We start from the raw sequence: 55,690 nt of genomic DNA, 5'->3' as shown, positions 1-55,690 counted from the left end.
GCAAAGACCACCGTGCCCACCGGCTTTTCCGCGCTGCCGCCATCGGGGCCAGCAATCCCGCTGATCGCCACCGCCACATCGGCATCGCACCTGTCGAGCACCCCTTGCGCCATGGCATAGACGCAGGCGACCGAGACCGCGCCGAAGGCTTCGATAATGTCCTCCGACACGCCAAGGCATTGCTGCTTGGCTTCGTTCGAATAGGTTACATAGGACCGGTCGAGGACGGCAGAACTGCCCGGAATCTCGGTAATCGCTGCCGCCACCAGCCCGCCGGTGCAGCTTTCGGCGAGCGCAATGCGCCGACCTGCCGCGCGGTTTTCCTCCACCACGCGCGTGGCAAGAGCAGTGATTTCAGGTGGAAGAACGGATTGCATCAGCGGCCTCTTGCGGTTCCGGCGGCAGGGTTTGCCTGCGCCTCGGTCATGGCGATTGCGGCGAGGCGGGCGAGGTTTTCCGGCGGCAGCGGATCAAGCAGCGCCAGCACGCGATCGATTGAATCGCAACGCGAGGGATCAACCCGCTGCGTCACCATGCCAGCGACAAATTCGTCGAGCAGCGGGCGAAGCGTTTCGGGGGGCATTCCGGCCATGATCTCGCCCATGGCAGGGTTCCCCCGCGCGGCAATGCGGGCAATGCTGCGCGCTGCGCCGGGGAAGGCGCGGTCCGACGTAGCTGTCAGCCGGCGGGTCAGCGTGTCACTTTGCGCAAACATATAGGCATCGGCATCGAGCACCGGACGGCACCGCGCCTGCACGCTGCGCAAGGCTGCTGGCATTGCGGCGAGCGCAAAGGTTGCCATTTCCTCCTCGTTCAGATCGAGATTGATCTGCGCGGAGGCGGGCGTGCCGGCAAGAGCGAGGCTGCACAGGCTGGCGGTGAGGGCGAGAAGGAGAAAACGGGCCATGCGCGGATCCTTTATCCTGCCATCAGCGTTGCCACAGCCTGCGCGGCAATGCCTTCGCCGCGCCCGGCAAAGCCAAGGCGTTCGGTGGTCGTGGCCTTCACATTGACGCAGTCGACCTGAACCCCCAGCAACCGCGCCAGATTGGCGCGCATGGCATCGCGGTGCGGGCCGATCTTGGGCGCTTCGCAGATGATCGTGACATCCACATTGCCGACAGCCAGCCCCTTGGCCGCCGCCAGCGAAACCGCATGGGCAAGAAACCGGTCGGAGGAGGCACCGCGCCATTGCGGATCGGATGGCGGGAAATGCAGGCCGATATCCCCTTCTCCCGCCGCACCCAATATCGCATCGACCAGCGCGTGCAGGGCCACATCGGCGTCCGAATGGCCGGCAAGGCCCTTGTCGTGTTCAATCCTGACCCCGCACAGCCACAATTCCTCCCCCGCAGCAAGGCGGTGGACATCGTATCCGGTGCCGGTTCGGATCATGGGCGTGTCCTTGTGGTTGAAATCGTCAGCAAAGGTGAGCTTGTGCAACCGCTCGTCGCCGTCAACCAGCGCCACGGCAAGGCCCGCGGCCTGCGCCACCTGCGCATCGTCGCCAGCATCTTGTGCGCCCGTCCACTGGCGGTGTGCGCCAAGGATAGCGGCAAAGCGGAAGGCCTGCGGGGTCTGCACGCGGCGCAATATGGCCCGGTCGGCTTTGGCGCCCATGGTTCCGCCATCGGCCACAATCATGCTGTCCACGACAGGCAATACGGGAATGGCGGCAGGCGCATCGCGCAACGCCACTGTCAGCCGCTCAACAATGTGCGGCGGGCAATCCGGGCGCGCGGCATCGTGGATCAGCACGACGGCAGGCGAGTGCTCCACGAGCGCCTCCAGCCCCTTGCGCACCGATTCCTGCCGCGTTGCGCCGCCTGTCACCAGCACAAAGGGCTCCAGCCCGGCCAGCATGTCGCGCACCAGCTCGTCCGCGCCTTGCGGGATCACCACGCAGAGCGCTTCCACGCCCGCCTCTTTCAGTCGCTCCGCCGCGCGGGCCAGCACCGGCTTGCCGCGCCACAGCGCGAACTGCTTGGGCAACGGTTGGCCCGCACGCAGTCCCTGTCCTGCCGCCACGATAACAGCGGCAAGGCGCAGCGGTGAGGGGATCGGGATCGGGATCGGGGCACTCGGCATTGCCGCTTCGCGCTAGTCGCTTGCCGTGCCCCTCGCAATCCCCTATGCGCTGCCCAATATTTAGGCAACTGATGACGAACGCTTCGCTCCCCACTCCTCCGGCGGTCACGCCCATCGCTATCGGCCCGGTCAAGGTCGATTGCCCGGTCGTGCTTGCGCCGATGACAGGGGTCACCGACCTGCCGTTCCGTCGCCTGGTGCGCAGCTTCGGTTCCGGCCTCAACGTAACCGAGATGATCGCGAGCGAAGCGGCCATCCGCGAAACGCGGCAATCGGTGCAGAAGGCCGAGTGGGACCGGATCGAGGAGCCGGTGTCGATGCAGCTTGTCGGCTGCGATCCGCACAGCATGGCCGAGGCCGCCAAATTGCAGGAAGGAAATGGCGCGGCGATAATCGACATCAATTTTGGCTGTCCGGTGCGCAAGGTGGTCGGCCAGTTCGCGGGCAGCGCGCTGATGCGCGAAGTGCCTTTGGCCATCAAGCTCATGGAAGCGACGGTCAAGGCGGTTTCGGTGCCCGTCACGGTCAAGATGCGCATGGGTTGGGATCATGCCAGCCTGAACGCGCCCGAACTTGCCCGCATCGCGGAGGATTTGGGGGTGAAAATGGTCACCGTCCACGGCCGCACGCGCAATCAGATGTACAAGGGCAATGCCGACTGGGCCTTTGTCCGCCGCGTCAAGGACGCGGTTTCTATCCCCGTTATCGTCAACGGCGACATTTGCTCCATTCACGATGCCGCGCGCGCGCTGGAACAATCGGGCGCGGACGGGCTGATGATCGGCCGCGGCGCCTATGGCCGCCCTTGGTTGCTCGCGCAGGTGATGCATTGGTGGCGCACCGGCGAGGCGTTGACCGATCCCCCGATTGCCCAGCAATACGAGGTGTTGGTAGGCCATTACCGCGCCATGCTGGACCATTATGGGAAGGATGCGGGCACCAAGATCGCGCGCAAGCATCTGGGCTGGTACACCAAGGGCCTGCATGGTTCGGCCGAGTTTCGCAACAAGGTCAATTTCCTCGATGATCCGGCGGTGGTGCTGGACGAGATCGAGCGGTTCTACGCCCCTTTCCTGCATCGCGAGGCGGCGTGACGGGCTCGGCGCCCCATGTGCCCGGCCCGGCCGACCAGATCGCCGGCCTGACCTTTGCCATGCTTGTGGTTTCGCCTGATCTGGTGATCCATTCGGTCAATCCCGCCGCCGAAAGCCTGCTGGGGCGCAGCGCCAAGCGGCTTGCGGGGCAGGATGTGATTTCGATCCTCGACTTTGGCGAGCCGCAAATTGGCGAGCGCCTGCGCCGGGGCGAAGAACGCCTGATCGCGCGCGGGCTGCCGCTGAAAGTGGGCGACAAATCGGTTTCGGTGAACCTCACCATCTCGCCGCTGCCCACGCATCCGGGATGGCGCGTGGTCACGCTGTCCGACACCGGGCAGGGCGAGCGGTTTGGCGACGAGGAACGGCGCGCTTCGCTGAAAGGGCCGGCGGTTCTGGCGCATGAAATCAAGAACCCGCTGGCAGCAATCAGGGGCGCTGCACAGTTGCTGGCGCGCCAGCTCGACGAAAGGCACCGACACCTGACCGCGCTCATCACCGATGAGGTCGATCGCATCGCGCAACTGATCGACCGGATGCAGCGCCTTGGCCGCGAACGCAGCGAGCCGGTGGGACCGATGAACCTGCACGAGGCGATCCACCGCGCGCTGGACACGCTGCGCGCCGCCTCGGACAAACCGATACGGATCAAGGAAGAGTTCGATCCTTCGCTGCCCCCCGTTCTGGGCAATGACGGTGCGCTGGTGCAGGTGCTGATCAACCTGCTCGCCAATGCACGCGATGCCTGCGCGGGCCAACCCGATCCCAAGGTTGTCATCCGCACCCGCTTTGTCAGCGGGCTGGTAATGAACGTGATCCGCCTGGGTCGCCCGGTGAAGCTGCCTATTGAAATCCAGGTGAGCGACAACGGCCCCGGCATCGACCCGGCGGTGGAGCAGCATATCTTCGAACCCTTCGTTTCCAGCAAGCCGCACGGGCAGGGGCTGGGCCTGGCGCTGGTGCAGAAACTGGTGCGCGACATGGATGGGCGCATCAGCCACGAGCGCGAAGAGGGTTACGAGGGGGCCGAAGGCTGGACGCATTTCCGCGTGCATCTGCCGATGGCGAAATGATCCGGATACGGACGGAAAGGGATTAGAGGATGGCCCGCCGTGCTTTGCTGGTTGAAGACGATGCCGCCATCGCGATGGTGATCACGGCGGCGCTGGAGGACGAGGCCTTTCACGTCGACCGGTGCGACCGCATTTCCGAACGCGACCGGCTGCTTGCCGCGAACGAATATGACGTGATGCTCACCGATGTGATGCTGCTCGACGGCGACGGGATCGAAACGCTGGGCGAAGTGCGCGAAGCCCACCCCGCCATGCCGATCATCATCCTGTCGGCGCAGAACACGCTCGATACCGCCGTGCGCGCCAGCGATACGGGCGCGTTCGAATATTTTCCCAAGCCCTTTGATCTTGACGAATTGGTGCGGGCCGCGTGTCAGGCGGCCGATTCCCGTTCCTCCAGCGGGCAGGAAGAGGACGACCCCGGCGAGGGCTTGCCGCTGATCGGGCGAAGCCAGCCCATGCAGGATGTCTACCGCATGATCACGCGCGTGCTGCGCAACGATCTGACGGTGCTGATCCTGGGGGAATCGGGCACGGGCAAGGAATTGGTGGCCGAAGCGATCCATCAGCTGGGCGCGCGCAAGAGTGGTCCGTTTGTGGCGGTCAACACTGCCGCCATCCCGCGCGAACTGATCGAAAGCGAGTTGTTCGGCCATGAAAAGGGCGCATTTACCGGCGCCACCGCGCGCAATATCGGCAAGTTTGAACAGGCCAATGGCGGGACGCTGTTCCTCGACGAGATTGGCGATATGCCGGCCGAAGCGCAGACCCGGCTGCTCCGCGCGCTGCAATCGGGCCGGATAAGGCGTGTGGGCGGCGACCAGGAAATCGCCATCGATGTGCGCATCATTGCCGCCACCAACCGCGATCTGGAACCGATGATTGCGGCAGGCACTTTCCGTGAAGACCTGTTTTATCGCCTCAACGTGGTTCCGATCCAGCTTCCCCCCTTGCGTGAGCGAATGGGCGATATCGAGCCCTTGGCCCGCCATTTCCTGCGCCGGGCCGCGCGCGAGGGATTGCCGCTGCGTCGCCTTTCTCCTGCTGCTGCGGATTTGCTGGCCCGCCAACCATGGCGCGGCAATGTGCGCGAATTGCGCAATTTCATGTTTCGCGCCGCGCTCCTCTCGCGTGAGGAGGAGATTGACGCTGCCACGGTGGAAGCGCTGCTGAGCAGTGCCGCGGTGGAAAATGCCATGCCGGTGGACGGCAATATCGAGGCAATGATTGCCGCCTGGCTTGGCATGGCGGGCCTGCCAGATGGCGATCTCTATCATCAGGCGCTCGCCGTGCTGGAGCGACCCGTCTTTGAATTCGCGTTGGCGCGTACGGCGGGCAACCAGCTTCGCGCGGCGCAATTGCTGGGGATCAACCGCAACACCTTGCGCAAGCGCCTGGGCGAGCTGGAAATCGATCCGGAGCGCTTTGGCGAATAGAAGTTTCACGATCAACGATTATTGGCTTGCAAAATGGCAACAGCAGCGTTGTAAGCTTGCAACGTGACAGTGCGCGCAAATCCCCCTCTTGCCGAGATGTCCGGACCGCGTCGGCCAGGCCGCTGGTGGCGCTGGTGGCGGCGGCTGCGCGCGCGCCGCGTCAACCTGTATCCGTGGCTGGAAGTGATCTGCGGCGTGTCACTCGTCACCATGCTGATGACCAGCTATGTCTCGTTGTCGCGGATGTCCGATCCGCGCGAACTGGTGCCCGCAGGCCAGGCGGCGGCCATGCTGGTGGGCACGTTGATCCCCGCGCTGGGTCTTATCGTGCTGTGGGGCCGGCGCATGGCGATCCGCCGCGCGGGCGGAACTACCGCGCGGCTGCATGTCAATTTGGTGTTCTTTTTCTCGGTGATCGCGGCCATTCCGACGCTGTTCGTCGCGGTGTTTGCCTCGCTGCTTTTTCAATCGGGCGTGGAGTTCTGGTTTTCGGACAGACAGCGCTCGATTCTGGAAAACGCAATATCGGTCTCGCGCAGCTTTTACGACGAGAACCAGCGGCAGGTTGGCAACAATACGCTGGCGATGGCGGCGGACCTGCGCTTCGTCCTGCAACAGGTGCCCATGTCGAGCCCGGTGTTCGAGGAGCAGTATTTCCTGCAGGTCTACACCCGCGAAATGGGCGAAAGCGCGATCCTGCGCCGGGCGCCGGATGGGGCGCTGCGGGTGGTCGCTGCGGTCGATCCGGATGAGGATACCGAACGCGAGCGGATTTCCCAGCAGACGCTGGCGCGGTTGGAAGCCGGCGAACAGGTGGTGGTGACAGCCACTGCACAGCGCACCGAAGCGGCGATGATTCTGGACGAGGCGGCCGGCCTTTATCTCTACACCGCGCGCAATTCGGATGCCGAGGCGCTCAGCCAATGGCAGCAGGCACAAGGCGTCGTCGCCTCTTACGAGGAGATGACGCAACGCGCGCGCGTTCTGCAATTGCGCTTCAACCTCGCGCTGTTCGGCGTGTCGCTGTTTCTGGTGGGTCTGTCCGTCTTTGCCGCGTTGCGCTTTGCCGACCGGCAGGTGAAGCCGTTGGCTGAACTGGTCAATGCCGCGCGCGAGATCGGCAGCGGCAATTACGCCATGCGCGTGGCGGGGCGCACCGGTCCGGATGAAATCGGCCTGCTCAACCGGGCCTTCAACCGGATGAGCGCGCAGATCGAGAGCCAGACTGCCGCGCTGATAGGTGCCAACAGGCAATTGGGGGAACGCCGCGCGTTTATCGAGGCGGTGCTGGAATCGATCACCGCCGGGATTATTTCGATCGACCGGACCGGGCGCGTTCTGCTCATGAACAATTCGGCACAGGCCTTGCTGCTGGGGGAAGGGAAGACCTTGCCGCAGGATAGCCGCATCGCCACGATCGCGCCGGAGCTTTCGTCGTTTCTGGCGAAAGGTACGGACAGCGGGATCGTGCAATTCAGCCGCGAAGGGGGCGAACTGCTGACACTCGCGGTCCGGGTTTCCCCGTCGGCCGAAGGCGCGGTGATTACATTTGAGGACATCACCCGGCAGCTACTCGACCAGCGACAGGCGGCTTGGTCGGACGTGGCGCGCCGCATCGCGCACGAGATCAAGAACCCGCTGACGCCAATCCAGCTTGCCACCGAGAGGCTGAAGCGCCGTTACGGCAAGCAGATCGAAACCGATGTCGAACTGTTCGAAGAATTGACCGGAACGATCATCCGGCAGGTAGGTGATTTGCGGAAGATGGTGGACGAATTCTCCTCCTTCGCGCGCCTGCCCAAGCCCGTATTCCGGACCGAGGATGCGGTGGATCTCGTGCGGCAGGCTCTGTTTCTGCAAGAAGTGGCGAACCCGCAGATCACCTATGCCTTCGCTGCGGAGCCCGACATTCCGCCCGTGCAGTGCGACCGGCACCAGTTCGGGCAGGCGATGACCAATGTGCTGAAAAACGCAGCCGAGGCGATTGAGGCGCGCACCCGCGACGCGCCTGCCGATTACCGCGGGCGCGTGCAGGTGCGGGTCAGTGCGGACAGTCAGTTTGTGCAGGTCAAGGTCACGGACAACGGGGTGGGCCTGCCCGGCAGCCATGACAACATCATGGAACCCTATGTCACCACGCGCGAAAAGGGCACTGGCCTTGGCCTCGCCATCGTGAAGAAGATCGTGGAGGAACACGGCGGAGACCTTGCCTTCCAGCCCGCCGAAAGCGGCGGCGCGGTCGCCACCTTGCGCTTTGCCCTCAATCCCGGCCTTTCCGAACAGGACAAGGCCGCCGAATGAAACCAATGGAGTAACTGTAATGGCACTCGATATCCTCGTTGTCGACGACGAACCGGATATCCGGGATCTGGTGGCCGGCGTCCTCAGCGACGAAGGCTATTCCTGCCGCACCGCCGGTGACAGCACCACCGCGCTTGCGCTGGTGGATCAGAAGCGGCCCAGCGTGGTGCTGCTGGATGTGTGGTTGCACGGCAGCCCGATGGACGGGCTGGAAGTGCTCGACGCGATCAAGGCGCGCGAGCCGGAGCTGCCGGTCATTATCTTCTCCGGCCACGGCAATATCGATACCGCCGTGTCTGCCGTCAGCCGCGGGGCGATGGATTTCATCGAAAAGCCGTTCGAGGCTGAGCGCCTGCTGCATCTGGTCGAGCGCGCGACCGAGACCGAACGGTTGCGGCGCGAGAATGCGCGCCTGCGCCAGGGCTTTGCCGCATCGGATGAATTCACCGGCAATTCCAACGCCATCAACCAGGTGCGCGCAACGTTGAAACGGGTGGCCAACACGGGCAGCCGCGTGCTCATCACCGGCCCTGGTGGATCCGGCAAGGAAGTGGCCGCGCGTCTGCTCCATGCGTGGAGCCCACGCGCGAGCAATGCCTTTGTCACGGTCAATTCGGCACGCATCACGCCCGAACGGTTCGAACAGGAACTGTTTGGCGAAGAAGCCGACGGGATGCTGGTGCGGCCCGGCCTGCTCGAAATGGCCGATGGCGGGACGCTCTATCTCGATGAAGTCGCCGATATGCCGATCAGCACGCAGGCGCGCATCCTGCGCGTGTTGACCGACCAGAGTTTCGTGCGTGTGGGCGGAACGCGGCAGGTGGGCGTGGATGTGCGCGTCGTCTCCTCCACCGCGCGCGATCTGGAAACGGAAATTGCCGAAAAACGCTTTCGCGAGGATCTGTTCTACCGGCTCAATGTGGTGCCTATCGCCATCCCTTCGCTGGCGGAACGCCGCGACGACATCCCCGCGCTGGCAGACCATTTCTTCACCCGCTATGCGCGCGAGCAGGGCCTTCTGCCGCCGCGCATTGCACCCGAAGCGATTGCCGCGCTTCAGGCCTATGACTGGCCGGGCAATGTCCGCCAATTGCGCAATGTGGTGGAACGCACGGTGATCCTTGCCCCGCGGGAGAAGTTCGATCGCATCGATGCCGAAATGCTCCCCCCCGAAATTGTCGGTGGGCCGGCAGAGGGCGGTAGCAATATCTCGGCGCTGATGGGCGTTCCGCTGCGCGAGGCGCGGGAAAATTTCGAAAGGGAATATCTGCGTATTCAAATCCGCCGCTTTTCCGGCAATATCTCCAAGACCGCCAGTTTCATCGGTATGGAACGGTCCGCCTTGCACCGGAAACTCAAGATTCTGGGCATGGGCGATCGCAAGGATGACGCTGAGAGCGAGGAATAGCCGCGCTGCCAGGGTCGGATCGGAAGCAAAGGGCAGGCCGCCTTCCGGTATCTGTTTGAAATCAAGGCCAGCCGTGAATGCCGGTTGTCAGATGTGTGTCACATCGGGCGACCAGAACGCTGCCGCCTATGGCGCCAGCCAATAACAGGAGTCAGATTGTGACCAGAACCACGCTTTCCGCCCGCGCCCGGCCTGCATCCGAAGCGCCGCCGCCATCGCCGCCTCCCGCAACCGGCAGCCGCACAGGCAGTCTGCAGGACCAGTTCCTCAATTTCCTGCGCAAGGAAAAGGTGCCGGTCACCATGTTCTTGGTGAAGGGCGTCAAGCTGCAGGGAATTGTCACCTGGTTCGACAATTTCTCGATCCTGCTTCGGCGCGACGGGCAATCGCAGCTGGTGTATAAGCACGCGATTTCAACTATCATGCCGGGGCAGCCGGTCGATGTGCGTCAGTTTGGCACCCCCGCCGAATCGGGCCGCAAGCAACGGCTTTTGCAGGATATCTTCCTCAGCCGCGTGGCAGAGGTGGAGGTGCAGGTGACGATGTTCCTGGTCAACGGCGTGATGCTGCAAGGACGCATCGCCTCGTTCGACCAGTTCTGCATGCTGTTGGAGCGCGACGGCTTCGTGCAATTGGCGTACAAGCACGCAGCTTCCACGATTCAGCCGGCCACGCATGTCGATCTGTCGGCTGACTTTGATGATGATGAAGGTGACGACAACTGATCTTCGGAAATGACGATATTGACGGCGAGGTGACGCGCGGCGCGCGTGCCCTCGTCGTGTGTCCTGATATTCGCAGCCAGCGCTCGGCGCATGATCCCGAAGCCCGGCTTGAGGAGGCGAGGGGGCTGGCGCTCGCCATCGGTCTGGTCGTGGCGGAAAGCTATATTGTTCCCGTGCGCGAACGGCGGCCGGGCACGCTGTTCGGTGATGGGCAGGTTGAACGCATCCGCACCGATTGCGAGTTGCACCAGGCCGATCTGGTCATCGTGGACGGCGCGCTTTCACCCATCCAGCAGCGCAATCTGGAGGAAAAGTTCAAGCGCAAGGTGATCGACCGCACCGGCCTGATCCTCGAAATCTTCGGGGAACGGGCGCAGACGGCGGAAGGCCGCTTGCAGGTGGAGCTGGCGCATCTGGATTACCAGCAGAGCCGCCTTGTCCGCAGCTGGACTCACCTCGAACGCCAGCGCGGCGGCTTCGGTTTTCTGGGCGGTCCGGGCGAAACGCAGATCGAGGCGGACCGCCGCCTGATCCGCGGGCGCATGGCGAAGCTGCGGCGCGAGCTGGAACAGGTGCGCAAGACGCGCGAACTGCACCGCAAGCGGCGGGGAAGGGCGCCCTGGCCGGTGATTGCGCTGGTCGGTTACACCAATGCGGGCAAATCAACCCTGTTCAACCGCATCACCGGTGCGGACGTGATGGCCGAGGATTTGCTCTTCGCCACGCTCGACCCCACTATGCGCGCCATCAGCCTGCCGGGGGTGGAAAAGGCGATCCTCTCGGACACGGTGGGCTTCATTTCCGATTTGCCCACGCAGCTCGTCGCCGCCTTTCGCGCCACGCTGGAAGAAGTGACCGCCGCCGACATCATCCTGCACATCCGCGACATCGCCAACCCGGACAGCGCAATCCAGAAGGCCGAGGTTCTCTCGATCCTTGCCGATCTGGGCGTGATCCCGGAAAAAGGCGGCGAAAGCGCAATTCCCATTATCGAAGTGTGGAACAAGTGGGATTTGCTGGATGACGAAAGGCGCGCCGAACTGCGCCCTCTGGCCGATGCCGATCCCGATATCGTGGCCATATCAGCCGTCACGGGCGAAGGGATGGATGCGCTGCTTGGTCGACTTGGTGAAATCTTGACCAAGGGCGCGCGGCTGCACAATCTGGATATTCCCGCCAGTGACGGCGCACGCATTGCCTGGCTTTATGCCCATGGAGACATTGTGGAGGACCGCGACATCGGGGAAGGGGCGACCGGCCCGATGCGCCATATCGCGGTGCGGCTGAGCGAGAAGGATTTCGGGCGCTTTGCCGCAATGGAAAGCTGACGCCCCGTGATCGAGGGTATCGTCACCGGTTATGAGGAGGCGTTCGACTTCCCGGAACGGCACACGGCACCGCAGATGCCGTATATGCTTGCATCGGTTCCGCGTTCGGGCAGCACCTGGTTCAGCCATGTCCTGTGGGGAACCGGGTGCCTGGGTGCGCCGCTGGAATATTGCAATTTCGAACCGTCCGGGCCTTATGGATTTGCTGCGGAACGGCCCGATCTGCAAAACGCGCTGTGGCAACGTGCTTTGGCGCGGCGCACCTCACCCAATGGTGTTTTCGGCCTGAAAACCTTTCCGGGGCAATTGCACCATATCCAGCAATTCAATGCTCCGCTGGTGGACAATGTGGTCCGCTTTTTGCTGGGGCCGCATTCGCCGCGCAAGGTTGTGCAGCTTTACCGGCGGGATCGGGATGCCCACGCCATCTCCTACGCGCGCGCTTTGCTGACCGGTATCTGGCGTGCGGAACAGGAAGGCGCTGGGCGACCGGAGGCAGACTATTCGCCGCAAGCGGTCGAGCGGGCCGGCCAAATGATCGTACAGCAGGAAGATGCGTGGCGGGCCATGTGCCGCGATTTGCGCATTGCCCCGCTTCACCTGTGTTTCGAGGATGCCCTGGCCGATCCGGCGGGGGCGGTGGAAGAAGTCGGTCGCTATCTTGGCGTGGCGATTGATCCGGCTGCCGCGATCGATGTGCCGCAGATCCGTCAGCAGTCGCGCAAAGGGGCGGCAGAATGGGCGCAGCAGCACAAGGCGCGGCGCCCCTAGTCCTCAGCTGCTTTGACCGCCTGCCACAATTCCTCCTGCGCTTCGAGAGCAAGCCCTGCGATCGAACCGCCCGCCTGCTTTTCCATCGCCCGGTAACGGCGTTCAAACTTGGCATTGGCCGCGCGCAGGGCATCTTCCGGCGAAATGCCGTAGGCGCGCACCAGGTTGACCGCCGCGAACAGCAGATCGCCGGCTTCCTCTTCGCGCTTGGCAGGCGCGGCTTCGGCCAGTTCGGCCATTTCCTCGCGCAGCTTGGAGGCAGGGCCAGCGACATCGGGCCAGTCGAACCCATCGCGGGCAGCGCGTTTTTGCAGCTTTTCCGCCCGGAGCAAGGCCGGCAGCGCCAGCGCAACACCGTCCATCGCGCTTTGCGATCCGCTTTGCCGGCGTTCGGAAGCCTTGATATCCTCCCAGCGCGCGGGCGTCATGGTGCCGCCTGCCTGCCCAAAGATATGCGGGTGGCGCGCCTCCATCTTGTCGCTGATGGCGCGGGCAACATCCTCGAAGGCAAAATGGCCGGCTTCTTCCGCCATGCGGGCATGAAACACGACCTGAAGCAGGAGATCGCCCAATTCGCCGCGCAGATCGTCCATATCGTTGCGCGCAATGGCATCGGCCACTTCGTATGCTTCCTCGATCGTATAGGGCGCGATGCTCGCAAAATCCTGTGCCAGATCCCATTCGCAACCTTGCGACGGATCACGCAGGCGCGCCATGATCGAGAGGAGGCGGGTGAGTTGGTGCGACATCTGGGCGAACTTCGAATTGATAATATATATTATGTTAAAGCGGAAGTGTCATAGGATGTGGATGGAGCGTCCCCGGCAACGATCACGCTGGCTACCAACGCCACAAGCAGAAAGATGCCAGCCCAGGCCAAGGCCAGCACCAGCGTCTTCTTCGCGCCGACATTGTGCGACCGGTATGCGCCCAGCAACAAGATCAATGCGCCAGCAGCCCATATGATCTGCAACCATGCGCCCGTATTCATGCGATCAGTTCCAGTCCGTCATAGCCGACGAGCACATCGGCTGGCACTTCGGCACTCAGCGTCGCATAATCCATGCTCTTGTCCAGATGCGTCAGCACGGTTTTCCGGGCGCGAACCCGGCGGGCAAGTTCCAGCGCCATCGCCAGATTGGCATGGGTTGGATGCGCTTCCCGGCGCAGGCAATCGGTCACCAGAATATCGACGTCGCGAAACAGCGCCACCATATCATCGGTAATCTCGCTGAAGTCTGTCGCATAAACTATTGATTTCTCGTCTGCATCGAAACGAAAGGCCGTGCTGGTGGTCGGCCCATGCGGCATTTCCACCCATTTGACCCCGAAACCTGCCGCCATGCGAAGATTGTCGAGCGTGCTGAGTTCCACAATCGTATGATAGCCGTGCTGCCCGGCAAAGACATAGTCGAACCGCTGTTTCAGCCGCCGCACCGTACTGGCCGAGGCAAAGCCGGGTATCGGTCCGCCGCGCCCGTAACGCATCGGGCGCAGATCATCGATGCCGTGGCAATGATCGGCATGGTCATGCGTCCAGAACACGCCGTCCACCTTGTCGATATTGTTGGCGAGCAATTGGTGCCGCAAATCGGTGGAGGTATCGACCAGCAGCCTTTGCCCGGCATCGCTTTCGACCAGGATTGACACGCGGGTGCGCCGGTTCTTCGGCTCGTTCGGGTCGCAATCGCCCCAGTCATTGCCAATCCGCGGCACGCCGGTGGATGTGCCTGAGCCGAGAACCAACAGCTTCACAGCGCCGCCTTTATGAACAACCGCCTGAAATTGGCGGTGGTGGCGGCCGCCAGCGCCTCCACGCTCTCGCCGCGCAATTCCGCGACGAAGCGAGCCGTATCCGCCACAAATGCCGGCTCGCAGGTTTTCCCGCGATGCGGCACAGGCGCAAGGAAAGGGCTATCCGTTTCGACCAGCAGGCGGTCTGCCGGGATTTCCTTGGCGAATTCCTGCAATTGCCGGGCGTTCTTGAACGTGACTATCCCCGATATCGAGATGGTCAGCCCCAGTTCCAGCACGCGCCGCCCGAATTCGGGCGAGGCGGTGAAACAATGGATCAGCGCTGGAAACGCGCCCTTTGCCATTTCGTCTGCCAGGATTTCTGCCGTGTCGTCATCCGCATCGCGCGTGTGGATAATGAGCGGCAAACCCGTTTCACGCGCCACCGCGATATGCATCCTGAACAGCGCCTGTTGCACCGAACGGTCAGACTTGTCGTAATAATAGTCGAGCCCGCTTTCCCCGATGGCGATCACAAGCGGATGCTGTGCTGCTTCGAGCAATGCGCCCTTCCCCATTTCGGCATGGGCATCGGCTTCGTGCGGATGAATCCCGACCGAGGCGAAGACATCGGTTTCCCGCTCCGCGGTGGCGATCACCTCGGCCCATTCGCTTTGCCGGGTCGAAATGTTGAGGAAGGCCGTGATCCCGGCGGCACGCGCATTGCCCAGCACTTCGCCCTGCCTTTCGGCAAGGCCGGGGTAATTGAGATGGCAATGGCTGTCGATCAGCATCAGCTGCCCTCGCCTTGCGCCTCTGCCAGTTCAAGCCGGGGGAACAGGCCTTCGGGCTTGTCGAGGCGGAAATCACCTTCCGCCAACCGCGAATACCAGTGCGAACCGATGGCGGCGGGGTTTCGCAGATCGTGCGCGATGCCCATCATGTCCAGCAGGCGCGCGGTCTTGCCCGGCATCACCGGTTGCACCGCCACCGCCAATTGCGCGATGGCGATGTAGAGCGTGGCGAGCACGGTCTGCATCCGCGCTTCGTCTGTCTTGCGAAGCGCCCAGGGCGCCTGCGCATCGATATAGGCGTTGCAGGCAAACACCGCGCCCATCCACGCCTCCAGCGCTTGCGCAAAGGCAAGGTCGGCATAGGCTGCGGGCATTTCGTGGCGCACCACCTTGTCGACCAGAGCGAACAGCGCCTCATCCTCTGCCGTATGGCCGGAAATGGCGGGCAAGTGGCCGTCGCAATTCTTGAAAATCTGGCTGAGCGTGCGCTGCGCCAGATTGCCGAAGCTGTTCGCCAGTTCAGAATTTGACCGGGAAACAATGGCTTCCTGCGAATAGCTTCCATCTTGCCCAAAGGAAAATTCGCGCAGCAGGAAATAGCGCAGATTGTCGACGCCGAACTTTTCCGCCAGCTCCGCCGGATCGGTGACATTGCCCAGCGACTTTGATTCCTTCTGCCCCCGGTTGAGCAGGAAACCGTGGCCAAACACCTTTTTGGGCAGGGCGATCCCCGCACTCATCAGGAAGGCGGGCCAATATACCGCGTGGAAGCGGACAATATCCTTGCCGATCAGATGGATATCGGCAGGCCAGAACTTTGCCATGTCGCCATCCATCGCCGGATAACCAAGGCCGGTAAGGTAATTGGTGAGCGCATCGACCCACACATACATCACATGATCGTCATGCTCCGGCACCTTCACGCCCCAGTCGAAACTGGTGCGGCTCACCGACAGGTCACGCAGGCCCCCTTCGACAAAGCGGATCACTTCGTTGCGGCGGGCATCAGGCTGGATGAAGTCGGGATTGTCGCGGTACAGCGCCAGCAATTTGTCCTGATAGGCGGACAGGCGGAAGAACCAGCTTTCCTCCACCGTCCATTCCACCGGCGTGCCTTGCGGAGAGAGTTTCTCGCCCCCTTCCCCGTCGGTCAGTTCGCTGGCATCGTAATACGCCTCGTCGCGGATCGAATACCAGCCTTCATAGCGGTCGAGATAGAGGTCGCCATTGGCTTCCATCGCTTTCCACAAGGCCTGGCTCGCCACATGGTGACCGGCTTCCGTCGTGCGGATGAACCGATCATACGAAATATCAAGTGCGTCGAACAAATTACGGAAATGCGCAGACATTTCATCCGCCAGCGCGCGCGGTGTAATGCCCAGATCGCGCGCCTTTTGCGCCATTTTCAGCCCGTGCTCATCCGTGCCGGTCTGAAAGCGCACCTCCCTCCCCTGCATCCGGTGAAACCGCGCCAGCACATCGGCGGCAATCGTTTCATAGGCATGGCCGATATGCGGCTTGCCGTTGGGGTAATGAATGGCGGTGGTGATATAGAAGGGCTCAGCCATGGGCTGCATCCCTAGTGGCGGCAAGCCGGGCAAGCAAGCCGCCCGTTTCCTGCACCAGCAGACCGGGATCGAAATTGGCAACAGGAAACTGCGCGGCAAGGTTCGCCAGTTCGGCATTGGTGTCGCACAGCAAGGGAATGGCGCGAACCGGTGTGTCGCGCATCCGGTTTGCCGTGATGGCACGCGCCAGTTCGAGCATGGCTGCCTGCCGCGCGCGGTCGGGCCGTGCGCCGATCGCATCGGCCAGTTTGCCGCGCAGGACGAAGCCGGGATCGCCGGCCTGCGCAATCTGGTCGAGCAGTTCGTAAACCGGCGCAAGATCAAGCGCGAGAAACTCCAGCGCCGCCCCCGGTGATCCGGCGGACGCGCGGATCGCGGCGCTTCGTGCCGAAGCGCTCGCTTCCGGCGCCTGTTCGCGCAGCGCCGCATCCATTTGCGCATCACTCAGCCGCGCAAAGCGCAGGATGCGGCAGCGGCTGCGGATGGTGGGGAGCAACCGGCCGGGACGATGCGCCACCAGCAGGAAATAGGTGCCCTGCGGCGGCTCCTCCAGGCTTTTGAGCAGCGCATTGGCCGCGCCCTTTTCCAGGTCATCTGCCGGATCGATGATGATAGCCCGTCGGCTGCCCAGCGTGGGCCGGGTGTAGAGCCGTTGCTGCACCGCGCGTATCTGCTCTACCGCGATATTGCGCTTGAGCTGGAAGGGTTTGCCCTCGTCACGCTTCTTTTCGTCCTCTTTGGTCGCGGGCAGATGGCTGAGGACGAGAATATCGGGATGCGATCCGGGGGGCTGTGGAATGCCGGGTTCCGCCACCAGTTCGCTAGCTGCCTGCATCGCAAAGCTCGCCTTGCCAAGGCCGCGCGCGCCCGCAAGGATCCAGCCGTGATGCATCCGCGGCCCGGCTAGCGCTGCGTTCCATTCGCGCCAGGCATCCTCGTGACCGTAAAGGCTCATGCCTTGGACCCTAGACGCTGTGCCACGCAGGCGCGCACTGCTGCGTGAACGGCTTCGGCCACTGCTCCGCCGTCGATACGGGCGAAGCGATGCGGTTCAGCGGCGGCCATTTCGGCAAAGCGGTGCGCCACGCGGGCATGGAAACGCGCGTCGCGTCCGCCGATCCGGTCGCTTGCCAGCCCGTCACGCTGAAGCAAGCGCCGGGCGGCGATTTGCGGCGACACTTCCAGCAGCACGGTCAGATCGGGCAGCAGGCCGCCACTTCCCACCTTATGCAGCTGCAGGATCACCTCGTCGGGCAAGGCGCCTTCTCCGCCCTGATAGGCACGCGTCGAATCGATAAAGCGGTCGCAAATCACCCACGCGCCGCGCGCCAAGGCAGGCCGGATCACCCGCGCGACATGATCGGCGCGGGCCGCGGCGAACAGCAAGGCTTCAGCCGGCAGCGTCCAGTCAGTTCCCGTCGGGTCGAGGAGCAGCGCGCGAATGGCCTCTGCCCCCGGCGTGCCACCCGGTTCGCGGGTGACGAGCACGTCCTTGCCCTGCCCTTCCAGCCAATCCGCCAGAAGGCGCACTTGAGTCGATTTGCCCACGCCTTCGCCGCCTTCAAAGGTGATGAAGCGGCCGGGTGCTTCGGTGCCATCAGTCATCCAAACACCCCGACAATGCCGTTGATTATGCGGCGGAAAAAGCCGGCCTGCGTCACATCCTCGGCGGCGAGTAGTGGCAAGTCGAGCACTTCGTCATCCCCAAGGCGGACATGGAGCCGTGCCACTTCCTGCCCCGCACGGATCGGGGCAGCCAGCGGCCCGCGATAGGTAATCGTGTAAACCGGCTCGGCCGCGGCATCGTGCGGGATGGCAAGGCGCACATCGCGGGCAGCCACCAGCGCTACCTTGCGTGCCGATCCATCCTGCACCCGCGCCTCGCCCAAAGGCGTGCGCGCAGGAGCCACCAGACGCGTGGCAAAACCGGAAAAACCCCATTCGAGCAGGCCGCGCGCCGTCTCGTCCCGCAATTGCGATGTCGGCGCGCCCGCGATCACCATGACGAGGCGCCGCCCGCCACGCTCGGCCGAGCCGAGAAAGGTATATCCTGCCTCGCTGGTGAAGCCGGTTTTCATCCCGTCCGCCCCCGCGACGCGCCCCGTTACCGGATCGTGGTTGCGCTGTTCAATGTTGCGCCAGCGCAGCGTGCGATGTCCGAAATAGCGGCGGTAGAGATCGGGATAGCGCGTGACGATCGCGCTGCCCAGCAAGGCCAGATCATGCGCGGTGGTGAAGGTGCGCCCTTCATCGGGATAGCCATTGGCCGATCCGAAATGCGTGTTGCGCATCCCCAGCGCGGCGGCATTCTCGTTCATCAGTGCCAGCCATTCGTCCAAGGATCCTGCCGCCGCCTGCGCAATCGCCACGCTGGCATCATTGCCGGATACTGTGGTTGCGCCCAGGATCAGCTCGCCAAAAGTGGGCGCTTCCCCCGCCTTCAGGAACATGGTCGAGCCAACGCCCGACCATTCCTTTTCCAGTTCGGGCGTGATGGGCACACGGGTAGAGGTCGAAATTCGCCCTTCGGTCACCAGGCGAAAGGCGGTGTAGGCGGTCATCACCTTCACCACCGAGGCGGGCATCAGGCGGCGGTTTTCCTCGCGCGCAAAAAGGCGCTGACCGGTGTTGACATCCACAAGCAACGCCACGGGGATTTCGGGCGGCACCGGGGCGGGATTGGCCAGCAGCGGGTGGGCGCAGACAAGCAGCAGGATTGCCCCCACCTTGCCAGCCAGAACCCGAACAATCTGCAACGTCTGCTCCCCGCATCAACCGCCGGAGAGCGGGCCGCCTGTCTGCCAGATCAGCCCTGTCCGTCGGTCAGGATTCGGGCATCGCTATAACCCGCGCGGCGCACATTGGCGAGCGAGGCCTCGGCTTCGCTCCGCGTCGCAAAGGGGCCGGTTCGCACGCGGAACAGATTACCGAAGGGCACCACCTGCCCGCCCAGCGCCTCTGCCGCCCGCATGGCGCGTTCCCGTGTGGAGAAAGTCGCGGCCTGCACGGCGAAGCCCGATGCAAGAGCGGGGCGCGACGCGGGTGCCGGAGCAGCCGGCGAAGGTGCAGGAGTTTCCGTGGCCAGCGGGGCCAGAGGAGGAAGCGGGCGCATCTCATCCGCGACAGGTGATGTAAATGCAGCGGCAAAATCGTTGCTGCTCTCAACCGTGGGAGCGGTTTCCGGGGCGACAACCGTTGTCAGCGCCAGGCTGGCCGATCCTTCAGCAGGAAGCCGGCGGCGCAGAACTTCCACCAGCCCCATCGGCGTATCCATCCGCATCGGGGCCGCCTGACCGTCACGCAGCAGCGCGCGGTGCAGTTCGGGGGCGTTGACCCGGCGCACACGCACAGGTGTGTTCTCGCTTGCGCCCAATTGCTCCATCGCCGCTGGCGACAGGCTGAGCAGATGATGCGTTTCCATTGGGCCGCGCGCTTCCAGGCGGATCAAAATGGTCCGGCCTGTTTCCAGAGATGTCACTTCGACATAGGAAGGAAAGGGCAGTGTATGATGCGCCCCGGTATAGCCCCTGCCGCTGCCGGCGGTGACATAGCCGACCTCGTCATAATTGAGCACATCGGCAGGGCGATAGGTCACGTTGCCGATCTGGTAAGGTTCACCAATCGTCACCGGGTAATCGGCCTGCGGGCCATTGCCCGGCAGGCTGTTTGCGGCCAACAGGCCCGTGGCCGGCCCGCCGCCGCCCAACGCGCCGCACGCGGCCAGCGCCGTGGTGCTGGCCAGAATTACACAGACGCGCGCAATCCGGCCCGCCTTGCTGTCACCTTGAAATCTCATCTGCAAGCAACCCCACGCTCATCGCATAGTAGTTCGAGCAGTTATATTCGAGGATAACCCTATAATTCTGGGTTAAGAGATAGCCGGGAGCCGCCGGCCCATCGGGTTCGAACAGCGTCGCCAGCACATCTTCGCCAATTGCTCCGCGTGGCTCCACGCCCAATTGCCGCCATTCGCGCACCGTCATCCATCGGCTGTGGCGTTCATGCACGCGCGGGCAGACTGGTGAAACAACATGGTTTGCGATGGCTGAACGGTCCACCGAATTGGGGACAAAGGCGCGCACGCCCCACGGTTGCCCGGTGCGCCATCCGGCATCGCGGAAATAATTGGCGATGGAATGCAGCGTGTCGGTTTCCGAATTCCAGATATCGCGCTTGCCATCCCCATCGCCGTCCACCGCAAGCCGCAGATAGACCGAGGGGAGAAACTGCGGATTGCCGAAGGCACCCGCATGGCTGCCAACCAGATCGGTGCGCGGCACGCCCTGTTCGACCATGCGCAAGGTGGCGAGCAATTCAGGCTCGAACAGATCGCGCCGTCGTCCCTCCCACGCCAGCGTGGCGAGTGCTTGCGGCAAATCGAAACCGCCCTTCACCGCCCCATAGGAGGTCTCATGCCCCCAGATTGCCAGAATAATGCTGGCGGGCACACCATATTGCCGCTCCACCTCCCGCGCCAGAGGGCCCACGCGGCGCATGGCCGCCAGCCCGCCATTGATGCGCGCCTGGGTGTTATGGCGGTTCAGGTAATTTGCCATCGAGGCAAATCCGGTGCTGGTGACCGCGCCGGGTGAGACATTCGCGCGGTCCAGTTCGATCACCCGGTTGCTGACCGTCAAATTGCCCAGCACAAGGTCAATCGTGCTCTGGCTAATTCCTTCCGCCCGCGCCTTTGCCGCCACCGTTTCCAGATAGGCCGAGAAGTTGGGCTGCTGGGCCTGCGCAGCCGAGCCAAGCGGCAATAGAGCGAACGCAGCGGCGGCAAGCAGCCGGATCCGCAAGGGCATGGGGATTGCAAATGTCATTGCATCAGAATGCCACAACGGGAGCACGAAGGGAATCCCTCGCGCTCCCGCAGCGTGTTATCAGTCAGGCCGTGCGTGCGCCCCGATCAGTCGAGATCGGGCTGCATACCCGGATTGCGCGCCAGCATTTCGCTGAACGGGCCGAAGCCGCAATTCTCCTCGCCCTGGCAATTGGTTACCGTGTGGACATAGCGAATCCGCCCGTTCTCGATACGGAATGTGTGGCTGTCGGGGCGACGCTTTTCCCCCATCTTGAGCAGAACGTTCACCGCGCCGCGCGACTCGTCGATCACATATTCGCGCTCCACCATCGGCACACCAGAGGGAACGCCGACATTGCAACTGTCTTCCGGCGTGCCGCGACCGGTATAGATGCCGCCTTCCAGCCGCGCGCAAGGCGTGCCCCACGGGACTTCGACGGTGGGATCGTTGAACAGGTCGAGATAGGCATCGGCGGCGGCGCGCAGTTCGGCGCGTGTGTTGCGCTGGCCTTCGGGGATCACGCCCCAATCCTCGCGGCTTGCATAGTAAGCGGTGCGTTCGGCATCGAACAACCAGTCACCTTCGCGCGTCACCACATTGTTGAACGGGCCGACACCGAAAAAGCCGTTGCCGATCTGGGTTGCCAGCACTTCCCACTCGTCGCCGTGCTTGGTGACGGCCTGCACATAGACGCGGCAGGCAGTATTGTCCTGCAGCGCCATGTGCCAGACCACTTCACGCGGCGTATCGAGGAACCCGCCCAGCGAGGAACGGCGGAAATTCTCGTTGTAATCCACCCATTCACCCAGATTCATCGTCATCATGGTCCCGCGTTCCAGCGCGGCGATCCAGGTGTCGACGATGCTCTGCGTGAGTTCCGCCGGGCATCCGCCCTGCGCCGCGGCGGGGGTCGCAAAGCCGATCGCGGCAGTCGCTCCCAACGCAGCGAGCAGTTTGTTCTTGAAGGTCAGTCGGGTTTTCATCGGTTAGTATGATCCTTTAACGGGATTGGGGGGCAAGGGTTAGTCGGCAAGCGCAGGTTGCATGCCGGGGTTGTTTGCAAGCATCTCGGAGAGCGGCGGAAAGCCACAATTTTCCACGCCGTTGCAATTGGTGATGGTGTGGATGTAGCGCAGGCGGCCATCCTCCACGCGGAAGATATGTGCGTCCGCCAAGCCTTCGGCCCCGCCAAAGCGCAGCCGCACCGCCACCGCGCCCAGCACCTCGTCGACGATGTAGTCACGTTCCACCAGTTCGACTCCGCTGGGCACGCCGACATTGCAGCTGTCGGTCGGCAGGCCGCGCCCGGTATAAAGGCCGCCTTCCAGCCGCGCGCAGGGCGTGCCCCATGGGACCTCGACACTGGGATCGTTGAACAGGTCAAGATAGGCATCGGCCGCCGCGATCAGCTCGGCGCGCGTGTTGCGGCGTCCTTCGGGGATTTCGGCCCAATCCTCGGCGCGGGCATATTCCAGCGTCTTGGCCGCATCGAACAGCCAATCGCCGGTGGTGGTGGTGACCACGTCATACCGGTTCACCAGGCCGCCGCGCGTCGAAATCTTGGTGCCCAGCACCCACGGGCTTTCAGGATTGGCGATAATGAGGGTCACGAAGATATTGCAGGTCTGCGTGTCGAGCAGCGCGCGGTGCCAGTCCACATTGTGCGCGGTGGCCAGAACGCCGCCATGCGTCATCGAGGAGAGGCGGTAATTCTCCCGGTATTGCACCCATTCGCCCATGGGCACCCGGAACCCCTCGCCCGCCTGTTGTGCCGCGACATAGGCATCGGCAAGCGACTGCAATTGCGCCCGGTCGCAGGCCCCCTGTGCCGCCGCCGGGGCCGCCATGAATGCTGCACCTGCCATGCCGAGCGCAGCCGTGATCATCCGTGCAAAAGCCATCTGCCGATCCTCTCCCTGACCGTCTCAAGCGTTATGATCGCAATGCTAGCCCAAACGCAGATGACAACGCAACAAATCCCGGCTAGCCGGGTGAGCGCGCGGACAGGTGGCCGAGTGGTTTAAGGCAGCGGTCTTGAAAACCGCCGTGGGTGCAAGCCCACCGTGGGTTCGAATCCCACCCTGTCCGCCAGAAACGCCTGCCCGAAGGGGAGGTGTTGCTGGCGGATCACGGTGCGACAAGCACCCACCGGTTCGACCCGGAGCCGCAGGCGGAGGGCGGCCGTAGCGCAGCGAAGGCCAATCCCACCCTGTCCGCCAGCCCCTCAATCAAGGTCATCGTGCTGCTGGCCCGTCAGACTGCGGGCGGCCAGCACAAGGGCACCGAGAGGTCCGGCATCTGCGCCAAGCATGGCCGGGCGCACCAGATCTTGCATCTTCGCAGCATCCTGCTCGCCAAGGTAATCCGCCAGCAGTGCAGGTGCCAGCAGCCGCGCGCTGTCGATCAGGTGCGGTTGGCCAAGGCCCACACCGCCGCCGATGACGATGCGATGGGGCGAAAATGCAAGCATGAGGCACGCGATCAGCTGGGCCAGATCATGCGCAACCATCTGCCACGCCGGATCGGACGGGGCGAGATCTGCTGCCTTGCCGCCAAGCCGCTCCGCCAGCGCCGGGCCGGCGATCAGCCCCTCCACGCAATCACCGTGGAAAGGACATGCGCCGGCAAAATCATCGCCGGGAGCGCGTCGCAGGCGGATATGCCCGATTTCCGGATGAAGCGCGCCGTGCACCGGCCGGCCCTCTAACAGAACGCCGCCGCCCAGGCCCGTGCCGATCGTAAGATAGACGACGTTGGAACAGCCCTGTGCCGCACCTTGCGCATGCTCTGCCAAAGCCGCGGCGTTGACATCGGTATCGAGCCCGATCGGTCCGGCAATAGCCCCGCGGAGGATTTTCAACACTCGCGCGCCTGCCCATCCGGGCTTGGGCGTGGCAAGGATGCTGCCGAAATCCGGGGCGGCGGGATCAATCCGCACAGGCCCGAAACTGGCAATGCCCAAGGCCGATACCGGTTCTGCCCTGTGCCACTGGCGCAGGATTTGCGCCGCCCGGCCAAGCGTCTCATCCGGCGTGGTGGTGGGGAATTGCTCGCGTGCGATAATCGTAGGGCCTGTTCCCAATACCACCACGCATTTCGTGCCGCCCAGTTCGACGCCGGCCAAGCGGGGATGCTGCATCCTGCTCTCAACCCTTGGCGAAGGCGCGGCGCAGCGCGTTGAGCTTCGACTGCGTAAGGGCCCGCGCAGCCGCGCGCAATTCCGGTGCGATCGGGCGCAATTGTTCGGCAACCGACAGGCTGTGCGCGTTCCGTTCCCCTTGCAGGGCTGCGGCAAATGCCAGATCAGGCTTTGCCAGCATCGCGGCGCCCAAAGTCAACAAGCCCAGTCCGCCGAAATCGCGCCGCGACAGTGTCATGCCCTCGATCCTCATGTCCGCTCCCGAATTTCCTGTGCCCCGTCCAGCATGGAGCAACAGAGCCATTCTGCCAATCACGGATGCCGGCAACCTCACGCGGGAGAGATGGAAGCTGCCGGTTCGCGGTCAGAACGATGTCATGCGCAGGCGCAAACCGATCGTCCGCGGCGTCCGTCCCGAACACGAAAGCGGCCCAACTGTTCTGTGCCGACAAATGTCAGGCCGCTTTCGTCACGCAGGTTGACCCGGTAAGCGCCAGTTCCCAAACGCCCCGACTTACGCCTGCCGGGAACGAGATGGGATTATACGAGCCAGCGGTATTGCCATTCGCTTGCACACGGTTCCCGCTGTGGCTGAGCGCCACATTGCAGAAGAAGTGCAGATCGCGCGATATCTGGGCATTGCAAGTCGCGCTCGTCCCCTGATCAGATGTGCAGCGCGCGTCCGTAGGCAGCCAGCACGCTTTCGTGCATCGATTCGCTGATGGTCGGGTGCGGGTAGACGGTCTGCATCAGTTCTGCCTCGGTCGTCTCCAGCGTCATCGCGGTGACATAGCCCTGAATCATCTCGGTGACTTCGGCGCCCACCATATGCGCGCCCAGCAGCTCGCCCGTCTTGGCGTCGAACACGGTCTTCACGAAGCCTTCCGCCTCGCCCAGAGCGATGGCCTTGCCGTTGCCGATGAAAGGGAAGGTGCCGACCTTGACCGTGCGGCCCGCTTCCTTGGCCTTTGCCTCTGTCATGCCAACGCTCGCGATCTGCGGGTGGCAATAGGTGCAGCCGGGAATGGCATTGCGGTTGAGCGGGTGCGGGTGCAGGCCCTTAATGCCCAGTTCCTGCGCAATTGCCTCGGCACAGGTCACGCCTTCATGGCTGGCCTTGTGCGCCAGCCAGGGCCCCGGTGTGCAATCGCCAATCGCCCACAGCCCCTTGGATTTCGTCCGGCCATAGGGATCGATCTGGATGAAGCCGCGGTCCATTTCCACCAACTTTTCGAGACCGATATTCTCGGTATTGGGCACGATGCCGATGGCGACGATGACATGGCTGAACTCGCCCGCTTCGACATTGCCGTCCTTCCGCTTGATCTTGGCCGATACGCCCTTGTCCGAAACCTTCAGTTCCTCCACGCCCGCACCGGTCTTGATCGCGATGCCCTGCTTGGTGAGGCTCTTTTCGAGGAAGGCGGATACATCCGCATCTTCCGCCGGTACGATCCGGTCGAGCATTTCGACCACGGTCACATCGGCGCCCATGTCGTTGTAGAAGCTCGCAAACTCGATACCGATGGCACCGCTGCCGATCACCAGCAGCTTGCCGGGCATTTCGGGCGGGGTCATGGCGTGGCGATAGGTCCACACGCGTTTGCCGTCGGCTGGCGCGAAGGGCAGGTCGCGCGCGCGGGCGCCGGTGGCGACGATGATGTGCTTGGCGGCGAGCTGCTCCTCGCCTTTTTCGCCCTTGACCGTCAGACTGGTCGGCCCGGTCAACGTGCCGGTTCCCATATGCACCGCGATCTTGTTCTTCTTCATCAGGTGCGTGACGCCGGCATTGAGTTGCTTCGCCACGCCCCGGCTGCGCTTCACAACGGCCGCCAGATCCGCCTCGATCTTGCCAGCCAGTTTCAGCCCGTAATCGCTGGCGTGCTGGGCAAAGTGCAGGATTTCGGCCGACCGCAGCAGCGCCTTGGTAGGGATACACCCCCAGTTGAGGCAGATACCGCCCAGCAGTTCGCGCTCAACAATCGCGGTTTTCAGGCCCAGCTGCGCACAGCGGATCGCCGCGACATAGCCGCCGGGGCCGGAACCAAGAACGATAACGTCATACTGGGTGGTCATGTGCTGCTCCGATTGCCCGTGCTGTTCAACCATGCACCGGGCGAGGTTTGCCATTTTCGTCGATAGCCACGAAAGTGAACTTGGCCTGCGTCACCTTGCGCGCCTCATCCTGGTGCCGGGGGCGGCGCCAGGCTTCGACCGCGATGGTCATGCTGGTTCGCCCTACCCTTTCGATCTGGGCATAGACCGAAACCTCGTCGCCCACCTTCACCGGTTCGTGAAATTGCATTCCGTCCATCGCCACGGTCACCGCACGGCCGTGCGAATAGCGCGCGGCTGTAAGGCCCGCGGCGCTGTCCATGATGCTCATCAGCCAACCGCCAAAGATGTCGCCATAGGCGTTGGTGTCGGCCGGCATGGCGGACACGCGGATAGCCGGATCTCGCCCGGACAGGATTTCTGGCGCGCTCATGCGGAAATGCCCGCCATTTTGCGTGCCATCAGGCCAACAATCCCAGCGGCGCTTCGATAAGTTCCTTGAACACCTTCATCAGCTGCGCGCCGTCTGCACCGTCAATCGCGCGGTGGTCGAAACTGCCCGTCGCGCTCATCACCGTGGCGATCTGCAGCGAGTCATCGACCACATAGGGACGCTTCTCGCCCGCGCCGATCGCCATGATCATCGCCTGCGGCGGGTTGATGACCGCCTCGAACTGCTTGATGCCGAACATGCCCATATTGGACAGGCTGGCGGTGCCGCCCTGGTATTCCTCCGGCGAGAGCTTGCCGTCACGTGCGCGCGCGGCCAGATCCTTCATTTCGTTCGAGATGACGCTGACGGTCTTGCTGCCCGCATCCTTGATGATCGGCGTGATGAGCCCGCCGGGGATCGACACGGCGACCGAGATATCGGCACGCGTAAACTTGAGCAGCGTATCTCCGGCAAACTGCACATTGCACACCGGCACCGCGACGAGCGACTTGGCCAGCGCCTTGATCAGCAGGTCGTTGACCGACAGCTTCACGCCTTGCGAGGCCAGGCTGTCGTTGATTTCGGCACGCAGTTTCAGCAGCTTGTCAAGGCGAATATCGACCGTGAGGTAGATATGCGGAATCTGCTGCTTGCTCTCGGTCAGGCGGCGGGCAATGGTCTTGCGCATGCCCGACAGCTTCTCCACCTCGTGCGGGATGCCGAAATCCTGCGCGGTGACCGGCGCGGCTGAAGGTGCCGGGGCAGTCGGGGCCGGAGCCACCGGCGCAGGAGCAGGAGCTGCCGCTCCGGGCGCTGCGCCCTCCACATCGGCCTTGACGATCCGGCCGTTGGGGCCGCTGCCCTTCACCGCTGCCAGATCAACTCCCTTTTGCGCGGCAATCCGCTTCGCCAAGGGCGATGCAATCAGGCGATCTCCGGTAGCGGCCTTTGCCATTGCGGGAGCGGGAGCCGGAGCAGGAGCAGGTGTCGCAGCAGCAGCCGGGGCCGCTTCAACCTGTGCTGCCGGGGCCGGTGCAGATGCCCCGCCTTTGCCCGCCGCAGCTTCCAGATCCTCCCCATCCTCGGCCAGCATGGCGATGACGGTGCCCACTTTCACGCCCTCGGTGCCTTCTTCCACGGCGATGGAAGCAATCACGCCCTCGTCCACCGCTTCGAACTCCATCGTCGCCTTGTCGGTCTCGATCTCGGCCATGATGTCGCCGGCAGACACCTTGTCGCCCACTTTGACGAGCCATTTGCTCAGCGTGCCTTCCTCCATGGTGGGCGAAAGTGCGGGCATTTTGATGGCGATGGACATGGTGCGGCCTTGTTCCCTCAAATTGTCGCGCAATGCCGGGATGACGCCGGCAAAACGGCCAGAAGCTGTGACAGGTTCTCTGGCCAATTTGGCGCGCGGTAGCAAGAACCTTGCGCGATGCAAACAATGCGCGGATATTCCGCCCCCAAAGGGGAGATCTCGGAATGCGCGTCTATCTGGTCATTATCGACGAGACGGAAGAGGCCCATGTGGCCTTGCGCTTTGCCGCGCGACGCGCCGCCAAGACGGGCGGCACTGTGCATCTGCTCGCCCTTGTCCCCAAACAGCAATTCAGCGCATTCGGCGCGATTCAGGAGACGATCGAGCAGGAAGCGCGCGACCGGGCCGAGGTGCTGGCCAATGGTGCGGCAGGCGAATTGCTGCAGGAAAGCGGCAAGATGCCGCAGATCACGGTGCGCGTGGGCGACAGCAAGGCCGTGGTGACCGAATATCTGCGCGAACATCCCGAAGTCGCTGCGCTGGTGCTGGGCGCCGCAGCCGAAGGGCCTTCCGGCCCGCTCGTCACCCACTTTACCGCCAGCGCAGGCACCATGCCCTGCCCCGTCTTTATTGTGCCCGGCGGCCTCAGCGACGCGGAAATCGACCGCTTGAGCTGACGACTATTTGCGCTTTCCCCGCCCCTGGTGGCGGATATTGCCGGGGCGGCCACGCTTGCCGACCAGATGTTTGCCGGCCTTGTCCCTTCGCGGCCCGCCACGGGGCTTGCGCTCTGGCCGGGTGCCGCGTTGCTCGATGGGTTGGCCGTCGGCATCCACCGGCTCAAACTTCAGCGCGCCGGTCAGCGGATTGGCTTCGGCCAGCTTCAATTGCACCAGATCGCCCACGGTATAACGCTGGCCGGTATCCTCACCCACCAGCGCCTGCGCCCCTTCGTCGTGACGGAAATATTCGCGGCCCAGCGCCGATACGGGCACAAGGCCATCCCCGCCAAGGCCAACAATCGTGGCAAAGAAGCCGAATTTCTGCACGCCGGTGATGCGGGTGGTGAACACCTCGCCCACCCGCCCAGAAAGCCATGCGGCGACATAGCGATCGATCGTGTCGCGCTCTGCCTCCATCGCGCGGCGTTCGGTCAGGCTGATAGCATCGGTGATGCGCGTCAGATCCTCGCGGTCGTGATCCGAAAGGCCCGTGCCCGCCGGCAGGTCCAGACCCTTCGCCCGCGGCTGTTCAAGATGATAGGCATCCACCAGCGCGCGGTGCACCAAAAGGTCGGAGTAGCGACGAATGGGCGAGGTGAAATGGGCATAGGAACCCAGCGCCAGCCCGAAATGCCCGGCATTGCGCGGCCCGTAATAGGCCTGGGTCTGGCTGCGCAGCACCGCCTCCATCACCAGCGCCTTTTCGGCCGGGTCGGCAATATCCTTGATCATGCGGTTGAACAGGCCCGGCGTGATGACCTGCCCCAGCGCCAGCTTCTTGCCGATGGAATCGAAGTAATCGCGCAGCGCCACCAGCTTCTCGCGCGTGGGTGGTTCGTGGATGCGGTAGACCACAGGGCTGGTCTTTGCCTCCAGCGCGCGGGCAGCGGCGACATTGGCGGCGATCATGAAATCTTCCACCACGCGGTGCGCGTCGAGCCGCTCGCGAATGGCAATGCCGGTGACGCGGCCCTGTTCGTCCAGCGTCACGCGGCGTTCGGGGATTTCGAGTTCCAGCGGATCGCGCGCGGCGCGCGCGCTGGCGAGCAGCTTCCACGCGGCAAACAGATTCATCAGCGGCTCGCTCGCCGTGCCCGCATCAATCCGCGCCTGCGCATCCTCATACGCCACATTTTCCGCAATGCGCACCAATGCGCGGGTAAAGCGCCAGTCGCTGATCTGGCCTGCCTCGGAAATGCGAAAATGGCACACCATCGCGGCGCGCGGCTGATCCTGTTTCAGCGAACAGGCATCGGCCGAAAGCACTTCAGGCAGCATCGGCACAACCCGGTCAGGGAAATAGACCGAATTGCCGCGCTTCCGCGCCTCACGATCCAGCGCGCCGCCGGGGCGGACGTAATAGGACACATCGGCAATCGCGACGATGGCGCGGAAACCGCCCTCGCCATCCGGTTCAGCCCAGATGGCGTCGTCATGGTCGCGCGCATCTGCGGGGTCGATGGCGATGATGGGCACATGCGTGAGGTCTTCGCGCTTTTCGGTGCCCACCGGCAGGCGTGAAGCCTCCTCTGCCTCTTTCAGTACCTTTTCGGGAAAATGGAAGGGGATGCCGTATTTGTGGATCGCGATCAGGCTGTAACTGCGCGGGGCGAGCGGATCGCCCAGCACCTCTATCACCTTGACGCCCGCACGCGGCCCCCGCCCTGTGGGTTCGGCCAGCACCAACTGCCCTTCCTCCGCGCCGCCCAGATCGGACACGGGCGAGGAATTGCGGATGCGCTTGTCCACCGGGGCGAGCCAGGGCTTGCCCGTGCCGTCCATCTCGATCACACCCAGCACCGCGCCTTCTTCTGCAGGCAGTTTTTTCATCGGGTGCGCGATGAACCCGCTTCCCGCCTCCTCGGTGCGCGCAAGGATGCGGTCGCCCACGCGCAGCGCGGCCTGCTTTTTCTTCTCGATCACGCGCAGACGCGGCGGCGGGGTCGCATCGTCCGGCTGCCAGCTGGCCGGGATGGCCACCGGCTCGCCCTCGTCAATCTCGACAATGCGCAGCACGGTGACCTTGGGCACGCCGCCCATGCGGTGAAAGGCGCTGCGCTTGCCGTCGATCAGGCCTTCCTCGGCCATGTCCTTGAGCAGCGCTTTCAACCCGATCTTGTCCTGCGCGGTCAGGCGGAAATGCTTTGCAATCTCGCGCTTGCCCACCGGGTCGTCAGCCTCGCGAATGAAGGTCAGGATGTCTTCGCGGCTCGGCAGGCCTTTGGGGTGTTTGCGCGGGGTGGAGCGGTTCATCCCCGCCCCTTATCAGTAAGCGCGGGCAAGGAGTATCCGTTCCGCTGACTTTTCGCCGGTGAAGATGCAGGCTCCTGTCGCCGGTTCCGCGCCCAGCGGCACATTGCGGATGGTGAGTTTGAGTGCCTTCAGCTGCTCCACCACCTTGTCCAGCGCCGCGCCCGTGGGCTTGCTCCACTGCACTTCCACCCAGCCGGGATATTTGACGCCGTCAGCAAAGTGATCGGCCACCACGTCCATGCTGGTGATGCCGCGGGTGATATTGGCATCACGCCGCTCGCGGGCCTCGGTGAAGAGCGCCGTTTGCATCTCATCGAGCAAGTCAGCCGCCTGCCCGGCAAACTCATTGCGCGGGACATATTGAAAGGCGGGCTTGCCGTTATCGAGGTTCCACAGCGCGTTGCGGCGCAGCACAGCCACCTTTCCTTCGGCCATGTCCCGCGGGCCGACTTCCAGAATGATCGGCGCGCCCTTGCGCACCCAATCCCACCGCTTTGCCGCCGCCTTGCCTGGCGTGCTGTCGAGCAGAACGCGCAGCTTCTCGCCCAGCGCAGTTTCGCGAAGGAGCATCTGCTTCAGCTCGTCGCAATATGCCAGCAGCGCCGCGTCCTCTGGCACCTCGCGAAGCATCGGGATGATCACGATCTGGTGCGGGGCGATGGCAGGCGGCACGCGCAGCCCATCATCATCGCCATGCACCATGATGATGCCGCCGATCAGCCGCGTGGACACGCCCCAGCTGGTGGTGTGGCAATATTGCTGGCCGCCTTCCTTGTCCTGATACTGGATGCCGGCCGCACGGGCAAAATTGGTGCCCAGATAATGGCTGGTGCCGGCTTGCAGCGCCTTGCCATCCTGCATCATCGCCTCGATCGACCATGTTTCCACCGCGCCGGGGAAACGCTCGTTTTCAGGCTTTTCACCTGCAATCACGGGCAGCGCCAGGTCCTCCTCGGCACAGGCGCGATACATTTGCAGCGCGCGGTGCGTTTCTTCCAGAGCGTCTTCGCGCGTGGCGTGCGCGGTATGCCCCTCCTGCCAGAGGAATTCACTGGTGCGCAGGAACATCCGCGTGCGCATTTCCCAGCGCACCACATTGGCCCACTGGTTCGTCAGCAGCGGCAGGTCGCGCCAGCTCTGGATCCAGCGCGCCATCGCGTCGCCAATGATCGTCTCGCTGGTGGGTCGCACGACAAGGGGTTCTTCGAGCTTCGCTTCGGGATCGGGGATCAGCCCGCCCTTGCCATCGGCAATCAGGCGGTGGTGGGTGACAACCGCCATTTCCTTGGCAAAGCCTTCGACATGCTCCGCCTCACGCGTGAAATTGGCGAGCGGGATGAAGATCGGGAAATAGCAATTCTGCACGCCCGCCGCCTTGATGCGGTCGTCCATCAGGCGCTGAATGCGTTCCCAGATGCCATAGCCCCAAGGCTTGATGACCATGCAGCCGCGCACCCCCGATTCCTCGGCGAGATCCGCGGCGGAAATGACCTCCTGATACCAGGCGGCAAAATCGTCTTCGCGCTTGACGGAAAGGGCGTGGCGAATGGCGGACATGGTCGGACAAAATCCTGCTGCTAGGACGAAACGGACCCTCCCTTGGCGGGCAAGCCGTGCCAAGTCGAGAGGCAATTTTCAGCCGAAGGAAGGGGGCCTGGGCAGCTGGTCAACCGCCCAGCTTGTCCAGCTTTTCCTGCATGGCCTTCATCTGCGCGCGCAGTTCGGCCAGTTCGTCGGTATCATTGCTGGCCATTGGCCCGGTTTTGGGCGCGGACGGTTTACCCACGCCGCGGGGCAGGAAGGCTTCGGCCGCCGCCTGGAACATCGCCATGTTCGTTTCGGCAAGCCGCGCAAAGCCGTCGGGCGACATGCTGGATTTGAACGCTTCCTGCAGCCGCGCCTGGTTGGCCTGGAAATTGTCCATCGTGGCTTCGAGGTAGTGCGGCATCAGCGATTGCATCGAATTGCCATACATCGCGATGAGGTTGCGCAGGAAGCTGACCGGCAGCATCTGCTCCCCGTTTGCTTCCTCCTCCATGATGATCTGCGTCAGTATCGAGTGGGTAATATCCCCCCCGGTCTTGGCGTCAAGAACCACGAAATCCACCCCGTCCCGCGTCATGCGGGCAAGGTCGTCAAGCGTAATGTAACTCGACGATTGCGTGTTGTAGAGCCGCCTGTTGGCGTACTTCTTGATAATGACGGGATCAGTCCCCGCCTTGGAGGTGGAGTTCATTTGCGACACACTCCCCGAATAGCGACAAACCTTGTTAGCACTTGCAACATTGCATTGGCAATGGAGCGCATCAGGAAATACGGGAAAACCGCTTGCCGAGCGTTGTCAGCAATTCGTATTGCGACATTCCGGATGATTGCGCCACATTTGGCAAGTCGAATGGAATATCTACGAAGTCACCGACACTTAATGTGGCGTAGGCAGTGCAATCAACCACCACCATATCCATCGAAACGCGTCCGCGGACAGGCAGATTCTGCCCACAATGCTGCAATGCAGCCCCCGCACCGCGGCAACGCAGGAACCCGTCGGCATAGCCGATCGACACGGTGGCGGTTTCCATATCGGCAGCGGCGGTGAAGGTCGCGTTGTAGCCCACGCTTTCACCCGCACCGATTCGCCGCCGCTGAATGACCATGGCCTGCGGAAAGACCACCTGCCGGATGTGGTCTGCCAACTCGCTCCGGGCAATGCCGCCATACAGGGCAAGTCCCGGCCGCGTGAGGTCGAACGCATAATCTGCACCAAGCGCAATACCTGCGCTGTTGGCGAGGCTCAGCCGCTGATGCGCAACAGCGGCGGCTGCCTGCCGCGTGCGTTCCAGTTGCACCGCATTGAGCGCACTGTCCTCATCCGCCGATGCGAGATGCGACAGCAGGGTGTGAACCGAAAGCTGCTTCACCAACGGATCACCCAGTTCGGCCAGAGACACGCCCAGTCGGTTGATTCCGGTGTCCACCATCAGATCGCACAGCCCGCCACCCGCAGCGCGCCAGATTGCCGCCTGTTGGAGAGAATTGATGACGGGACGCACGCCGGTGGCAAGCGCATAGGCCGCCTCTGCGCCGCTGGTGACACCGTGCAGCACCGAGATCTGCGCACCCGGCACGTGGGCGAGCACATCGGCAACTTCGCTCCAGTGCGCCACAAAGAAATCCCGTGCTCCCGCTTCCAACAGGGCCGGAAGCGCGTGGATCACGCCAACGCCATAGCAATCGGCCTTCACCGCTGCACCGGCACGGGCCTTACCCGACAACCGGTCAAGCGCGCGCCAGTTCGCCGCGAGCGCCTGCCGGTCGATCCGCAGACGCAGTGTGGCCGGAGGGAGATGCGGGGGCAAATCAGGCGATCTCGTCGGCAAAATCGCGCGGAGGCCCGCTGGGCAGGCCCCACAATGCCACCACCAGCGCGACGATCAGCAGCACGAAAGTGTACCACAGCCCCGCGAAGATATCGCCCGTGCGCGCCACGATATAGCCGGCAATCAGCGGCAGGAACCCGCCGAAATAGCCGGTGCCGATATGGTAGGGGATCGACATCGAGGAATAGCGGATGCGCGGCGGAAACATCTCGGAAAGCAGTGCGGCAACCGGCCCGAAAGTCGCCCCAGACAGGGCGCCCAGCCCCACCAGAATGACCATGATGCCCAGCAGATTGAGCGGCGGCGGTACCTGCTTTTCCAGATTGTAGCCATGCGTAGAGAGCCACGCGGTAATCGCCGCGCGACGTTCCGGCCCGGCTGCGCCCGCTGCGTCCAGATCGAAGGTCGAGGCGCCCGTCGTCAGCTGCAAGGTCGCCCCTTGCTCAACCCGATAGGGGATGCCGATTGCAGTCATATCCGCCAGCAATTGCGCGCAGGCCCCTGTCTGGCTGGAGGCGAAGGGATCGTAATCGCAGGCCGGCCCGGTAATCACCACCGGCGCATTGCGCGCGCTTTCGGCCAATTGCGGATTGGCCAGCGCCGCAAGCCCCCAGAATGCCGGAAACAGCAGCACCAGCGTGACAGCATAGCCCCAGACGATAGGCTTCTTGCGCCCCACCTTGTCCGACAACCAGCCGAAGTAGATGAAGAACACGCACGAGATGAGCGAGCCAAAGCCCACCAGCAATTCGGCCGTGGTGTCATCCACGCGCATCGGCCCCTTGAGGAAAGACAGAGCGGAAAACAGCGCGGTGTAGAAGATGATTGTCAGGCCGCAGGCCACGCCGAACATGGCGATGAAGATGCGCCGCTTGTTGCGCGGATAGGTGAAGCTTTCGATGAACGGGTTTTTCGAGGTCTGCCCTTCCGCTTTCATCGCCATGAATACCGGGCTTTCCGACAGTTTCAGCCGCATCCACAAGGATATGCCCAACAGGGCGATGGACAGCAGGAACGGCACGCGCCAGCCCCATTCGCGGAATGCGTCTTCCGGAATGATGAAGCGGCAGGCCAACACGACCAACAGGCTGAGCACGAAGCCGCCAATCACACTTGCCTGGATGAAGCTCGTGAAAAAGCCGCGCTTTTCAGGCGGAGAATGTTCTGCCACGTAAATGGCGGCCCCGCCATATTCGCCGCCCAAGGCCAGCCCTTGCGCAATGCGAAGCAGCAGCACGATAATCGGCGCGGCAAGGCCAATGCTTTCGGCACTGGGGACAAAGCCCACGCCTGCCGTTGCCACACCCATCAGCGTGACGGTGACAAGGAAGGTATATTTGCGACCCAGCCGGTCGCCCAGATAGCCAAACAGGATTGCCCCCAGCGGACGAAATCCGAAGCCAATGGCAAAGCCTGCCCAGGTGAGCAGCAGCGACAGCGTTTCATTACCCGACGGGAAAAACGCCTGACTGATGAACACCGCCAGCGTGCCGTAAATGAAGAAATCGTACCATTCGAAGACAGTGCCGGCAGACGATGCCGCAATCACCAGCCGCACTTCCTTTGCCGAAGGTTCGCGCGCGCCCAATTCCCCGCTAGTGGCCATTCCTGAAATCCCCGTTTCCCAAGCGAGAGGGAACTACCGTGCCGAAGGCCCGCTGGAAAGAGCATCCAGCGCGGCCTTCCACGGGAGCAGTATGGCGCCGTGCCGTCCCGGAAATTCGCGCGCGGCGGCGATCAGCTCCAGATCGGGCCAGGCGGCAATGGGCGCTTCGCCGTCCAGCCACCCTTCGATCCGGTCATGCGCACTGGTGATGGTGTACAGGTCACACCCCTTGGCATGGCGCGCAAAGATTGACGCGCTGGCCTGCCCTACGGCGCAGGCGCGCACACGCAGGCCCAAGGTTGCGATCCGCCCCGTATCATCCACGGCCAGATCGATATCCAACGTGCTACCGCAGGTGGCAGAACGTGCATGGCCCCGCAAGGGGAGGTTTTCCACCGGGGGACAGCCGGCCAATTCCACCGTCAGCGCCAGCAGTTCAGGCGTGTAGAGACGCGCTACGCTCATGCCGGCCCGCTTTCGCCTTCATCCATCAGAACCGCCCGCCGCTCCGCGATCAGGCGCACCATTTCCTGCGAACTGGCGTTGATGAAGGGATAGGTGCGCGCCACGCTCATCCATTCAGGGCGTCCGGCTTCCCCCCACCTTGTGTCATAGCCCAGCGCCACGATCGAAAATGCGAATACGGCAATGATCGTGCCTTTCACCGCGCCGAAACCGAACCCCAGAACCCGGTCGATCGGCCCCAGCAGTGACTGGCGCGAAGATGCCCCCGCACGCGCGGCAATCAGCCGCATCACGGCATAGGGCACCATCAGCAGCAGCACGAAACCAAGCAGCGCCGATGCGACAGGCGCGCCGGTGAGTTCAAGGAAAAAGGCCGACAGATCGATATGCAGAAAACGGACAGCAAACACCGCCAGCAGCCATCCGGAAAGCGACAGGATTTCCTGCACAAATCCGCGCATGAAACCGCCGACAGCAGCCGCGCCAACCACCAGCAGCACGATGATGTCGAATGGGTTCATGGTGCCACGAAACTAGGCGTTTGCCATCACCTGGTCAACGAGGCCCGGAAGGCCCGCAATTCCCCTGTAGCGCAGCTTGCCCAGCCCCTCGCCTTCCTGCACCGGCCCGCAGGCACGGTCAAACCCCAGCTTGGCCGCTTCCTTGACCCGCAGACCGGCGTGCGAAACCGGACGCACTTCGCCCGCCAGCGACACCTCGCCAAACCAGATGCCGCGCAGCGGTAGCGGCTTGTCCGCCAGTGCGGACACCAGCGCGGCGGCCACCGCCAGATCGGCCGCCGGATCGGACAGGCGGTATCCCCCGGCTACATTGAGATAGACCTCGGCCGAGGAGAAATTGAGGCCGCATCGCGATTCGAGCACGGCAAGCAGCATGGCAAGGCGCCCGCTGTCCCATCCCACCACCGCCCGGCGCGGCGTGGCGCCCGATTGCAGCCGGACGATCAAAGCCTGTATCTCCACCAGAACGGGCCGTGTGCCTTCCAGCGCCGGAAATACCGCGCTGCCCGCCAGCGGTTCTTCCCGACCGGACAGGAACAGCATGGAGGGGTTGGGCACTTCGGCAAGGCCTGCACCCTCCATCGCGAACACGCCGATTTCGTCGACCGCGCCAAAACGGTTCTTGAGTGCACGCAGGATGCGGAACTGGTGGCTGCGTTCCCCTTCAAAGCTCATCACCACATCGACCATGTGTTCCAGCACACGCGGGCCCGCAATGCTGCCATCCTTGGTGACATGGCCCACCAACACCAGAGCGGTTCCGCATTCCTTGGCATAACGGATCAGCTCGAACGCCGAGGCGCGCACCTGGCTGACCGTGCCCGGCGCGCCTTCGATCATGTCCGAATGCATCGTCTGGATCGAATCGATCACTAGCAGGGCCGGCGGTGCGCCGTCGGCCAGCGTGGTGAGGATATCGCGCACCGATGAAGCCGAAGCGAGCCGCAGCGGCGCATCCGCAAGGCCCAGCCGCCCGGCGCGCAGCCGCACCTGTGCCGTCGCTTCCTCTCCGCTGACATAGACGACATCCTGCCCCGATCGGGCGATCGCGGCAGCCGCCTGCAGCAGCAGCGTGGATTTGCCGATCCCCGGCTCACCCCCCATAAGGATGGCGCTGCCCGGCACGATTCCGCCGCCCAGCGCCCGGTCGAATTCGGCAAGGCCGGTTGTCCGGCGCGCCAACGGCCTGATGGGAGCATCGAGCGCTTCGAACGCAATACGCCGCCCGCCGCTGCCCAGATTATGCCTGGCGGAAAAGGCGGTTTCGGGCGCTTCTTCCTCCAGCGTGTTCCATTCCGAACAATCGGGACATTGCCCCTGCCAGCGGAAGGAAATGCCACCGCATTCGGTGCAGACATATCGGCGTTTGGGCTTGGCCATGCCTCTGCCTAACCGGAACATAGGTGGAACGCAATTCCCTTTCGCGCGATCTTTCGGCGCGATTGCATTCACCCGGCAGAGCGGCCACAACATCGGCCATGCGCCAAAAGGAACTCCGCATCGCGCTCATCTGCTATGGCGGCATCAGCCTGGCGGTTTACATGCATGGCGTCACGAAGGAGATCTGGAAACTGGCCCGCGCCAGCCGTGATTTTCATGCAGGAACCGCATCTGCGGCGGGATCGGAAAGCGTTTACCGCACCCTGCTGGAACAGCTGGAACAGGCCCACGGCCTGCGCCTGCGCGTGTTGCCCGACATCCTGACCGGAGCGAGCGCGGGCGGGATCAACGCGGTGTTCCTCGCACAGGCTGTTCATTCAGGCCAATCGCTCGACCCGCTGACCGATCTGTGGCTGGATACTGCCGATGTGGACCGGTTGCTCGATCCCGAAGCGCAATTGTGGACCTGGGTGGCCAAGTTCTGGGCGCCGCCGGTGGTGGAAATGCTGCTGCGCCGCCCCGGAAATGTGGTGGCCGAAAGCGTTGCGCCTGAAATGCGCGCCGAGGTACGCCGCAAGCTGGCTCGATTCGTGCGCAGCCGCTGGTTTCAGCCGCCCTTCTCCGGAATCGGCTTTTCAGGACTGCTGGCTGATGCCCTTCAAGCGATGCAGGACGCGCCAGGCGGTGCGCCCTTGCTGCCTCCCGGCCACCCCATCGACCTGTTCGTGACTGCCACGGATTTTCACGGTCATCTGCAAAGTCTGCGCATCAACAGTCCGCCATTGGTGGAGGAAAGCGAGCACCGCCTTCCCATCGGCTTTCGCGCGCGGGTTCCGGCGGAAGCGGGTTATCCGCTTGCCAATCTGCTCGAACTCACGCTGGCAGCCCGTTCCACCGCCAGCTTTCCCGGCGCTTTCCCGCCGCTCAAGATTGCCGAGATCGACGCCTTGGCCAAGCTGCGCGGATGGGAGTGGCCCGAACGGGCCGCATTTCTGCAACGGGTCATGCCGGTGCACGCCCGCAACGGTGATCTGGACGGCGTCTCGCTGATCGACGGCTCGGTGCTGGTGAACGCGCCTTTCTCCGAAGCCTTGGGCGTGTTGCATGACCGCCCGGCGCAGCGCGAGGTCGATCGGCGTTTCGTCTATATCGACCCCACGCCTGACCGGCGAAAGATCGTCGGTTCGTCCAGTCAGGAGGTTGGATTTTTCCGCGCCATCTTCGGATCAATCAGTGCCATCCCGCGCGAACAGCCGATTCGGGACAATCTCGAACAGATCGAAATCCTGTCCCGAAAGGCGGTTGCTCTTGGCCAGATCGTCGAAACGCTGCGCCCGGATGTAGAGCGCGCGGTTGATCAGTTGTTCGGGCGCACCTTCTTCCTTGACAGTCCCACACCGCGCCGTCTTGCCAATTGGCGGCAGAAGGCGCAGCAGACCGCAGCAGAGCAGGCGGGCTTTGCCTATCATGCCTATGCGCAGGCTAAGTTTGCAGGGATCCTCGATAATCTGGCGCAGAAGCTTGCCGCCAGCTCGCAAGCGGGTGATCCGGTGGATGTGCGGGAAATTGCCAGCGCATTGCGCTCTGCCTGCCGCGATGCCGATCTGGGCAATCTGGCCGCTCCTTCCGGCGGCGCCAGCGAAGCTGCGATCCACTTCTTTCGCCACCACGATATCGGCTTCCGCGTCCGCCGACTGCGTTTGCTGGCGCGGCGGCTGTCGCGCGAGTGGGAAAACGATCCCGACACGACCGAAGCCGAGCGGGAGGCGGCGCGCGACATGGTTTATCGTGCGCTGGCACCCTATTTCGATTGCGAGGCGCGGCTGGCAAAGGCCGATAGCGGTGCCGGATGGGCACATCTTGCGCTTACAGAACCTGCAGAGGTCCTGGCACGGATCGCGACGCGATGCGATCTGCCGCGCCTTGATGCACAAGCCGAACTGATCCTTGCCGAAGGCCTGGCCGCGATGCCGCGCAGTCTCCGACGGCGGATGCTCCTCGCCTATCTCGGCTTCCCCTTCTACGACATCGCCACCCTGCCTTTGCTGCGCAACGAAGGCTTAACCGAATTCGACCCGGTGAAGGTCGATCGCATTTCGCCCGATGATGCACCCTCGATCCGGGCAGGCGGCGCGGCGGCCACCTTGCGCGGCGTCGAGTTCTACAATTTCGGCGCCTTCTTCAGCCGCGCCTATCGGGAGAATGATTACCTCTGGGGCCGGTTGCACGGGGCGGAACGGATGATTGACCTCGTCTGTTCCACCCTGCCGCCGGGCGCGGTGGCAGGCGGGCAATGCCTTGCTTTGAAGCGCGCGGCTTTCCTCGCCATTCTTGACGAGGAGGAGCCGCGCCTGAAAGCGGATTCCGGCCTAATCGTGGGCCTGCGCCGCGAAGTGGAGGCGATGGGAGGTGGGGCGAACGTCTCAGCCTGAAAAGGCATCCCTCAGCCGGTCGAAAAAGCCGCGGCTTTCGGGGCATTCCTCGCCCGTTTCCAGCTCGCGGAACGCGCACAGCAATTCGCGCTGGCGGGCGGTGAGGCGCGTGGGCGTTTCGACCACGACTTCGACCACCAGATCGCCGCGCCCGCGCCCTTGCAGCACGGGCATGCCTGCGCCGCGTTTGCGCAACTGCTTGCCCGACTGGATGCCGGGGGGGATGTCGATCGTGTGCGTCTCGCCATCAATGCCGGGAATGTCCACACTGCCGCCCAGCGCAGCGGTGGTGAAGCTGATGGGCATACGGGTGAACAGCGATGTGCCCTCGCGGCTGAACACGGGATGTGCGCGCACATGGATGAAGATGTAGAGGTCGCCTGAAGGCGCGCCGCCCGGCCCTGCCTCGCCTCTTCCAGCAAGGCGAATACGCGTGCCATTGTCCACCCCCGGCGGTATTTCGACATCGAGGCGCTGCACCTTGTCCACCCGCCCTTCGCCGCGGCAATCGGGGCAGGCCTTTTCCAGCACTTCGCCCCGTCCATGGCAAGCAGGGCACGGGCGTTCGATCACGAACAGCCCCTGCTGCGCGCGCACCTTGCCATGGCCGTGGCAGGTGCCGCAGCGCTGCCGTCCCGTTCCGGGCGCGGCGCCGCTGCCCGAACAGGTATCGCAATGCGCGGCAACTTCCACTTCAATGGTGGTGGTGCGCCCGGTGAAGGCTTCCTCCAGCCCCACTTCCATGTCGTAACGCAGATCGGCCCCGCGCCGCGGACGCGAACGCCCGCCGCCACCAAAGGCGCTGCCGAAGATCGTTTCGAAAATATCGCCCAGATCGCCGAAATCGGCATGCGGGCCGCCGCCGCCTCCTCCGCCCATGCCATTGGTAAAGGCCTCATGGCCGTATCGGTCATAAGCGGCGCGCTTCTGCGGATCCTTCAGGCAATCATAGGCAACACTGATCGCCTTGAAACGCGCCTCGGCCTCGGCATCGCCCGGATTCTTGTCCGGATGCCATTTCATCGCCAGCTTGCGATAGGCGCGCTTGATTGTGTCCCCGTCGGCATCGCGGGACACTTCGAGCAACTGGTAAAAATCCATTTCGGTCGCGGACATCAGGCCCCCTCAACACCGTTCCGCCACCGGTACCGGATCGAGGCCGGTGCCGGTGGCGGGCAGGTTTGTCATCAGGCGATCAGGCCTTGTTGTCTTCGTCGACTTCCGAAAACTCGGCATCGACAACATCGTCATCGGCCTTGGTTTCGCCCGACGGCGCAGCGCCAGACTGGGCGGCAGCCTGATCCTTTTCATAGATCTGCTGGCCCATTTTCATCGCCACCTCGGTCAGCGCCTGCGCCTTGGCCGTGATGGCGTCGATATCGTCACCTTCCAGCGCCGCCTTCACATCGGCAATCGCCGCCTCGACCGCAGCCTTGGTTTCGGCGTCGACCTTGTCACCGTTCTCTGCCAGCTGCTTTTCGGTGGTGTGCACCATCGAATCCGCCTGGTTGCGGGCCTCGGCGGCGGCGCGGCGCTTCTTGTCTTCCTCGGCGAACCTTTCGGCATCCTTCACCATCTGTTCGATGTCGGAATCCGACAGGCCGCCCGATGCCTGGATGCGAATCTGCTGTTCCTTGCCGGTGCCCTTGTCCTTGGCCGACACGTTGACGATGCCGTTCGCGTCAATGTCGAAGGTGACTTCGATCTGCGGCACGCCGCGGGGTGCGGGGGGAATACCGACAAGGTCGAACTGGCCGAGCAGCTTGTTGTCTGCGGCCATTTCCCGTTCGCCCTGGAACACCCGGATCGTCACCGCCTGCTGGTTGTCGTCAGCGGTGGAATAGACCTGGCTCTTCTTGGTCGGGATCGTGGTGTTGCGGTCGATCATGCGGGTGAACACACCGCCCAGCGTCTCGATACCCAGCGACAGCGGGGTCACGTCGAGCAGCAGCACATCCTTCACATCGCCCTGCAACACGCCCGCCTGAATGGCCGCGCCCATGGCAACGACTTCATCGGGGTTCACGCCGGTGTGCGGTTCCTTGCCGAAGAATTCCTTCACCGCTTCACGCACCTTGGGCATACGCGTCATCCCGCCGACCAGCACGACTTCGTCGATGTCCTTGGCAGTCAGGCCCGCATCGGCCAGCGCCTTCTTCATCGGTTCCTTGGTGCGCTCGATCAGCGGCGCGACCAGCCGCTCTAGGTCGGATCGGGTGATCGTTTCAACGAGGTGCAGCGGGGTGGTGCTGCCGCCTTCCATGCGCGCGGTGATGAAGGGCAGGTTGACCTCGGTCGTCTGCGCGGAGGACAGTTCGATCTTGGCCTTTTCCGCGGCTTCCTTCAGCCGCTGGAGAGCCAGCTTGTCAGTCCGCAGGTCCATGCCTTCCTTCTTCTTGAAGGTATCGGCCAGATATTCGACCACCGCAGTGTCGAAATCTTCACCGCCAAGGAAGGTGTCGCCATTGGTCGACTTCACCTCGAACACGCCATCACCGATTTCGAGGATGGACACGTCGAACGTACCGCCGCCAAGGTCGTAGACCGCGATGGTCTTGCCGTCGTCCTTGTCAAGACCATAAGCAAGCGCGGCCGCCGTCGGCTCGTTGATGATGCGCAGCACTTCGAGGCCGGCAATCTGGCCCGCGTCCTTGGTGGCCTGACGCTGAGCGTCGTTGAAATAGGCGGGCACGGTGATGACGGCCTGTGTGACCTTTTCACCCAGATAGCTTTCGGCGGTTTCCTTCATCTTCTGCAGGATGAAGGCGGAAATCTGGCTGGGCGAATAATCTTCGCCGCCCGCCCTCACCCAAGCGTCGCCGTTCTTGCCCTTCACGATGGAATAGGGAACCAGTTCGGTGTCCTTCTTGGTCACCGGGTCATCGAAGCGGCGGCCGATCAGGCGCTTCACAGCGAAGATCGTATTATCCGCGTTTGTCACCGCCTGCCGCTTGGCGGGCTGGCCGATCAGGCGCTCGCCGTCCTTGGTGAAGGCGACGATCGACGGCGTGGTGCGCGCACCTTCGGAATTTTCGATGACCTTGGGCTTGCCGCCATCCATCACGGCAACGCACGAATTGGTGGTGCCAAGGTCGATACCGATAACTTTGCTCATGGGTTCCCCACTCTTCCTTCATATCAGACGCTGCACCTTTGGCCCCCCATCCCATGGCAGGGCCGCTTGGCAGCTCACAAAGAACACATTGTTCGCAGGCGATATAGGAGCGCTTTCGTGGCCGACAAGGGATGCCCTTTGCTACGCGTGCAAGGCCTTGGCAGAGCGTCTGCAAGCACATAGACAGGGATTTGTATGAACAGGGATTTTTCAACAGGGAGGAACTTGGGGATGAAGAAGGCAATTATCGCATCGCTTGGCGGCATTGCGCTGGCTATGGGGCTGACCGCTTGCAGCAGCGAGAGCGAAACGCCCGTGGAAGCCGCGCCTGACGCGCCGGAAGGCATCTCGGTTACCGAAGGGCGCATGAACCTGCCGGCTGCGGCGGGCAATCCCTCGGCGGTCTATTTCACCATCACGAACACATCGGGCGAGGACCAGATGCTTCGCGCGGTCAGTGTCCAAGGCGCCGAAAACGCAATGTTCCACGAAACCAGCGAATGGAGCGGCCAGGTAGATATGCAGGAATTGCTCTCGGTAACGGTGCCGGCGGGGGAAACCGTCGTGTTCGAGCCGGGTGGCAAGCATGTCATGGTCTTCGGCCTTCCCGAAGGCCTGGAACCGGGCGGAGAGGTGGAAGTGACGCTGTCCTTCGCGCGCGGAGACAAGATTTCCTTCCCGGCCCGCTTGCTGGCACCGGGCGATACGGGGGCGGCAAACTGATTGCTTCGGACGAACTCTCCCCTTGCCCGGCGGGGGGAGAGCGTGGCCTTGCTCCCAGCGAAATCGCCCTCGCCCGCACGGTGTTTGGCGATGCGATCGATTATGCGCGCGTCACGATCCGGCGGCGCAAATGGTTCCCCTTGCAGCCACGCAAGGTTGCCATGGCTCCGCGCGGCCATTTGCACTTCCATCCCGAAAGCGGCAGCTATTGCGACGATTTCGCGCTTGCTTCGCTGGGACGCAAAGCTCTTTTCATCCACGAAATGGTGCATGTCTGGCAAGTGCAGACGCGCGGCGAATGGTTCCTGATTCTCAACCGACACCCGTGGTGCCGCTATGATTACAGCCTGAAGCCCGGATGGAAGCTGGAGCAATACGGCATCGAACAACAGGCGATGATCGTGCAGCACGCCTTCATGCTTGGACAGGGTGCAGTGATTGCGGGCGCGCCGCCCTTGGCGCAATATCTCTCCATCCTTCCGTTCAAGCCGATCGGAGCGGCGGGGCAGCGCATCACCTGATGTGCAGCCGTGCCCTCGATGCAGGAAGCTGTTGCCAGAGTGCGCCAAGCAAGGCAGATCGTGTGCAGCCGGTCGGGGAATGTCGGGGGAAATGATGGGCAAGGCAGGATTTCGGTCAGCTTCGGTGGCCGCTTTTGCGTTGATCGCGGGTGTCGCAACGCCGGTTGCGGCGCAGGATACATCCGCCGTTCCGCTCTATCACAAGGTCGAGCTTGCCGCCGGCTTCACACCCGATCCGCAGTTCTTTGCGGTGACATCTGGCGGAAGCATCTCGGCCAACGCGTCTGTCTCGTCGCGTTGCGCCGGATATATCGCCAATGCGCCCGATGTGCGGCTGCATTACACCAGCGGATCGCTTCCCCTCATCATTTCAACCCGGTCGAGCGGCGACACCACGCTGGTTGTCCATGCGCCCGACGGACGCTGGTATTGCGACGATGATGGCGGCGAATCGGGCCTGAACGCCATGGTCCGGTTCAATTCCCCGCAATCGGGCCGCTATGCCATCTGGGTGGGATCATATAGCAGCGGCGAGAATGTGCAGGCCGAAGTCGCCATTTCGGAGCTGTCGAGCCAGTAACCCACCGCCCGCAACGCGGTGCCACGCGATCCCCGGCGCAGGACAGGGGTAATTGTCCGCAACTTCTTGAAAGGTCAGTCTGAATGCGTTCCCTTGTTGCAGCCGTTGCATTGCCGGCCCTTGCCTCGATTGCCGTCCCCACCGCCGCGCAGGATGTTTCGGCCACGCCGAATTTCGGCACGATCACCCTTTCGGCCGGCTTCACACCCGATCCGCGCACGGTTTCGGTCACTTCGGGCGGATCGCTGTCGGCCTCGGATGTCGGCAGCGGATGCGCCGGATCGATCAGCAATGCGCCCGATGTGCGGCTCAGCTATACGGCAGGCAGCCTGCCGCTGATCATTTCGGTCAATTCGAATGCCGATACCACGCTGGTGATCAATGCGCCCGATGGCCGCTGGTACTGCGACGATGATAGCGGCGAAGGCACCAATCCTTCGGTCCGATTCAACAGCCCGCAGAGCGGCCGTTACGAAATCTGGGTCGGTTCCTATGGCGGCGGAAACGCGTCGGCAATGCTCGCCATTTCGGAAGTCAGCAGCCAGTAATGCGGAGGCAGGCCGCTTGCCGTCATGCGCAGGCGGCCTTTCACCTCATTCGGGCTTCTTTGCCACCGCCACCAGCGCCGGGCGGAGCAGGCGATCCTTGATCATGTATCCGCTCTGCATTTCGCTTACCACCGTGCCCGGCTCGGCCTCGGCATGGGGCACTTCGATCATCGCCTGATGCTGATTGGGGTCGAGCGGCAAGCCCATCGCGGCAATGCGGCTGATGCCGTGCTGGCCGAACACCTTGTCCAGTTCGCGCTGGGTCGCCTCGATCCCGGCGATGATCCCCGCCAGCTTCTCATCCCCGCGCAGATCGGCCGGAATGGCATCCAGCGCACGAGCGAGATTGTCTGAAACCGACAGGATATCGCGGGCAAAGCTGGTGGCAGCATAAGCGCGCGCATCGGCAATATCCTTTTCCAGACGGCGGCGCACATTCTGCGTTTCGGCGCGCGCATAGAGAACCTGCTGTTTCAAATCCTCCAGCTCGGCTTCCATCGCAGCGATCCGTGCCGAGGCATCATCGTCCGCCTCGTCGTCGCCCGAATCGAGAAAGGTTTCGGGCACACCGTCCAGTTCCCGCGCCACTTCGTCGCCGGTTCCGTCCTGCCCATTGTCCATCGTGTTTTCGTTATTGCTCATGTCTCAACCAATTCTCTTGCCCAATGTCCGCTCCAGCGAACGGGCCGTGAAATCCACCATGGGAACGACGCGTGCGTAATTCAGGCGCGTCGGCCCGATCACGCCCAGCACGCCAACCACCCTTCCCTCGCGGTCGCGATAAGGCGCGGCAATAACCGCCGAACCCGAAAGCGCAAACAGGCGGTTTTCCGCGCCGATGAAGATGCGGGTCGATTCCGCCTCGCGCGCGCTGTCCAGCAAATCGGCAATCGTCTGCTTGTTTTCAAGATCGTCGATCAGGCTGCGCACCCGCTCGATATCGGAAAGCGCGGTTTCGTCCAACAGATTGGCCTGCCCGCGCACGATCAACACGCGGCGGCGGGCGGCATCCTCGCTCCAGGTCACCAGCCCGCGCTCCACCAGATCGCGGCTTACCTCGTCGAGGGCTGTAGATCCGGAACGGATTTCTTCCTGCACCGCTGCCACTGCTTCGCGCAAGGTGCGCCCGGCGAGCCGCGCATTCATGTAATTGCTGGCCTGCTGCAACGCCGCCTGCCCAATGCCGGGTGCAAGATCGAGCAGGCGATTCTCGACATGGCCGTCCTCTCCCACCAGCACCACCAGCGCGCGACCTGTTTCCAACGGCACGATGTTGAGCTGCGCCACGCGCAATTCGCGCCGGGGCACCATCACCATGCCCGCCGCGCCCGACAGATCGGACAGGATCGCACTGGTCATTTCCAGCGCCTGTTCGATCGGGCCCAAATGGGCATTGGGTGATGCCAACTGCGCCTCGATCACCGCGCGTTCCTGCGCGGTCGGCTGGGCCACCTGCATCATGCCATCGACGAACAGCCTGAGGCCGCTTTCCGTAGGCATTCGGCCTGCGCTGGTATGCGGTGCGGCCAGCAGACCCATTTGCTCCAGATCGTTGAGCACCGATCGGATCGAGGCGGGAGACAAGCCGATGGCGCCGCGCTGGGCGAGTGCCTTTGACCCGACGGGCTGCCCGCTCGCCAGATAATCCTCCACCACAAGGCGGAAAATCTCGCGGGCACGGGCGGTCAGTTCGGTGATGGGCGGAGAAGCCATGACAGAGCCATATCTAGTCGCTAGGGCGTCTCACGCAATATCGCGTTTCCCAGGAGAATACTTGATGCGCCCTTCCGGCCGCGCCGCAGACGAAATGCGCGCTATCACCATCGAAACCGGCTTCACCAAGCACGCCGAAGGCAGTTGCCTGATAAGTTTTGGCGACACCCGCGTGCTGTGCACCGCCAGCGTGGAAGAGCGTGTGCCGTCGTTCCTGCGCGGCAAGGGTTCGGGCTGGGTGACGGGCGAATATTCGATGCTGCCCCGCGCCACCCACACCCGTGGCAGCCGCGAGGCGGCAAAGGGCAAGCAGAGCGGGCGGACGCAGGAAATTCAGCGTCTTATCGGCCGTTCCTTGCGCGCTGTCACCGATCTGGAAAAGCTGGGCGAACGGCAGATCACGCTCGATTGCGACGTGCTGCAAGCCGATGGCGGCACACGCACAGCCAGCATTTCGGGCGCATGGGTGGCGCTGCGTCTGGCGGTGAACAAGCTGATGGAGGCAGGCGCGATCAAGGACGATCCGCTGACCGCCAAGATCGCCGCGATTTCCTGTGGCATCTATCAGGGAACGCCGGTGCTGGACCTTGATTACATTGAGGATTCCGCCGCCGATGCCGATGCCAATTTCGTGCTGATCGAAGGCGGGCAGATTGCCGAAGTGCAGGCCACCGCCGAAGGCGCGACTTACGACGAGGAGGGCCTGCTGCGCCTGCTGCGTCTGGCTCGGATCGGCACCGACCGCATCTTTGCCGCGCAGGACAAGGCGACGAAGTAATGGCAAGGCTGGGCGGGGGCAGACTGGTGATTGCCACGCATAATGCGGGCAAGCTGAAGGAAATCGGTGCGCTGCTCGCGCCCTATGGCCTCGAATGCCTGTCTGCCGGCTCGCTCGGCCTACCCGAACCTGCCGAAACGGGCACAACCTTTGTCGAGAATGCCCTCATCAAGGCGCGGGCCGCGGCGGAGGCATCGGGCCTGCCTGCGCTGGCCGATGACAGCGGCCTTTCGGTGGCGGCGCTGGGCGGCAGGCCCGGCGTTTACACCGCCGATTGGGCGGAGCGGCAATGGTTCGAGGGGGAGCCGGGCCGCGACTGGTACATGGCGATGGGCAAGGTGGAAGGTATGCTGCAAGCTCTCGGCCCCGATGCCGCGCGCGACGCGTGGTTTTCCTGCGTGCTCGCCATTGCCTGGCCCGATGGCGAAAGCGCGGTTTACGAAGGCCGGGTGGACGGCACACTCGTCTGGCCGCCGCGCGGCAAACTCGGCTTCGGTTACGATCCGGTTTTCGTTCTGAACGGCGACACGCGCACCTTTGCCGAGATGGAGCCGGATGAAAAACACGGCATCAGCCACCGCGCCGATGCCTTTGCCAAGCTGGTGAAAGACCAGTTTGGCGCGTAAGGTCGCCCCTATGGCGCGCGCGCTTTACATCCATTGGCCCTTTTGCCTGCAAAAATGCCCCTATTGCGATTTCAACAGCCATGTCCGCGCGTCGGTGGACGTGGCGCGCTGGCAGGCTGCACTGATTGCCGATATGCGAGCCGAGGCCGAACTTGCAGAGGTCGAACCGCTCGAATCGATCTTTTTCGGCGGGGGCACCCCTTCGCTGATGCCCCCTCCCCTCGTCGCGGCATTGCTGGAAGAGGCGGAGCGACTGTGGGGCTTTGCTGACGCGATCGAGATCACGCTGGAGGGCAATCCTTCCTCGGTCGAAGCCGCAAATTACGCCGCGCTCGCCAGCGCCGGGGTCAACCGCGCCTCGCTCGGCTTGCAATCGCAGCATGACGCGACGCTGCGCTTCCTGGGTCGCCTCCATGATGCGCGAGAGGGACTGACCGCGCTTGACGTGGCGCAGAAGCATTTTGCGCGCGTCTCATTCGATCTCATCTACGCCTTGCCGGGGCAGACGCCCGAAGAATGGCAGGCCGACCTGTCGCGCGCGCTGGCTTTGGGCACCACGCATCTGTCGCTGTATCAATTAACGATTGAGCCGGGCACACGGTTTGAAACCATGGTGCGGCGCGGAGATTTCGTACCGCTCGATGATGATGCGGCGGCTGATCTTTTCAAGCTGACGCAGGACATGACGGCAGCCGCCGGCCTGCCCGCTTACGAGGTGAGCAACCATGCCGCGCGAGGGCAGGAGAGCCGGCACAACCTCACCTACTGGCGCTATCAGGATTATCTCGGCATTGGCCCCGGCGCGCATGGGCGGCGGGGCGGCGTGGCTACGCAGCGGCACAAAAAGCCCGAAAACTGGCTGGCGGCGGTGGAGGAGCGCGGTTCGGGCTGCCAGATCGAAAGCGCGATCCCACTGCCCGAACAGGCCGCCGAGGCGCTGCTGATGGGGCTGCGGCTAACCGAAGGGATCAATCTTGCCGCGCTTGCCGCCCGCTTCGCCCTGCCACACGATAACCTCATAAACCGGGCTGCCATGGCGGAATTGGAGCGTCTGGGACTCGTCTGGCAGACACCTGCACGCCTTGGCGTCACGCCCGCAGGAATGCCGCTGCTCGACGCGATTCTGCCGCGTCTGGTGGCCGATGGGCTGGTGGCGGCATGAGCGCGTCCGACCTGCTGGAGACCTGGCAGGCCGAATTGACGCAAGGCCGCCGCCGATCGCCGCACACCGTGCGCGCCTATCTGGCCGCCGCTGCGCGCCTTTTGGCGAGTGAAGCTGCCGAAAATTGGGGCGATGTGGCAAGGATCGACGCCCCCGCATTGCGCCTGCACATGGCGCGCCGCCGGGCCGAGGGAATCGGCAATGTCTCTGCCGCACGCGAATTGTCGGCGCTGAAAGCCTTCCTCACCTTTGCGCGCAGCCAAGCGGGCATTGCTGATGCCGCCCCGCCCCGCCTGCGCGGCCCACGCGTCAAGAAGGGCCTGCCCCGCCCGGTCACACCCGACGATGCAATAAATGTGGCGGCCATGGTGGAAGCCAACGCCGCCGAAGGCTGGATCGGCGCGCGCGACCGGGCGGTGCTGCTGCTGATGTATGGCGCGGGGATGCGCATTGCCGAGGCGCTGTCGCTCACCGCCGCCGATCTGCCGCTGGGTGAACGGATCGCCATCACCGGCAAGGGCGGCAAGCAACGCGTGGTGCCGCTGATCCCGCTGGTGCGCGAGGCGGTGGGCGATTACGCGCGGCAATGCCCCTGGCCGCTTTCGGGGCAAACCCCGCTGTTTCGCGGCGCAAAGGGAGGCCCGCTTTCGCCCGGAATGGTGCAAAAGGCGATGGCGCAGGCGCGCACCGTGCTGGGCCTGCCCGCCAGCGCCACACCGCACGCGCTGCGTCATTCCTTTGCCACGCATCTCCTGGGTGCAGGGGCGGATTTGAGGAGCCTTCAGGAATTGCTGGGCCATGCCAGCCTGGGTTCGACGCAGATTTACACACGCGTGGATGCGGCGACTCTGCTTGATACCTACCGTAACGCGCACCCCAGAGAACAGGCAGGCGAACAGGATTGAGGCCTAGTCGTCCCGCTTCCTGTCGGGATCGCGGCCGTGCCATGTCAGCACCCGCCAGACATAGCCGATCACCGCCAGCACGACGAGCGCGATGATGATCCAGGCAAGAATATCCTGCGATTCCTGCAGGTAACGCCCCAACCACTCCCCGCCCTTGATCAGCAGCGCATTCCAGATCAGCGACCCGGCGAAGGTAAAGGCGAGGAACTTTGCCTTGGGCATATGCGACAGGCCAGCGGGCAGCGAGATGATCGTTCGCAGAAAGGGGGAAAATCGCAGGAAGAAGACCACCCAGTGACCGTGCTTCACGAAGAAGAGCTGCGCGGCGACGATGTGCATCCAGTCCACGGTCAACCAGCGGCCCCAGCGATCCACAAAGGGTTCGAGCTGCGCAAAGCCCCAACGGTCGCCCAGCCAATACCAGAAATAATTGCCCGCCGTGGTGCCCAGCGTGCCGATCAGCAACAACGGCCAGAAATCCATCGCCCCACGCGACACCAGCACCCCGCCCACGCCCATGATGACCTCGGACGGCACCGGGGGCACAACATTTTCCAGCATCATCAACAGGAAGATGCCAAGATAGCCCCCCTTGTCGATGGCATCGATGATCAGTTGATCCATCAAAAACCTGTTTATCTGAGGAGAGGCAAAATCAGGTTTTTCCCATTAACCTCAAGGTAAGTTTAGGTTAACATCTCGGCGTGGCGCCGCTCCAAAGCGTCCCAGATCCGCGCGGGCGTATCTGTGCCGTTGAACTTGTCGATGGCCACAATTCCGGTGGGGCTGGTCACATTGATTTCGGTAAGCCATTTGCCGCCAATCACATCTATGCCTACAAAAACGAGCCCCCTGCGTTTCAGTTCCGGGCCCATCGCGGCGCAGATTTCCTCCTCTTGCGCGGTCAGCGTGCTGGCTTCGGCATAGCCGCCCTGCGCCAGATTGCTGCGGAATTCCCCTTCGCCCGGTCGGCGGTTGATGGCGCCCGCAAATTCGCCATCGACCAGCACGATCCGCTTGTCGCCTAATGCGACTTCGGGGATGAACGGTTGCACCATATGCGCCTCTGGCCAGGTCTGGTTAAATACCTCGAACAGCGCGGACAGGTTGGTGCCTTCGGCATCCACCTTGAAGATCGCCTTGCCGCCATTCCCGTGCAGCGGTTTCACCACCACCGCGCCGTGACGGGCATGAAAGTCGCGCACATCGTCCAGATTGCGCGTCACCAGCGTGGGCGGCATGAACCGCGCATAATCGAGCACGAACATCTTTTCGGGCGCGTTGATCACCTCGCGCGGGTCGTTCGAAACCAGCGTGGTGCCTTTGAGCCGGTCGAGCAGCAAAGCCGCGCTGATATAGCCCAAATGAAACGGCGGGTCCTGCCGCATCAGAATGATGTCGATATCGCGCGCCAGATCGATCCGCCGCCGCTCGCCCGCGCGGAAATGATCGCCCACCACGCGCTGCACGGACACCGGCGCGGCCCATGCGGTCAGCCGCCCACAATCATAGGTAAGGCTGGCCACATCATAATGCCACACCTCATGCCCGCGCGCCTGTGCGCCCAGCATTAGGGCAAAACTGGAATCGCCCGCAATGTTGATGCTTTCCAGCGGGTCCATCTGAACGGCGATGCGTAAACTCATAAGGGCTTCCTAAGGCTGCCAGGCATTGGTGATGTGGCGAGGCTTGGTGCCCGGCGCAAGGAGGATCACATCAATGCTGATGTCTTCGCCTTGCGTGGCATATTCGTGCGCCACCGCTTCGGCAGCAGCGGCAACGCGGCGCAGGCGGTGTTCATCTATGGCAAGGTCGAGGGCGGCTACTTTGCTGCGCCATTTGACTTCGACGAAGGCAACAAGACCTGTGCGGCGTGCGACAAGATCGATCTCGCCCACTTTGGTTTTGACGCGGCTGGCAAGAACTTCCCACCCCTGCAAGCGCAGCCATTCCGCGGCCTGCGCCTCGCCCTCGCGGCCTCTTGCCTCGGCCCTTTGCCGCTTCATTTCTTTTGCAATTCCATCGCGCGCGCATAGAGCGTGCGGCGATCCAGCCCGGTTGTCTTGGCGACCTGCCCCGCCGCTTGGCCGGGCTTGGCATCTGCGAGTGCGGCCAGCAGCAGCGCATCGGCATCCACCGCGCCCGCAGCCTGCTCTCCCGGCGGGCCGATCATCAGCACGATTTCGCCGCGCGGTGGGCTTTGCGTGAAATGCGCCAGCAATTTCTCGGCCGAACCGGTGCGGCATTCCTCGTGCAGCTTGGTGAGCTCGCGCGCCACCGCCACTTCGCGCCCCGGCATGATCTCCGCAATCGCAGCAAGCGATTTGGCAAGACGCGGCGCGGTCTCAAAAAAGATCAGCGTTGCGCGCAGGGGGGCCAGTTCGGCCAGCACCGCCGCGCGCGCATTCTCCTTTGGTGGCAGGAAACCGGCGAACAGGAAACGGTCGCTCGGCAGACCCGACAAGGCCAAAGCGGTAAGCGGCGCATTTGCACCGGGCACCACGGTCACCGCCACGCCCGCCTCCCGCGCGGCGCGGACAAGCCTGTATCCCGGATCGGAAATCAGCGGCATCCCCGCATCGCTGACCAGAGCTACAGGCGCAGCCATCGCCGCCTCGACGATTCGGGCGCGGTCGGCATCCGATGCATGATCGTCATGCCGCACCATCCGGCCCGACAGGCCCAGCAGTTTAAGCAATTTGCCGGTGATGCGCGTATCCTCGCACGCGATCAGGCTTGCGGTGGACAGAACATCCTTTGCCCGCAAGGTGATGTCGCCAAGATTGCCAATCGGGGTAGCCACGATATAGAGGCCGGGAGGCAGGGATGCGGAAGTGGTCGGGATGGTCACCCGCGCTTCATGAACCAATTCAAGCGGAGGCAGCAAGCATGATCGGCAATTTGCGGCGCGGGTTGGCCCTCGCCCTTCTCACCATTGTGCTGGCGGGTTGCCGTGTGATCCCGGACGATGGCGGTGTGCGCCCCGGCACTACTGCCCCTGTGGAACAGCCCACCGATCTGCCCGATGCAAGTGTGCTTCCGGAAGATCAGGGCCGCCACCGGGTAGCCTTGCTGGTGCCGCTTTCGGGGGAAAACGGCGCGGTGGGCCAGTCGATCGCCAATGCCACCACAATGGCGCTGCTCGATACCAATGCCGAAAACCTGCGCATCACCACTTACGATACCGCTGCCGGGGCCGCTCTGGCGGCAAGCCGCGCGGTTTCGGATGGCAATCGCCTGATTCTTGGCCCGCTGGTGCGTGATGATGTGTCGGCCGTGCTGGCGCAGGCGCGGCCTGCCGGCGTTCCGCTGATTACCTTTTCCAACGATGCGGGAATTGCCGGGGCGGATGTCTTCGTGATGGGTCTGGTGCCCGAACAATCGGTTGAGCGGACGGTGCGCTTTGCCATCAATCAGGGCGCACGCCGCTTTGCCGCGTTGGTGCCGCAGGGCGAGTTCGGCCAGCGCATGGCGGCCGCGCTTCGGCGCACGGCCGAACGCGGCGGGGCAAATCTGGTAGCGGTCGAAAGCTATGGCAGCGGCGCCAATGCGGTTACTGCGGCGGCCGCGCGGCTGAACCGGCAGGGCGGATTTGACACCGTGCTGATCGGGGATGGCCCGCGCATGGCGGTGATCGCAGCCAATGAATTGAAACAGGCGGGCGCGGATCTTCCCTCGCTGATCGGGCCGGAATTGTGGAGCGGGGATACCACCCTGCCGCGCACCGCATCCTTGCGCGGGGCATGGTTTTCTTCGGTCTCCGATGCCCGCTACCGGCAGTTTGCGACATCGTATGAAACGCGGTTCGGCAATCAGCCCTACCGGTTGGCCACGCTGGGTTACGACGCGGTTTTGCTGACCCTGCGCGTCGCGCGCGAGTGGACGCCCGGCCGCCCCTTCCCCGTGCAACAAATGCTCGATCCCAACGGTTTTCTGGGGTTGGACGGCCCGTTCCGGTTCCGTGCCGATGGTGTGGGCGAGCGGGTGTTCGAAGTGCGCGAGATCGGCAATGGCAGCGTCAGCGTGGTCGATCCGGCACCTCGGCAATTCTAGGGCGGCTCAAAGCGCCGGCTAACTGGCGATAAATGCAGCAAGTGGCTTGAAGCGGAGAAATCCGCGCGCCTATAGCAGCAAGCATGAGCCAGGACCTGTTCGATGCCTTGCCCGCCGGCGGCGGTGATTACGATTCATCTGCCATCGAAGTATTGGAAGGGCTGGAGCCGGTGCGCCGCCGTCCCGGCATGTATATCGGC

At 63.5% G+C, this 55,690-nt stretch carries 56 protein-coding genes and 1 tRNA gene (2 of these 57 running past the window's edge); 21 read left to right on the top strand and 36 right to left on the bottom strand.

Translation table 11 applies throughout. The features are described 5' to 3' along the window. The 3 genes in view from WFP39_RS01605 to WFP39_RS01595 are tightly spaced (at most 11 nt apart) and all read right to left on the bottom strand, a layout consistent with a single transcriptional unit that may run on beyond the window. Positions 1–377: the 5' portion of a CinA family protein gene (locus WFP39_RS01605; RefSeq protein WP_336917378.1), read on the bottom strand. It extends 118 nt beyond the left edge of the window; 377 of the gene's 495 nt are visible here — the first part of the coding sequence; its start codon is at positions 375–377; its stop codon lies off the left edge, out of view. Next, a complete protein-coding gene (locus tag WFP39_RS01600) occupies positions 377–907 on the bottom strand; it encodes a hypothetical protein (RefSeq protein ID WP_336917377.1) in 531 nt (176 codons plus the stop codon). The genes WFP39_RS01605 and WFP39_RS01600 overlap by 1 nt, the downstream gene beginning before the upstream one ends. 11 nt (positions 908–918) lie before the next feature. After that, entirely contained in the window at positions 919–2,088 is a 1,170-nt protein-coding gene (locus WFP39_RS01595) for a bifunctional 2-C-methyl-D-erythritol 4-phosphate cytidylyltransferase/2-C-methyl-D-erythritol 2,4-cyclodiphosphate synthase (protein ID WP_336917376.1), read from the bottom strand. A gap of 71 nt (positions 2,089–2,159) precedes the next feature. Between WFP39_RS01595 and dusB the strand changes: the two genes are divergently transcribed. The 8 genes from dusB (at position 2,160) to WFP39_RS01555 (ending at position 12,224) form a co-directional block, all read left to right on the top strand. After that, entirely contained in the window at positions 2,160–3,182 is a 1,023-nt protein-coding gene (gene dusB / locus WFP39_RS01590) for a tRNA dihydrouridine synthase DusB (RefSeq protein WP_336917375.1), read from the top strand. Further along, positions 3,179–4,255, top strand: coding sequence for a two-component system sensor histidine kinase NtrB (locus WFP39_RS01585; protein ID WP_336917374.1), 1,077 nt, complete (start codon positions 3,179–3,181; stop codon positions 4,253–4,255). Before dusB ends, WFP39_RS01585 begins: the two co-directional genes overlap by 4 nt. 29 nt (positions 4,256–4,284) lie before the next feature. After that, on the top strand, positions 4,285–5,691 hold the full coding sequence (locus WFP39_RS01580; protein WP_336917373.1) for a sigma-54-dependent transcriptional regulator: 1,407 nt from the start codon (positions 4,285–4,287) through the stop codon (positions 5,689–5,691). Between the two features lie 63 nt (positions 5,692–5,754). Beyond that, entirely contained in the window at positions 5,755–7,992 is a 2,238-nt protein-coding gene (locus tag WFP39_RS01575) for a sensor histidine kinase (protein ID WP_377923193.1), read from the top strand. 19 nt (positions 7,993–8,011) lie between these two features. Further along, positions 8,012–9,400 carry a nitrogen assimilation response regulator NtrX gene (gene ntrX, locus WFP39_RS01570; RefSeq protein WP_336917372.1) on the top strand — a complete coding sequence of 463 codons (1,389 nt, stop codon included), beginning with the start codon at positions 8,012–8,014 and terminating at the stop codon, positions 9,398–9,400. Between the two features lie 158 nt (positions 9,401–9,558). Beyond that, the gene (hfq, locus tag WFP39_RS01565; protein ID WP_336917371.1) at positions 9,559–10,125 is read left to right on the top strand and encodes an RNA chaperone Hfq; all 567 of its coding nucleotides are present in this window, start codon (positions 9,559–9,561) and stop codon (positions 10,123–10,125) included. Between the two features lie 29 nt (positions 10,126–10,154). Next, positions 10,155–11,453 carry a GTPase HflX gene (gene hflX / locus WFP39_RS01560; RefSeq protein WP_377923194.1) on the top strand — a complete coding sequence of 433 codons (1,299 nt, stop codon included), beginning with the start codon at positions 10,155–10,157 and terminating at the stop codon, positions 11,451–11,453. A gap of 6 nt (positions 11,454–11,459) precedes the next feature. After that, on the top strand, positions 11,460–12,224 hold the full coding sequence (locus tag WFP39_RS01555; protein ID WP_336917369.1) for a Stf0 family sulfotransferase: 765 nt from the start codon (positions 11,460–11,462) through the stop codon (positions 12,222–12,224). On the opposite strand, the gene mazG is transcribed toward WFP39_RS01555, so the two are convergent. The 12 genes from mazG to WFP39_RS01495 all read right to left on the bottom strand — a co-directional run bounded on the left by mazG (position 12,221) and on the right by WFP39_RS01495 (position 23,026). Next, entirely contained in the window at positions 12,221–12,973 is a 753-nt protein-coding gene (gene mazG, locus WFP39_RS01550; protein ID WP_336917368.1) for a nucleoside triphosphate pyrophosphohydrolase, read from the bottom strand. The two genes, WFP39_RS01555 and mazG, sit on opposite strands and share 4 nt — an antisense overlap. Positions 12,974–13,002: 29 nt before the next feature. Then, positions 13,003–13,215: a hypothetical protein gene (locus WFP39_RS01545; protein ID WP_336917367.1), complete on the bottom strand. Its 213-nt coding sequence runs from the start codon at positions 13,213–13,215 to the stop codon at positions 13,003–13,005. Then, on the bottom strand, positions 13,212–13,979 hold the full coding sequence (locus tag WFP39_RS01540) for an MBL fold metallo-hydrolase (RefSeq protein ID WP_336917366.1): 768 nt from the start codon (positions 13,977–13,979) through the stop codon (positions 13,212–13,214). The genes WFP39_RS01545 and WFP39_RS01540 overlap by 4 nt, the downstream gene beginning before the upstream one ends. Continuing rightward, positions 13,976–14,752 (bottom strand): TatD family hydrolase, encoded by a 777-nt coding sequence (locus tag WFP39_RS01535; RefSeq protein ID WP_336917365.1) that lies wholly within the window; start codon positions 14,750–14,752, stop codon positions 13,976–13,978. Before WFP39_RS01535 ends, WFP39_RS01540 begins: the two co-directional genes overlap by 4 nt. Further along, entirely contained in the window at positions 14,752–16,320 is a 1,569-nt protein-coding gene (gene metG / locus WFP39_RS01530) for a methionine--tRNA ligase (RefSeq protein ID WP_336917364.1), read from the bottom strand. The genes WFP39_RS01535 and metG overlap by 1 nt, the downstream gene beginning before the upstream one ends. Then, the gene (locus WFP39_RS01525) at positions 16,313–17,275 is read right to left on the bottom strand and encodes a DNA polymerase III subunit delta' (RefSeq protein ID WP_336917363.1); all 963 of its coding nucleotides are present in this window, start codon (positions 17,273–17,275) and stop codon (positions 16,313–16,315) included. The genes metG and WFP39_RS01525 overlap by 8 nt, the downstream gene beginning before the upstream one ends. Then, positions 17,272–17,925 (bottom strand): dTMP kinase, encoded by a 654-nt coding sequence (tmk, locus tag WFP39_RS01520; protein ID WP_336917361.1) that lies wholly within the window; start codon positions 17,923–17,925, stop codon positions 17,272–17,274. Before tmk ends, WFP39_RS01525 begins: the two co-directional genes overlap by 4 nt. Beyond that, positions 17,922–19,076 (bottom strand): D-alanyl-D-alanine carboxypeptidase family protein, encoded by a 1,155-nt coding sequence (locus WFP39_RS01515; RefSeq protein ID WP_336917360.1) that lies wholly within the window; start codon positions 19,074–19,076, stop codon positions 17,922–17,924. Before WFP39_RS01515 ends, tmk begins: the two co-directional genes overlap by 4 nt. A 50-nt stretch (positions 19,077–19,126) precedes the next feature. Continuing rightward, positions 19,127–20,116 carry an SPOR domain-containing protein gene (locus WFP39_RS01510; RefSeq protein ID WP_336917358.1) on the bottom strand — a complete coding sequence of 330 codons (990 nt, stop codon included), beginning with the start codon at positions 20,114–20,116 and terminating at the stop codon, positions 19,127–19,129. Continuing rightward, positions 20,100–21,143: a lytic murein transglycosylase gene (locus WFP39_RS01505; protein ID WP_336917356.1), complete on the bottom strand. Its 1,044-nt coding sequence runs from the start codon at positions 21,141–21,143 to the stop codon at positions 20,100–20,102. Before WFP39_RS01505 ends, WFP39_RS01510 begins: the two co-directional genes overlap by 17 nt. 86 nt (positions 21,144–21,229) lie before the next feature. Continuing rightward, positions 21,230–22,108, bottom strand: a complete 879-nt coding sequence (locus WFP39_RS01500) for a DUF8021 domain-containing protein (RefSeq protein WP_336917355.1) — start codon at positions 22,106–22,108, stop codon at positions 21,230–21,232. A 39-nt stretch (positions 22,109–22,147) separates the two neighbouring features. Beyond that, positions 22,148–23,026 carry a DUF8021 domain-containing protein gene (locus WFP39_RS01495; protein ID WP_336917353.1) on the bottom strand — a complete coding sequence of 293 codons (879 nt, stop codon included), beginning with the start codon at positions 23,024–23,026 and terminating at the stop codon, positions 22,148–22,150. Between the two features lie 100 nt (positions 23,027–23,126). On the opposite strand from WFP39_RS01495, the gene WFP39_RS01490 reads away from it, so the two are divergent. Then, positions 23,127–23,216, top strand: a tRNA-Ser gene (locus WFP39_RS01490). 133 nt (positions 23,217–23,349) lie between these two features. Here the strand turns inward: WFP39_RS01490 and WFP39_RS01485 are convergent. From WFP39_RS01485 to WFP39_RS01465, 5 genes are all read right to left on the bottom strand, one after another. Then, complete coding sequence (locus WFP39_RS01485; protein ID WP_336917352.1) at positions 23,350–24,264, bottom strand: ROK family protein; 915 nt, start codon at positions 24,262–24,264, stop codon at positions 23,350–23,352. 7 nt (positions 24,265–24,271) lie between these two features. Continuing rightward, positions 24,272–24,502 carry a hypothetical protein gene (locus tag WFP39_RS01480; protein WP_336917351.1) on the bottom strand — a complete coding sequence of 77 codons (231 nt, stop codon included), beginning with the start codon at positions 24,500–24,502 and terminating at the stop codon, positions 24,272–24,274. A 425-nt stretch (positions 24,503–24,927) separates the two neighbouring features. Further along, complete coding sequence (gene lpdA / locus WFP39_RS01475) at positions 24,928–26,340, bottom strand: dihydrolipoyl dehydrogenase (protein WP_336917350.1); 1,413 nt, start codon at positions 26,338–26,340, stop codon at positions 24,928–24,930. A gap of 25 nt (positions 26,341–26,365) precedes the next feature. Continuing rightward, positions 26,366–26,752, bottom strand: a complete 387-nt coding sequence (locus tag WFP39_RS01470; protein ID WP_336917349.1) for an acyl-CoA thioesterase — start codon at positions 26,750–26,752, stop codon at positions 26,366–26,368. Between the two features lie 28 nt (positions 26,753–26,780). After that, positions 26,781–28,070: a pyruvate dehydrogenase complex dihydrolipoamide acetyltransferase gene (locus tag WFP39_RS01465; RefSeq protein WP_336917348.1), complete on the bottom strand. Its 1,290-nt coding sequence runs from the start codon at positions 28,068–28,070 to the stop codon at positions 26,781–26,783. A 164-nt stretch (positions 28,071–28,234) separates the two neighbouring features. Here WFP39_RS01465 and WFP39_RS01460 point away from each other — a divergent pair, with 164 nt between their 5' ends. Beyond that, positions 28,235–28,687 carry a universal stress protein gene (locus WFP39_RS01460; RefSeq protein ID WP_336917347.1) on the top strand — a complete coding sequence of 151 codons (453 nt, stop codon included), beginning with the start codon at positions 28,235–28,237 and terminating at the stop codon, positions 28,685–28,687. A 3-nt stretch (positions 28,688–28,690) separates the two neighbouring features. Here the strand turns inward: WFP39_RS01460 and WFP39_RS01455 are convergent, their stop codons facing one another. From WFP39_RS01455 to radA, 8 genes are all read right to left on the bottom strand, one after another. Next, on the bottom strand, positions 28,691–30,985 hold the full coding sequence (locus WFP39_RS01455; protein ID WP_336917346.1) for a ribonuclease R family protein: 2,295 nt from the start codon (positions 30,983–30,985) through the stop codon (positions 28,691–28,693). Positions 30,986–30,997: 12 nt separating this feature from the next. Continuing rightward, complete coding sequence (proS, locus tag WFP39_RS01450; protein WP_336917344.1) at positions 30,998–32,542, bottom strand: proline--tRNA ligase; 1,545 nt, start codon at positions 32,540–32,542, stop codon at positions 30,998–31,000. 109 nt (positions 32,543–32,651) lie between these two features. Beyond that, positions 32,652–33,221, bottom strand: coding sequence for a polyhydroxyalkanoate synthesis repressor PhaR (phaR, locus tag WFP39_RS01445; RefSeq protein WP_336917343.1), 570 nt, complete (start codon positions 33,219–33,221; stop codon positions 32,652–32,654). A 70-nt stretch (positions 33,222–33,291) separates the two neighbouring features. After that, positions 33,292–34,341: an alanine racemase gene (gene alr / locus WFP39_RS01440; RefSeq protein ID WP_336917342.1), complete on the bottom strand. Its 1,050-nt coding sequence runs from the start codon at positions 34,339–34,341 to the stop codon at positions 33,292–33,294. A 1-nt stretch (position 34,342) separates the two neighbouring features. Beyond that, entirely contained in the window at positions 34,343–35,968 is a 1,626-nt protein-coding gene (locus WFP39_RS01435) for an MFS transporter (protein ID WP_336917341.1), read from the bottom strand. A gap of 33 nt (positions 35,969–36,001) precedes the next feature. Further along, positions 36,002–36,433, bottom strand: a complete 432-nt coding sequence (locus tag WFP39_RS01430) for an iron-sulfur cluster assembly scaffold protein (RefSeq protein ID WP_336917339.1) — start codon at positions 36,431–36,433, stop codon at positions 36,002–36,004. Further along, positions 36,430–36,954 carry a CvpA family protein gene (locus WFP39_RS01425; RefSeq protein ID WP_336917338.1) on the bottom strand — a complete coding sequence of 175 codons (525 nt, stop codon included), beginning with the start codon at positions 36,952–36,954 and terminating at the stop codon, positions 36,430–36,432. The genes WFP39_RS01430 and WFP39_RS01425 overlap by 4 nt, the downstream gene beginning before the upstream one ends. Before the next feature lie 12 nt (positions 36,955–36,966). After that, positions 36,967–38,334, bottom strand: coding sequence for a DNA repair protein RadA (gene radA, locus WFP39_RS01420; RefSeq protein ID WP_336917337.1), 1,368 nt, complete (start codon positions 38,332–38,334; stop codon positions 36,967–36,969). 98 nt (positions 38,335–38,432) lie between these two features. Here radA and WFP39_RS01415 point away from each other — a divergent pair, with 98 nt between their 5' ends. Further along, the gene (locus WFP39_RS01415) at positions 38,433–40,766 is read left to right on the top strand and encodes a patatin-like protein (RefSeq protein WP_336917336.1); all 2,334 of its coding nucleotides are present in this window, start codon (positions 38,433–38,435) and stop codon (positions 40,764–40,766) included. On the opposite strand, the gene dnaJ is transcribed toward WFP39_RS01415, so the two are convergent. Then, complete coding sequence (dnaJ, locus tag WFP39_RS01410) at positions 40,758–41,882, bottom strand: molecular chaperone DnaJ (protein WP_336917335.1); 1,125 nt, start codon at positions 41,880–41,882, stop codon at positions 40,758–40,760. The genes WFP39_RS01415 and dnaJ overlap by 9 nt on opposite strands. 79 nt (positions 41,883–41,961) lie before the next feature. Further along, a complete protein-coding gene (dnaK, locus tag WFP39_RS01405) occupies positions 41,962–43,881 on the bottom strand; it encodes a molecular chaperone DnaK (protein WP_336917334.1) in 1,920 nt (639 codons plus the stop codon). A gap of 231 nt (positions 43,882–44,112) precedes the next feature. Between dnaK and WFP39_RS01400 the strand changes: the two genes are divergently transcribed. The 4 genes from WFP39_RS01400 to WFP39_RS01385 all read left to right on the top strand — a co-directional run bounded on the left by WFP39_RS01400 (position 44,113) and on the right by WFP39_RS01385 (position 46,253). Then, positions 44,113–44,604, top strand: a complete 492-nt coding sequence (locus tag WFP39_RS01400; RefSeq protein WP_336917333.1) for a copper chaperone PCu(A)C — start codon at positions 44,113–44,115, stop codon at positions 44,602–44,604. A gap of 80 nt (positions 44,605–44,684) precedes the next feature. Further along, entirely contained in the window at positions 44,685–45,125 is a 441-nt protein-coding gene (locus WFP39_RS01395) for a vgr related protein (RefSeq protein WP_336917332.1), read from the top strand. A 91-nt stretch (positions 45,126–45,216) separates the two neighbouring features. Next, positions 45,217–45,705, top strand: a complete 489-nt coding sequence (locus tag WFP39_RS01390; RefSeq protein ID WP_336917331.1) for a hypothetical protein — start codon at positions 45,217–45,219, stop codon at positions 45,703–45,705. An 83-nt stretch (positions 45,706–45,788) separates the two neighbouring features. Continuing rightward, positions 45,789–46,253 carry a hypothetical protein gene (locus WFP39_RS01385; protein ID WP_336917330.1) on the top strand — a complete coding sequence of 155 codons (465 nt, stop codon included), beginning with the start codon at positions 45,789–45,791 and terminating at the stop codon, positions 46,251–46,253. 45 nt (positions 46,254–46,298) lie between these two features. On the opposite strand, the gene grpE is transcribed toward WFP39_RS01385, so the two are convergent. Next, a complete protein-coding gene (gene grpE / locus WFP39_RS01380; protein WP_336917329.1) occupies positions 46,299–46,895 on the bottom strand; it encodes a nucleotide exchange factor GrpE in 597 nt (198 codons plus the stop codon). Positions 46,896–46,898: 3 nt separating this feature from the next. Further along, positions 46,899–47,966, bottom strand: a complete 1,068-nt coding sequence (gene hrcA, locus WFP39_RS01375) for a heat-inducible transcriptional repressor HrcA (RefSeq protein ID WP_336917328.1) — start codon at positions 47,964–47,966, stop codon at positions 46,899–46,901. 64 nt (positions 47,967–48,030) lie between these two features. Between hrcA and rph the strand changes: the two genes are divergently transcribed. The 4 genes from rph to WFP39_RS01355 are packed head-to-tail and all read left to right on the top strand — an operon-like array spanning position 48,031 to position 51,437. Next, the gene (gene rph / locus WFP39_RS01370; protein WP_336917327.1) at positions 48,031–48,744 is read left to right on the top strand and encodes a ribonuclease PH; all 714 of its coding nucleotides are present in this window, start codon (positions 48,031–48,033) and stop codon (positions 48,742–48,744) included. Beyond that, entirely contained in the window at positions 48,744–49,370 is a 627-nt protein-coding gene (rdgB, locus tag WFP39_RS01365; protein ID WP_336917326.1) for an RdgB/HAM1 family non-canonical purine NTP pyrophosphatase, read from the top strand. The genes rph and rdgB overlap by 1 nt, the downstream gene beginning before the upstream one ends. Positions 49,371–49,380: 10 nt before the next feature. Beyond that, the gene (hemW, locus tag WFP39_RS01360; protein WP_336917325.1) at positions 49,381–50,532 is read left to right on the top strand and encodes a radical SAM family heme chaperone HemW; all 1,152 of its coding nucleotides are present in this window, start codon (positions 49,381–49,383) and stop codon (positions 50,530–50,532) included. Next, complete coding sequence (locus WFP39_RS01355) at positions 50,529–51,437, top strand: tyrosine recombinase XerC (protein ID WP_336917324.1); 909 nt, start codon at positions 50,529–50,531, stop codon at positions 51,435–51,437. Before hemW ends, WFP39_RS01355 begins: the two co-directional genes overlap by 4 nt. Before the next feature lie 3 nt (positions 51,438–51,440). Here WFP39_RS01355 and WFP39_RS01350 read toward each other — a convergent pair whose 3' ends face one another. The 4 genes from WFP39_RS01350 to rsmI form a co-directional block, all read right to left on the bottom strand. Further along, on the bottom strand, positions 51,441–52,061 hold the full coding sequence (locus tag WFP39_RS01350) for a DedA family protein (protein WP_336917322.1): 621 nt from the start codon (positions 52,059–52,061) through the stop codon (positions 51,441–51,443). A gap of 62 nt (positions 52,062–52,123) precedes the next feature. Next, complete coding sequence (gene gshB, locus WFP39_RS01345; protein ID WP_336917320.1) at positions 52,124–53,083, bottom strand: glutathione synthase; 960 nt, start codon at positions 53,081–53,083, stop codon at positions 52,124–52,126. A gap of 9 nt (positions 53,084–53,092) precedes the next feature. Beyond that, on the bottom strand, positions 53,093–53,443 hold the full coding sequence (locus tag WFP39_RS01340; RefSeq protein WP_336917319.1) for a YraN family protein: 351 nt from the start codon (positions 53,441–53,443) through the stop codon (positions 53,093–53,095). Further along, the gene (gene rsmI, locus WFP39_RS01335; RefSeq protein ID WP_336917318.1) at positions 53,440–54,288 is read right to left on the bottom strand and encodes a 16S rRNA (cytidine(1402)-2'-O)-methyltransferase; all 849 of its coding nucleotides are present in this window, start codon (positions 54,286–54,288) and stop codon (positions 53,440–53,442) included. Before rsmI ends, WFP39_RS01340 begins: the two co-directional genes overlap by 4 nt. Before the next feature lie 38 nt (positions 54,289–54,326). Between rsmI and WFP39_RS01330 the strand changes: the two genes are divergently transcribed. Both WFP39_RS01330 and parE read left to right on the top strand, forming a co-directional pair. Beyond that, a complete protein-coding gene (locus WFP39_RS01330; protein WP_336917317.1) occupies positions 54,327–55,490 on the top strand; it encodes a penicillin-binding protein activator in 1,164 nt (387 codons plus the stop codon). Between the two features lie 83 nt (positions 55,491–55,573). Further along, positions 55,574–55,690 carry the 5' end (the start) of a DNA topoisomerase IV subunit B gene (gene parE, locus WFP39_RS01325; protein ID WP_336917316.1) on the top strand. 1,887 nt of this gene lie beyond the right edge of the window, so the window shows 117 of its 2,004 coding nt (coding positions 1–117); it begins with the start codon at positions 55,574–55,576; the stop codon falls past the right edge of the window.

This window comes from Alteraurantiacibacter lauratis, assembly GCF_037154155.1.
Classification (GTDB): Bacteria; Pseudomonadota; Alphaproteobacteria; order Sphingomonadales; family Sphingomonadaceae; genus Alteraurantiacibacter; species Alteraurantiacibacter lauratis.
The sequence above is the reverse complement of the archived record's forward strand: the minus strand, read 5'-3'. Positions and strand labels throughout refer to the sequence as shown.

Bases quoted from the DNA above. Each gene is read 5' to 3' on its own strand.
- WFP39_RS01545 (WP_336917367.1), bottom strand. From the start codon at position 13,215: ATGAATACGGGCGCATGGTTGCAGATCATATGGGCTGCTGGCGCATTG.
- WFP39_RS01470 (WP_336917349.1), bottom strand. From the start codon at position 26,752: ATGAGCGCGCCAGAAATCCTGTCCGGGCGAGATCCGGCTATCCGCGTG.
- WFP39_RS01435 (WP_336917341.1), bottom strand. From the start codon at position 35,968: ATGGCCACTAGCGGGGAATTGGGCGCGCGCGAACCTTCGGCAAAGGAA.
- WFP39_RS01330 (WP_336917317.1), top strand. From the start codon at position 54,327: ATGATCGGCAATTTGCGGCGCGGGTTGGCCCTCGCCCTTCTCACCATT.
- rph (WP_336917327.1), top strand. From the start codon at position 48,031: ATGCGCCCTTCCGGCCGCGCCGCAGACGAAATGCGCGCTATCACCATC.
- ntrX (WP_336917372.1), top strand. From the start codon at position 8,012: ATGGCACTCGATATCCTCGTTGTCGACGACGAACCGGATATCCGGGAT.
- proS (WP_336917344.1), bottom strand. From the start codon at position 32,542: ATGTCCGCCATTCGCCACGCCCTTTCCGTCAAGCGCGAAGACGATTTT.
- dnaK (WP_336917334.1), bottom strand. From the start codon at position 43,881: ATGAGCAAAGTTATCGGTATCGACCTTGGCACCACCAATTCGTGCGTT.
- phaR (WP_336917343.1), bottom strand. From the start codon at position 33,221: ATGAACTCCACCTCCAAGGCGGGGACTGATCCCGTCATTATCAAGAAG.
- lpdA (WP_336917350.1), bottom strand. From the start codon at position 26,340: ATGACCACCCAGTATGACGTTATCGTTCTTGGTTCCGGCCCCGGCGGC.
- dnaJ (WP_336917335.1), bottom strand. From the start codon at position 41,882: ATGTCCGCGACCGAAATGGATTTTTACCAGTTGCTCGAAGTGTCCCGC.
- WFP39_RS01425 (WP_336917338.1), bottom strand. From the start codon at position 36,954: ATGAACCCATTCGACATCATCGTGCTGCTGGTGGTTGGCGCGGCTGCT.
- dusB (WP_336917375.1), top strand. From the start codon at position 2,160: ATGACGAACGCTTCGCTCCCCACTCCTCCGGCGGTCACGCCCATCGCT.
- WFP39_RS01600 (WP_336917377.1), bottom strand. From the start codon at position 907: ATGGCCCGTTTTCTCCTTCTCGCCCTCACCGCCAGCCTGTGCAGCCTC.
- WFP39_RS01485 (WP_336917352.1), bottom strand. From the start codon at position 24,264: ATGCAGCATCCCCGCTTGGCCGGCGTCGAACTGGGCGGCACGAAATGC.
- WFP39_RS01525 (WP_336917363.1), bottom strand. From the start codon at position 17,275: ATGAGCCTTTACGGTCACGAGGATGCCTGGCGCGAATGGAACGCAGCG.
- hemW (WP_336917325.1), top strand. From the start codon at position 49,381: ATGGCGCGCGCGCTTTACATCCATTGGCCCTTTTGCCTGCAAAAATGC.
- WFP39_RS01460 (WP_336917347.1), top strand. From the start codon at position 28,235: ATGCGCGTCTATCTGGTCATTATCGACGAGACGGAAGAGGCCCATGTG.
- WFP39_RS01595 (WP_336917376.1), bottom strand. From the start codon at position 2,088: ATGCCGAGTGCCCCGATCCCGATCCCGATCCCCTCACCGCTGCGCCTT.
- WFP39_RS01400 (WP_336917333.1), top strand. From the start codon at position 44,113: ATGAAGAAGGCAATTATCGCATCGCTTGGCGGCATTGCGCTGGCTATG.
- WFP39_RS01480 (WP_336917351.1), bottom strand. From the start codon at position 24,502: ATGACACTGTCGCGGCGCGATTTCGGCGGACTGGGCTTGTTGACTTTG.
- WFP39_RS01385 (WP_336917330.1), top strand. From the start codon at position 45,789: ATGCGTTCCCTTGTTGCAGCCGTTGCATTGCCGGCCCTTGCCTCGATT.
- metG (WP_336917364.1), bottom strand. From the start codon at position 16,320: ATGGCTGAGCCCTTCTATATCACCACCGCCATTCATTACCCCAACGGC.
- rdgB (WP_336917326.1), top strand. From the start codon at position 48,744: ATGGCAAGGCTGGGCGGGGGCAGACTGGTGATTGCCACGCATAATGCG.
- WFP39_RS01580 (WP_336917373.1), top strand. From the start codon at position 4,285: ATGGCCCGCCGTGCTTTGCTGGTTGAAGACGATGCCGCCATCGCGATG.
- WFP39_RS01355 (WP_336917324.1), top strand. From the start codon at position 50,529: ATGAGCGCGTCCGACCTGCTGGAGACCTGGCAGGCCGAATTGACGCAA.
- tmk (WP_336917361.1), bottom strand. From the start codon at position 17,925: ATGACTGATGGCACCGAAGCACCCGGCCGCTTCATCACCTTTGAAGGC.
- WFP39_RS01535 (WP_336917365.1), bottom strand. From the start codon at position 14,752: ATGCTGATCGACAGCCATTGCCATCTCAATTACCCCGGCCTTGCCGAA.
- WFP39_RS01500 (WP_336917355.1), bottom strand. From the start codon at position 22,108: ATGAAAACCCGACTGACCTTCAAGAACAAACTGCTCGCTGCGTTGGGA.
- WFP39_RS01465 (WP_336917348.1), bottom strand. From the start codon at position 28,070: ATGTCCATCGCCATCAAAATGCCCGCACTTTCGCCCACCATGGAGGAA.
- WFP39_RS01510 (WP_336917358.1), bottom strand. From the start codon at position 20,116: ATGAGATTTCAAGGTGACAGCAAGGCGGGCCGGATTGCGCGCGTCTGT.
- radA (WP_336917337.1), bottom strand. From the start codon at position 38,334: ATGGCCAAGCCCAAACGCCGATATGTCTGCACCGAATGCGGTGGCATT.
- WFP39_RS01415 (WP_336917336.1), top strand. From the start codon at position 38,433: ATGCGCCAAAAGGAACTCCGCATCGCGCTCATCTGCTATGGCGGCATC.
- WFP39_RS01350 (WP_336917322.1), bottom strand. From the start codon at position 52,061: ATGGATCAACTGATCATCGATGCCATCGACAAGGGGGGCTATCTTGGC.
- WFP39_RS01390 (WP_336917331.1), top strand. From the start codon at position 45,217: ATGATGGGCAAGGCAGGATTTCGGTCAGCTTCGGTGGCCGCTTTTGCG.
- WFP39_RS01340 (WP_336917319.1), bottom strand. From the start codon at position 53,443: ATGAAGCGGCAAAGGGCCGAGGCAAGAGGCCGCGAGGGCGAGGCGCAG.
- mazG (WP_336917368.1), bottom strand. From the start codon at position 12,973: ATGTCGCACCAACTCACCCGCCTCCTCTCGATCATGGCGCGCCTGCGT.
- WFP39_RS01455 (WP_336917346.1), bottom strand. From the start codon at position 30,985: ATGAACCGCTCCACCCCGCGCAAACACCCCAAAGGCCTGCCGAGCCGC.
- grpE (WP_336917329.1), bottom strand. From the start codon at position 46,895: ATGAGCAATAACGAAAACACGATGGACAATGGGCAGGACGGAACCGGC.
- WFP39_RS01505 (WP_336917356.1), bottom strand. From the start codon at position 21,143: ATGACATTTGCAATCCCCATGCCCTTGCGGATCCGGCTGCTTGCCGCC.
- WFP39_RS01495 (WP_336917353.1), bottom strand. From the start codon at position 23,026: ATGGCTTTTGCACGGATGATCACGGCTGCGCTCGGCATGGCAGGTGCA.
- gshB (WP_336917320.1), bottom strand. From the start codon at position 53,083: ATGAGTTTACGCATCGCCGTTCAGATGGACCCGCTGGAAAGCATCAAC.
- hrcA (WP_336917328.1), bottom strand. From the start codon at position 47,966: ATGGCTTCTCCGCCCATCACCGAACTGACCGCCCGTGCCCGCGAGATT.
- WFP39_RS01430 (WP_336917339.1), bottom strand. From the start codon at position 36,433: ATGAGCGTAGCGCGTCTCTACACGCCTGAACTGCTGGCGCTGACGGTG.